Source organism: Pseudomonas sp. MPFS (assembly GCF_022537035.1).
Classification (GTDB): domain Bacteria; phylum Pseudomonadota; class Gammaproteobacteria; order Pseudomonadales; family Pseudomonadaceae; genus Aquipseudomonas; species Aquipseudomonas sessilinigenes.
The window spans coordinates 6,556,049-6,610,758 of sequence record NZ_CP066123.1; the positions used below are offsets into that span (position 1 = coordinate 6,556,049).

The following is a 54,710-nucleotide window of genomic DNA, read 5'->3' on the forward strand; positions in this document are numbered from 1 at the left end:
CCAGCAATGAAACCGCGGCGCTGATGCCAGCACCGATCGCTTTCTCCCACCAGCTGGTGCAACGCCAGGCCGACGCTCGCAAGTCGGGCCTGCTGCCATGGCTGCGTCCGGACGCCAAGTCCCAGGTCACCTGCCGCTATGAAAACGGCATCGTGGTGGGCATCGACGCGGTCGTGCTGTCGACCCAGCACAACCCGGAAGTTTCCTATAGCGACCTGCGCGAAGGCGTCATGGAACTGATCGTCAAGCACGTGCTGCCAGCCGAGTTGCTGCACAAGGACACCCAGTTCCACATCAACCCGACCGGCCAGTTCATCATCGGTGGCCCAGTGGGCGACTGCGGCCTGACCGGCCGCAAGATCATCGTCGACAGCTACGGCGGCATGGCCCGTCACGGCGGTGGCGCGTTCTCCGGCAAGGACCCATCCAAGGTCGACCGTTCGGCAGCCTATGCCGGTCGCTACGTGGCCAAGAACATCGTCGCTGCCGGCCTGGCCGAGCGTTGCGAGATCCAGGTGTCCTACGCCATCGGCGTCGCCCAGCCGACTTCGATCTCGCTGAACACCTTCGGCACCGGCAAGATCAGCGATGACAAGATCATCAAGCTGGTACGCGAGCATTTCGACCTGCGTCCTTACGCGATCACCACCATGCTCGACCTGCTGCACCCGATGTACCAGGAGACTGCAGCCTACGGTCACTTCGGCCGCGCTCCGCAGACCAAGACCGTGGGCGAAGACACCTTCACCACCTTCACCTGGGAAAAGACCGACCGCGCCGAGGCCCTGCGCGCCGCAGCCGGCCTGTAATCTCCCAACGCGACACCCAAGCCCCGCCCGGCTCGCCCGGCGGGGCTTTTTGTTGCCACAGGTTTCCCCTATCGGCTTTGAAACCCCGGCCAATACGGGACCACCTGGCCAGAACCCTATCGCACCAGAGCGATGAAACACCCCGCAAACACCTGCTGGCGATGCCCTTTGCGCAGCCACCTAACCTTCAGGCATGACCATTCCGGGCAAGGACGCTCGCCATGCCGACCATACTCCTGCTGCTGATCTTCCTATCGACACTGGCCCAGGCCCGCTGCCCTGACTGGCCAGTGCCGCAGGCTGAGCGGGAAATAGCGACCCTGCGCCAACAGCTCCAGCACTGGGATATCAGCTATCACCGTGATGGCCTGTCGTTGGTAGCCGACGAGCTGTACGACCAATCACGCCAGCGCCTGGAGGCCTTGCGGCGCTGCTTCCCAGGCGTACCCCCGGCCCAGGAGTCGCCCCTGGCCAGCGCCCGGGGCAGCATGGCCCATCCCATTGCCCATACCGGGGTGGAAAAGCTACCCGACGCCAATGCCGTGCAGCTCTGGCTCAAGCCACGCAAGGATGTCTGGGTACAACCGAAGATCGACGGTGTCGCCGTGACCCTGATCTACCGCCAAGGCCGGCTCCAGCAGATGCTGAGCCGGGGCGATGGCCTCCACGGCCACGACTGGAGCACTGCGGCACGACGGATCCCGGCCATTCCCCAACGCTTGCCCGACCCCCGGGACCTGGTCCTGCAGGCAGAGCTGTATCAGCGCCTGGATGATCATGTGCAAGAACGCAGCGGGAGCCGCAACGCACGCAGCCAGATAGCGGGCTGGATGGCACGCAAGCACCTGTCGAGCGCAGAGGCGGCACAAGTCGGCCTGTTCGTCTGGGATTGGCCACAAGGCCCCGATACCCAGGAAGAGCGCCTGGAACGCTTGGCGCGCCTGGGGTTTCCCGAAGGGCGCGAGTACAGCCGGCCCATCGACGGATTCGACGAAGCCCGACAGTGGCGCGAGCATTGGTACCGCTCACCCCTTCCCTTCGCCAGCGACGGCATCATCCTGCGCCAGAGCCGGCGCCCGCCAGCCGAGCGCTGGCAGCCTCGGGCACCTCATTGGATCGCCGCCTGGAAATACCCCTATGCCCAAGCGCTGGCCAGCGTGCGCCAGGTGCAATTCAGGATTGGCCGTACCGGGCGCATTACCCCGGTACTGGAGATCGAACCGGTGATCCTGGATGACCGGCAGATCCGCCGGGTCAGCGTAGGTTCGCTGCAACGCTGGCGCACCCTGGACATCGCGCCTGGCGATCAGGTAGCGATCAGTCTCGCCGGGCTGACCATCCCGCGACTGGACGCCGTGATGCTCAGGAGCACGCAGCGCCAGGTGGTCCAGGCCCCCGCCCAGGAAGACTTCCATGCCTTGAGCTGCTGGCATCCCTCTGCCGGCTGCGAGAGCCAGTTCCTGGCGCGCCTAGGCTGGCTCAGCGGCAAGCATGGCCTTGATTTGCCCAATATCAGCGAACAGACCTGGGCCAGGCTCGTGGAAACAGGACGTATCAAGGGCCTGCTGGATTGGTTGACCCTCGATCAGGCAGAGCTTGTTAACATGGCCGGCTTCGGTGAACGCAGTGGCACTCGCCTGCTCGAAAGCCTGGCCAGCGCAAGACAAAGACCCTTCGCCCGCTGGTTGAAGGCCCTGGGCCTACCGCCCAGCGGCTCCGCCGACCTGAGTCGCCCATGGTCGGAACTGGCGCTCAAGAGTCGCCAGGATTGGCAAGGCGAAGCCATGGTTGGCGCACATCGGGCCGCACAGCTGGAGGCGTTCTTTCGCGCCCCTCAAGTGCTGGCCTTGCGTGCCGTACTGAACACTGCAGGAGTCGAAGGTTTTTAACCTGTCATCCCGGGCCTGTTGAACCGCCCAGCCAGGAATGAGCTCCAACAACTCATTCCGGCATGAACCCAGTATTTTCAATTGGTTATTTTTTGATCATCTTCACCTGGAGCCTTCAATGAAAGTTTTCTCATCGCTTGCCGCCTTGAGCTTGTTCTGCCTGATGAGCGCCCCCTTGCTGGCTGCGGAGCAAACCCCGGAGTTGACCGGCTGCGCGGCCAAGCGCCAGGCCATTTCGGCCCAGATCGAACAGGCCAAGGCCCACGGCAATAGCGAGCAGCAGGCTGGCCTGGAGCGTGTCCTGGACGAGGTCACGACCCACTGCACCGATGCCTCGCTGAAAAAAGAACGGGAAAACAAGGTCCTGGATGCCAAGCACGAAGTCAGCCGACGTCAGGCAGACCTGGAAAAGGCCATGAAGAAAGGCGACTCGGAGAAGATCAACAAGCGCAAGGACAAGCTCGCCGAGTCACGCAAGGAACTGCAGCAAGCCCTGGAGGAACTGGACAAGTAATCGAGTTGATCGTGGCCACGCAGGCTGCCAGTGCAAGGCCCCATCGCGGTCCTTGCACCGAGACCTGCGGTCAGTGATTGCGGAACTCCTTATGACAGGCACTGCAGGCATCCTCGACCTTCTGTACTGCCGGCCCCAGGTTGCTGGCCTTGTAGGGCTGGACCTGGCTGACCGTCACCAGCTCACCGGTGGCCGCCTCCAGGGTGCGGGCCAATTCCTGGAACCGTGCCTGCCGACGCCAGACATCATCAGTGGCGCTGGTGTGGTCCTCTTCCTTGACCGCAGGGAAATGCTTCCAGGGCTCATGGGACAGGCTGTCCAGCTTCACGGCACCCTCGGCGAAACGCGCACCATCGAATGCAATGCGCCCGCGGAGCATGCCTCCCAGGTCCTCGCCGGTCTTGAGCATCTGCTTGAAGATTGCCTTGCGCTGACCCAAGGGGGAGTTGGGATCGACACCGCCACAGGCGGAAAGCGTCAGGCAGGCCAGCAATACAACAGAGAGTCTTTTTAACGTCATGGTGGCTTCAGGTCAGGTCACGGGAACGGCGGCCAGTATCCTCGCCTCCCGGATAAAGACCAATAGCCCTATTAACAATATGGTTTGTCCCCCGCCACAGGCGTGGGCCTTTCCCTGAAGGAAACACAGCATGAACCCGAGCTTTTCCCACTGGCGCCGCCACTGGCTCTGGACCATTCCGGCCCTGGCGCTGCTTGCCGGGTGCAATGGTGGCGGCAGCGACCAGCCACCGGCGCAACCGCAGACCCATGCACTGGCGACCTATAACAGCGCGCCCTGGGAATCACTGCCGGAGGTTGCCGACAACGACCTGCTGGCCGGCTTCGGTTCCTGGCGCAGCGCCTGCACCCGGCTCAAGGCCGATCAGGTCTGGGGCGCGACCTGCGCCGCAGCGACCAACGTAGCGCAGACCCCTGAAGCGATCCGTGGCTTTCTCAAGGAGCACCTGCAGGTCTACGGCCTGCGCTCCGGAAGCGGGAGCACCACAGGCCTGATCACCGGCTACTACGAGCCGGTGTATCCCGGCAGCCTGACCCAGACCCAGGTGGCCAACGTGCCGGTCTATGGCGTGCCGGACGACATGATCGTCGTCGCCCTGGACAGCATCTACCCCGAACTCAAGGGCAAGCGCCTGCGCGGTCGTCTTGAAGGTCGGGTACTCAAGCCCTATGACGATGCCGCGAGCATCGAGAGCAAGGGCGTCAAGGCACCGGTCATCGCTTGGCTGACCGACCCCATGGACCTGCAGTTCCTGCAAGTCCAGGGCTCCGGGCGCATCCAGCTGGCCGACGGTCGCCAGCTGCGGATCGGCTATGCCGACCAGAACGGCCACCCCTACCGCCCGATCGGTCGCTGGCTGGTGGACCAGGGCGAACTGAAGAAAGAAGACGTGACCATGGGCACCATCGCCGCCTGGGCCAAGGCCCATCCGGCGCGGATTCCCGAGTTGCTGGGGAGCAACCCGAGCTATGTGTTCTTCAACCGCAACCCGGACAGCAACGAGGGGCCACGGGGGTCGCTGAACGTCCCCCTGACCTCGGGCTACAGCGTCGCCGTGGACCGCAAGGTGATTCCCCTGGGCAGCCTGTTGTGGCTGTCCACCACCCGCCCCGACGGCAGTAGCCTGGTACGCCCGGTAGCCGCCCAGGACACCGGCGGCGCGATCACCGGGGAAGTACGCGCCGACCTGTTCTGGGGCACCGGCGATGCGGCCGGGCAACTGGCCGGCGACATGAAGCAGCCAGGCCAGATCTGGATGCTCTGGCCCAAGGGCATGCCGCTGCCCCAGGTACCGCAAGTCGCCAACGCTCCATGACGCCAGGATAACCGGCCTGCCGACAACGCGATCGGCAGGCCGGACCTGACTCACACCGAGACGAAGAAGAAGCTGGCGATCAGCCCCATGCCCACGAACCACACCAGGGAACGCAGCACGGCCCAGTCTGCCAGGTAGCAGATGATGTACAGCAGGCGACTGGTGATGAACAGCACCGCCAGCACGTTGATCGTCACCAGCTGGGCATTGCCCGCCACATGGGCCACGAGTACTGCGGCAGCAAACGCCGGAGTCACCTCGAAGCTGTTGAGCTGCACGGCATTCGCACGCCTTGCGACGCCTTCCAGGCCGTCCAGGAAGTCACGGGGGTCATGGTTGTCCCGCAGTCCATAACGGCCAGTACCCTTGGCGACGGCCGTCCCCAGGTAAGGCAGGAAAATGGCGATCAATACACACCAGAACGCGACAGTCATTGCGCAAATCCTTTTTTAGAGTTTTTAGGAAGTGTCTACAGCTTCATCACCAACATGCCGATCAGCACCAGGCCACAAGCCAATAGCCTGGGCCGGCCGAAGGGTTCCTTCAGGTAGCGCATGCCGAACAGCACCACCAAAATCACACTGACCTCACGCAACGCAGCGGCTTCGGCAATGGAGCCCAACTGCATGGCCCAAAGCACCAGAGCGTAGCTCAATAGCACACAGAGGCCGACGCCCAGCCCCAGACGCCATTGCTCACGCCAGAACAGGACAAAGGCCGGACGCTTCCAGACCACCGCCACCAGGGGAAAAGGCCAGGCACTGAGCAGCGTGACCCAGGCCAGGTAATCCAGCGGGCGGGACCAGCGACGCAGGGCCTGGCCGTCGATATAGGTGTAGCAACCGATACACAGGCCAATCAGCGCCACCACCGGCAACATGCTCCAGGGCAAGCGTGCACCGCCTCCACCCTGCCAGAGCAGGCAAAGCATGCCGAAGGGAATCAACAGGATGCCGAGTATCTGCTGGGTGCTCAGTTCCTCGCCGGCAAAAACCAGGGTCAGCGCCAGCACCACCAAGGGTGAAAGCCCGCGCATCAGCGGATAGACCAGGCCCAGGTCGCCTACTCGGTACGCCTGGATCAACAGATAGCGATACAGGAGCTCGAAGGCTGCGGAAGCCAGGATCCAGGGCCAGATCTCCATGGGCGGCCACTGCATGAACAGCACCATGACCGCCACGAACAGCAGCGCCACGCAATCCATGCAGGCCACCACCAGCACACGCTCACCACTGAACTTGATCAGGGTGTTCCATGTGGCATGCAGCAATGCTGCTATCAAGACCAGAGTCGTCGCCAACACCCCACTCCCTATCTGTCCTGGGCGCGATCACCGAAAGCCTGGGATCCTCGCATGCCCCCGGACCCGGGTGCACGGACTATTGTTCTTTTGGCAACCCTACTGCCAGGTTCGTCAGCATGGCCTTGTGCCGCGACTTTTCTTGACGCACCTGCAACGTCGCGGCCTGGCTGCGGTCAATGTGTCGATTGAACGCCAATGCCTTGTAGCGAGACCTTCTCGCCGCAGCCAACTGTGCCCCTCTCAGGCACCGGGACATCAAACCCTTGGCCTGAAAGACTTCAGGCTGTTTTTCCTGTGATCATCCAAAGGAGTCCGGATGCTTGAACTTGTCGCTGCCTTCATCTGCCTGACGACGCTGCTGACGTACGTCAATTTCCGCTTTATCGGCCTGCCGCCGACCATCGGCGTAATGGTCACTGCACTACTTTTTTCCCTGCTATTGCAGGGCCTGACCTTCCTTGGCTATCCCGGCCTCGAGGAACACATCGAGGAGTTGATCGGCAAGATCGACTTCGGCGACCTGCTGATGAACTGGATGCTGTCGTTCCTGCTGTTCGCCGGCGCCTTGCACGTCAACCTCAACGACCTGCGCAGCTATCGCTGGCCCATCGGCCTGCTGGCGACTGTCGGGGTGCTGATCGCCACGTTCGTCATCGGCAGCCTGGCCTACTGGGTCTTCGGCCTGTTCGGCTGGCACGTGAGTTTCCTCTACTGCCTGCTGTTCGGCGCGCTGATTTCCCCCACCGACCCGATCGCGGTCCTTGGGGTACTGCGTACCGCTAACGCTTCCAAGCCGCTGAAGACCACCATCGTTGGCGAATCGCTGTTCAACGACGGTACGGCGGTGGTGGTCTTCACCGTGCTGCTGGGCATCGCGCAACTGGGCGAAACCCCCACCGTAGGCGCCACCGCCTGGTTGTTCGTGCATGAAGCCATTGGCGGCGTACTGTTCGGCGGCCTGATCGGCTACCTGGTGTACCTGATGATCAAGAGCATCGAGCAGCACCAGATCGAGGTGATGCTGACCCTGGCCCTGGTGATCGGTGGGTCGGCCATGGCCAGCGAGATCCATGTCTCGGCGCCCATCGCGATGGTGGTAGCCGGCCTGATCATCGGCAACCTGGGACGCAACCTGGCGATGAACGACATGACCCGGCGCTACCTGGATGGTTTCTGGGAATTGCTGGACGACATGCTCAATGCATTGTTGTTCGCACTGATCGGCCTTGAACTGTTGCTGCTGCCATTCAACTGGCTGCACCTGGCGGCTGCCAGCCTGCTGGCAGTGGCCATCATCGCCTCGCGCCTGCTTACCGTGGCCCCGGCGATCCTGCTGTTGCGCCGCTGGCGCAGCGTGCCCCGCGGCACCATCCGCGTGCTGACCTGGGGTGGCCTGCGCGGCGGCGTCTCGGTGGCCCTGGCCCTGGCATTGCCTGCCGGCCCGGAGCGCGATTTGGTGCTGAGCATCACCTACATCGTGGTGCTGTCGTCGATCCTGCTGCAGGGCCTGACCATCGGCAAGCTGGTACGCCATGTCACCAGCGACGCGCCGAAGGCACAGGCCGAAACCCACTGACCGATGGTCCATGCGTAGCGGGCGAGCGGGCCCGCCGCGCATGGGCAAGAGGCGTCAGGCGACGGGGGCGTCGTCCTTGAACTGGTCCTTGACGTACTTGATCTCGGTACGACCATGGGGCGCCGGCAAACCATCTTCCCCCAGGTTGACGAAGACCATTTTCTCCACCGTGAGGATCGACTTGCGGGTGATCTTGTTGCGCACTTCGCACGTCAGGGTGATGGAGGTCCGACCGAACTCGGTGGCGGTGATGCCCAGTTCGATGATGTCGCCCTGGCGCGAGGCGCTGACGAAGTTGATTTCCGAAATGTACTTGGTGACCACGCGCTGGTTGCCCAGCTGGACGATGGCGTAGATCGCCGCCTCTTCGTCGATCCAGCGCAGCAGGCTGCCGCCGAACAGCGTGCCGTTGGGGTTGAGGTCTTCGGGTTTTACCCACTTGCGGGTGTGGAAATTCATGTTCACTCCTGACCGTCCTGCCATTTGATGCCCGGCATGATGGCAGACCGGGCAGCCGTGCTCTATGCAACCTCGACTATGGTCTCGATTGAGGAACTTCATCCAGGCCGCAGAAACACTTTGGGAAGTCTGGCCCAGCCAGCTATAATCGCCACCGTTTCGAAACGGTCATCTACCCTTGATACCGTTTTCCCGCCACCTGTCCGAGGGGCGCTGCAGCAGGCTCGGCCTGTCAGGCTCGGATGGGGCGTTGTCGGCACGGGACTTCCCGTACGGACACTAAACGCACAACGGCGCCCATTCGCACATTACGAATGGAGGCTCTTCATGAGCGCTGTCAACACGCCTGCAGATTTTACCGATTACAAAGTCGCCGACATTTCCCTGGCTGCCTGGGGCCGCCGCGAAACCATCATCGCCGAGTCGGAAATGCCGGCCCTGATGGGTCTGCGTCGCAAGTACCTGGCTGAACAGCCGCTCAAGGGTGCGAAAATCCTCGGCTGCATCCACATGACTATCCAGACCGCCGTGCTGATCGAGACCCTGGTTGCCCTGGGTGCCGAGGTTCGCTGGTCGTCCTGCAACATCTTCTCGACCCAGGACCAGGCCGCTGCCTCCATCGCCGCCGCCGGTATCCCGGTCTTCGCCTGGAAAGGCGAGACCGAGCAAGAGTACGAGTGGTGCCTGGAGCAGACCATCCTCAAGGACGGCAAGCCTTGGGACGCCAACATGATCCTCGACGACGGCGGCGACCTGACCGAGCTGCTGCACAAGAAATACCCTGCTGTCCTGGAACGCGTCCACGGCGTGACCGAAGAAACCACCACCGGCGTGCACCGCCTGCTGGACATGCTGGCCAAGGGCGAGCTGAAGGTTCCTGCGATCAACGTCAACGACTCGGTGACCAAGAGCAAGAACGACAACAAGTACGGCTGCCGTCACAGCCTGAACGACGCCATCAAGCGTGGTACCGACCACCTGCTGTCCGGCAAGCAAGCCCTGGTGATCGGCTACGGTGACGTGGGCAAGGGCTCGGCCCAGTCCCTGCGCCAGGAAGGCATGATCGTCAAGGTCACCGAAGTCGACCCGATCTGCGCCATGCAAGCCTGCATGGACGGTTTCGAGCTGGTCTCGCCGTTCATCGACGGTATCAACAACGGTACCGAAGCGAGCATCAACAAAGACCTGCTGGGCAAGATCGACCTGATCGTGACCACCACCGGTAACGTCAATGTTTGCGACGCGAACATGCTCAAGGCCCTTAAGAAGCGCGCCGTTGTCTGCAACATCGGTCACTTCGACAACGAGATCGACACCGCTTTCATGCGCAAGAACTGGGCATGGGAAGAAGTGAAGCCGCAGGTACACAAGATCCACCGTACCGGCCACGGCGATTTCGACCCACAGAACGATGACTACCTGATCCTGCTGGCCGAAGGCCGCCTGGTGAACCTGGGTAACGCCACCGGCCACCCAAGCCGCATCATGGACGGTTCGTTCGCCAACCAGGTCCTGGCCCAGATCTTCCTGTTCGGCCAGAAGTACGCCGACCTGTCGCCAGCCCAGAAAGCCGAGCGACTGACTGTTGAAGTGCTGCCCAAGAAGCTCGACGAAGAAGTGGCCCTGGAAATGGTTCGCGGCTTCGGTGGCGTGGTCACTCAGCTGACCAAGCAACAGGCCGACTACATCGGCGTAACCGTCGAAGGCCCGTTCAAGCCGCACGCTTACCGGTACTAAGAGCAGCTGCAAGCTTTGAGCTTCAAGCGGCAAGTAAAGGCCAAAAGCCGACCTTGCCGCACGAAGCCCGCGGCTTCGCCCCAATTTGCCAAAACAGTGTCAGGCTCCAGGCTCCAGGCACAAGAGACGAGCGCACCTCCGCTTCTCTTGCCGCTCGCAGCTTGCAGCTTGTAGCTGGAGGTTCCCTCCATGTCCCAAGACCGTCGCTACAGCTTCGAGTTCTTCCCCACCAAGACCGATGCTGGACATGAAAAACTGCTTGCCACTGCCCGCCAGCTGGCCAGCTGCAATCCTGACTTCTTCTCCTGCACCTACGGTGCCGGCGGCTCGACTCGCGATCGTACGGTCAATACCGTGCTGCAGCTGGAGAGCGAAGTAAAAGTCCCCTCGGCACCACACCTGTCCTGTGTCGGCGACAGCAAGGACGACCTGCGCGGCCTGCTGCAGCAATACCAGGCGGCCGGCATCAAGCGCATCGTAGCCCTGCGCGGCGACCTGCCTTCGGGCATGGGCATGGCCAGCGGCGAGCTGCGCCACGCCAACGACCTGGTGGCGTTCATTCGCGAAGAGACCGGCAGTCATTTCCACATCGAAGTCGCGGCGTACCCGGAAATGCACCCGCAGGCCCGCAATTTCGAGGACGACCTGCAAAATTTCGTGCGCAAGGCCAACGCCGGTGCCGACAGCGCGATCACCCAGTACTTCTTCAACGCCGACAGCTACTTCTACTTCGTCGATCGTGTACAGAAGATGGGGGTTAACATCCCGATCGTGCCGGGCATCATGCCGATCACCAACTACAGCAAGCTGGCGCGTTTCTCCGACGCCTGCGGCGCCGAGATCCCCCGCTGGATCCGCAAGCAACTGGAGGCCTACGGTGACGACAGCGCCAGCATCCAGGCGTTTGGCGAGCAAGCCATCAGCGAAATGTGCGAGCGCCTGCTGCAAGGTGGCGCACCAGGGTTGCACTTCTACACCCTGAACCAGGCTGATCCGAGCCTGGCGATCTGGAACAACCTGAAGCTGCCACGCTGACCCGCAATACCCGATGAGGCCCCAGTGTGAACAGGGGCCTTTTCATTGGTGCCAGGCCTGCTCTAGAGCGCCTGGAACCGCCCCTAGCATTTGCATGATCTCTCGGCGTACTCTCCAGCAATGTCCGTTATCGCCCAATTGCTGACAGCCCTACTCTGCGCTTGCCTGAGCCTTACCGCCCATGGCGAGAAGCTGCGCATCGTCACCGAACCCTGGGCCCCTTATGTCTATGAGGAAAACGGCAAGACCCTGGGGCTGGACTACGAAACCACCGCCATTGTCTTCCAGCGCCTGGGCATCGAGGTGGAATGGCAGTTCCTGCCCTGGAAACGCTGCCTGGCGATGCTGGAGACTGGCCAGGCCGACGGCGCCCTGGACATTTTCCACAGCGACCAGCGCGACAGCACCCTGCTCTACCCCAGCGAAGCGCTGTCCGAAGTCGAATTCGTGATGTTCTACGCCAACCGGTATCCGCATCCGTTCAAGCAACTCAAGGAACTCAAAGGCCTGACCATCGGCACCTCGCCCGGCTACCTGTACAGCGACGACTTCAGCAACTCCACCCTGTTCAATCGTGAACCTGCACCAACCCACGAGGCCAACTTCGGCAAGTTGCTGCTGGGGCGGATCGACCTGCTGATCACCGACCGGCGGGTTGGCCAACACCTATTGGACACCCTGGGCATCCGCGACCAGATCAGCCAGAATCCGCTGGTCATCAGCCGTCAGAACCAATACCTGGCTGTACGCCGCAACGCTGGCATGGATCTGCTGGTGCAACGCTTTGGCGCCGAACTCAAGCGGTTCAAGCGCGAACCGGCCTACGCTGAATTGAGTGCCAAGTACGGGGCGGAACCCGTCTTGCCACCGGTCAGATCGTCTTCGACTCGCGAGTCGGGAAAAACCGTTGAGCAGCAGGAAAGCAGCGGACACTAAATGCTCTGCTATACTCCGGCCTCCCGCCAGGCTCACGCCCGGACGCTGGACCCTGTTCAAGGCATCTCCACCACGCTACGGCGCAGCCAGCCGGCCCCGCGCGAGCCTTTGGTGGATGGCTCTTCAGGCCAGCAGGACCGGACGGGATTGCGTCCTCTTGAACGCCATTCGCGCCAGGCAAGATTATCCCTTTGGGCCAAGCCCTCACTAAAACAGGATTACTCATGTCCTTTGCTTCCCTCGGTCTCTCCGAGGCTTTAGTCGGCGCTATCGAAGCAGCCGGCTATACCCAGCCTACTCCGGTGCAACAGCGGGCCATTCCCGCCGTGTTGCAAGGTCGCGATCTGATGGTTGCGGCACAGACAGGTACTGGTAAAACCGGCGGTTTCGCCCTCCCGATCTTGGAGCGGCTGTTTCCCAACGGTCATCCGGACAAATCCCAGCGCCATGGCCCACGCCAACCCCGCGTCCTGGTCCTGACCCCGACCCGCGAACTGGCCGCGCAGGTGCATGACAGCTTCAAGCTGTACGCCCGCGACCTGAAGTTCGTCAGTGCCTGCATCTTTGGTGGTGTCGGCATGAACCCGCAGGTCCAGGCCATGGCCCGTGGCGTCGACGTGCTGGTGGCGTGCCCCGGCCGCCTGCTGGACCTGGCAGGCCAGGGCAGCATCGACCTGTCCCACGTGGAAATCCTGGTCCTGGACGAAGCCGACCGCATGCTCGACATGGGCTTCGTCCATGACGTCAAGAAGGTCCTTGCCCGCCTCCCGGCCAAGCGCCAGAACCTGCTGTTCTCCGCGACCTTCTCCAAGGACATCACGGACCTGGCCAGCAAGCTGCTGCATGACCCGGAGCGCATCGAAGTCACGCCGCCGAACACCACGGTCGAGCGGATCGAGCAGCGGGTCTTCCGCTTGCCGGCCAGCCACAAGCGGGCACTGCTGGCACACCTGATCACCGCTGGTGCCTGGGAACAGGTCCTGGTGTTCACCCGTACCAAGCACGGCGCCAACCGCCTGGCCGAGTACCTGGACAAGCATGGCCTGAGCGCCATGGCGATCCACGGCAACAAGAGCCAGAACGCCCGCACCAAGGCCCTGGCCGACTTCAAGGCTGGCGAAGTGCGGATCCTGGTGGCCACCGATATCGCCGCCCGCGGCCTGGATATCGACCAACTGCCCCACGTGGTCAACTTCGAACTGCCCAACGTCGATGAAGACTACGTCCACCGCATCGGCCGTACTGGCCGGGCCGGTCGTTCGGGCGAAGCCATCTCCCTGGTGGCCCCGGACGAAGAGAAGCTGCTCAAGAGCATCGAGCGCATGACCAAGCAGAAGATCGCCGACGGCGACCTGATGGGCTTCGATGCCAGCGCGGTGGAAGCCGAGAAGCCGGAAGTGCGCGAGCGTCCGGACACCCGTAATTCGCGCAGCGCCCGCGCCCCTCGTGGCGATAACCCGAACGGTGGCGGCGGTGGCCGCAAGGACAAGGGCAAGGACAAGGGCGGTAAAGACAAACCAGCCCGCGGCGAACGCCAGCCCCGCGAGCAAAAGCCTCGCGAGAATGCCGCCTCGCGCGAGCAGCGCCAGCCGACGCCTCGCCCTGACCGGGCACCGGACGAATTCCTCGACGACGACGTGGACAACTTCGGCAACCGCGCCGACTACGTCAGCCCCTACCAGAACAAGGGCAACCAGCAAGGCCGCGGCCGTCGTCCCGGTGCCCCGAGCCAGGGCCAGGGCGCCGGAGGCAATGCCCCCCGTGGTGGTGGCCAGGGTCGCAATGGCAACCCGCGCAATGGTGGTGGCGGTGGTAGTGCCAGCAACAGCAACGGCGGCACGCCGGCCAAACGCAACGGCCCGCGCAGTGGCGCTTCCCGTGATGGCCAAGGCCGTCGCGACGAATCGCGTAACCGTCGTGGCCGTGACGACCAGGGCCGCCAGGAGCCAGCGGTGCAGAACCCTCGGAGCGTCCAGCCGAAGATCATGCACAAGGAGTCCAAGGTCGATCGCTTCCCGACGCCTGAACAGCTCGACCAGCTGCCAAGCCGCCCACGGGGCGAAAAACCAGCGCTGCTGACGCGTAACCGCTAAGCGAGCTGCAATGCAAAACGCCCCGGATCGTGAGATCCGGGGCGTTTTTGCTGGTGTACGGGAAACTACGGCCAGGCGATAAAAAACGCCCCCGGTTTTGGGCCGGGGGCGTTTTCTTGTGCGTGCCATGGGTGCGAGCGCGCCAATGGCAACAGCCTGCAGCGGCGGCTACAGGCGAAGCATTACTTGGCTTTCACACCTTCGAAGGTGATGTACAGGTCGACGTTGTTGGACGCCGGGCCCAGGTCCATCATCTTGCCGAAGTCCTGGCGATTGATGCTGGTAGTGCCTTCGAAGCCAGCGCGGTAGCCGCCCCATGGATCCTTGCCTTCACCCAGGAAGGTGGCCTTGACCACTACAGGCTTGGTCACGCCGTGCAGGGTCAGGTCGCCGGCTACGTCAGCGGTCAACTTGCCATCGGCGTTCTTGCCGGTTGGCTTGACGCTGGTGGAGACGAACTTGGCGTCGGCAAACTTGCCAGCGTCCAGGAAGTCCTTGCTGGTGATGTGCTTGTCGCGCTCGGCGTGGTTGGTGAACACGCTGGCGGTGCGCACGTTGACTTCGATCTTGGCGTCTTCAGGCTTGGCCGCGTCGAAGCTGAACTTGCCGTCCAGGTCCTTGAAGGTACCGGTGATGAAGCTGTAGCCCAGGTGGCTGATCTTGAAGTCGACGAAGGCGTGCTGGCCTTCCTTGTCGATTACGTAGTCCGCTGCCATCACTTGACCGGCCGCCAATACAGCAGATCCGATTGCCAGAGCGGCGAGAGTCTTTTTCAACATGCTTTCTATTCCTTTCGAGTCAAGGTTGAACATCAGGCTTTGCGGCCCAGCATACGAGTCAGGGTCGCATCACGATCGATAAAGTGGTGCTTCAAGGCAGCCAGTCCATGGATGCCGGCAAAGACTACCAGCACCCAGGCCAGGTACAAATGCACCACACCTGCTACATCTGCCTGGTCCGGTAGTCCGGATACCAGGGCAGGAATTTCGAACAAGCCGAACACCGGGATACCCACGCCGTCGGCAGTGGAGATCAGGTAGCCGGCGATCATCACCGCGAACAGGCCCAGGTACAGGAACGCATGTCCCAGCTTGGCCCCCAGGCGCGTCAGAGGTCCATGATTGGCCGGTGCCGGTGGCGGTGGGCTGACCAACCGCCACAACACCCGCAACAACATGATTGCAAACAGTGTCAGGCCAATGCTCTTGTGCAGGTCCGGTGCGTCTTTGCGCCAGGTGCTGTAGTAGTCGAGGCCGACCATCCACAGGCCCAGGGCAAACAACCCGAACACCGCCAGGGCAACGCCCCAGTGCAGCACAATGCTGACCCAGCCGTAGCGCGAAGAAGAATTACGTAACTGCATTGACTTGCATCCTGTAAGAAACGCTGACCAAGACTAGCGATTTACCTATCGAATTAAAGCGGAAATTTTCGCTTTGAAATATCGAGAAAAACGATCGATAGTCTGGACTGAGCGAGTTAAGTAAAGATTAAGCCCCCCACGTGCCTTGCCGGCCACCTCCTCTTCCAGTGCCTTGTCCCCTTTTGCCTGCGTCTTTGCTCGAGTGCACCACCTCGCACAACAGGTTGTCCCACGGCCATGCATTGCATAGGCTTGCCCGATCGTTTGCCCGCGTTTTTCGCGAGCGCCTCCAGGAGACTGTACATGGGCCTGAATAACCAGTGGATGCAACGCGACCTCGCGGTGTTGTGGCATCCCTGCACCCAGATGAAAGACCACGAACAACTGCCGTTGATCCCGATCCGGCGTGGCGAAGGCGTCTGGCTGGAAGATTTCGAGGGCAAACGCTACCTGGACGCCGTCAGCTCCTGGTGGGTCAACGTGTTCGGCCACGCCAACCCGCGCATCAACCAACGCATCAAGGACCAGGTCGACCAACTCGAACACGTGATCCTGGCGGGCTTCAGCCACCAGCCGGCGATCGAGCTGTCCGAGCGCCTGGTGGCCATGACCCCTGCCGGACTGGACCGGGTGTTCTATGCCGACAACGGCTCGTCGTGCATCGAAGTGGCGCTGAAGATGAGCTTCCACTACTGGCAGAACACCGGCAAACCGGCGAAGAAGCGCTTCGTCACCCTGACCAACAGCTACCACGGCGAGACCATCGCCGCCATGTCGGTGGGCGACGTGCCGCTGTTCACCGAGACCTACAAGGCCCTGCTGCTGGACACCATCAAGGTGCCCAGCCCCGACTGCTACCACCGCCCCGAAGGCATGGGCTGGGAAGAACACTCGCGCAACATGTTCGCCGCCATGGAACAGACCCTGGCCGAACACCACGAGACGATCTCGGCAGTGATCGTCGAGCCGCTGATCCAGGGCGCCGGCGGCATGCGCATGTACCACCCGGTGTACCTCAAGCTGCTGCGCGAGGCCTGCGATCGCTACGACGTGCACCTGATCCATGACGAGATCGCCGTGGGCTTCGGCCGCACCGGCACGATGTTCGCCTGCGAGCAGGCCGGCATCCGTCCGGACTTCCTGTGCCTGTCCAAGGCCCTGACCGGCGGCTACCTGCCCCTGGCCGCCTGCCTGACCACCAACAAGGTGTACCAGGCGTTCTACGACGACTACCCGACCCTGCGGGCCTTCCTCCACTCCCACAGCTACACCGGCAACCCGCTGGCCTGTGCTGCGGCGCTGGCGACCCTGGACATCTTCGAACAGGACAACGTGATCCAGGCCAACCAGGCCCTGGCCGCGCGCATGGCCAGCGCCACCGCGCACCTGGCCGACCACGCCCACGTCGCCGAGATCCGCCAGACCGGCATGGCGCTGGCCATCGAGATGGTCCAGGACAAGGCCAGCAAGGCCGCCTACCCCTGGCAGGAACGCCGTGGCCTGAAGGTCTTCGAACACGCCCTGAGCCGTGGTGCCCTGCTGCGCCCGCTGGGCAGCGTGGTGTACTTCCTGCCGCCCTACGTGATCACCCCGGAGCAGATCGACTTCCTCGCCGAAGTAGCCAGCGAAGGCATCGACATCGCCACCCGGGACAGCGTCAGCATGGCGGTGCCCAAGGACTTCCACCCGGGCTTTCGCGACCCGGGCTGAGGCCCGCCCGAGCGTGGTCGCACAGGCCACGCACCCGCACACCCCATCGATCCGACTTCAACAGAGACCGCAGATGAGATTGTCCCGCTTCTTTATCGACACCCCCCTGAGCCTTGGCGAGCACGAGCTGCCCGAAGCCCAGGCCCACTACATCGCACGGGTGCTGCGCATGGCCGAGGGCGATGCGTTGCAGGTGTTCGACGGTTCGGGGCAGGAGTTTCGCGGCACCCTGGTGGAGGTGGGCAAGAAGCGCGTGCGGATCAGCCTCGACGAGAGCTTCGCCGGCCAGCCCGAGTCGCCGCTGCATATCCACCTGGGCCAGGGCCTGTCCCGTGGCGAACGCATGGATTGGGCGATCCAGAAAGCCACCGAGCTGGGTGTCGACCAGATCACCCCGATCTTCAGCGAACGCTGCGAGGTGCGCCTCAAGGATGAACGGGCCGACAAGCGCCTGCTGCATTGGCGCCAGGTGGCCATCAGCGCCTGCGAGCAATGCGGGCGTTCCAAGGTCCCGGTGATCCACCCGCCACTGTTGCTGGCGGACTGGCTCAAGCAGACCGCTGCCGACCTCAAGCTGGTGCTGCACCCAGTGGCCCAGCCACTGGAAAGCCACGCCCGCCCGGGGACCCTGGCCTTCCTGATCGGCCCCGAGGGCGGCCTGTCCGACGCCGAAGTCGAACAGGCCCAGGGCACCGGTTTCCTGCCGGCGCGCCTGGGTCCACGGGTACTGCGTACGGAAACCGCGCCAGTGGTAGCCCTGGCCGTGGCCCAGCAGCTCTGGGGCGACTTCTAACCCCACCGCCTTTGCCTGACACACCGTGGCGCCCATCGCCGGCAAGCCTGGCTCCTACAACAGCCGGCAGGCCGCGGGACGGCGTTACTGCACCGGATCGCTGGTGGGCTTGGCGATGATCGCCTTCAGCTCGCTGGTCATGGGGAACTCCAGGTTCAGCCCCTTGGGCGGGATCGGCTGCTCGAACCAGCGCTGGTAGATCCCGTTGATCTCGCCGGAGCGGTACAGGTCCCCCAGGGCGGTGTTGACCAGGGCCAGGAACTGCGGGTCGTCCTTGCGCACCATGCAGCTGTAGATCTCCCGCGACTGCTCCTCGCCCACCACGATCCAGTTGTGCGGATCACGGGCCTTGGCCCGCTCGCCATAAAGCAGCGCATCGTCCATGTAGAACGCCGCCGCGCGCCCCGACTGGAGCATCTGGAAGGCTTCGCCGTGGTCCTTGGCGCTGATCACGAACATGTCGATCTTGTGCTCGACGTTGTAGCTCTTGAGAAAGCGCTCGTTGGTGGTGCCGGCGGTGGTCACCACGTTCTTGCCCCGCAGGTCGGCAAAGCTCTTGATCCCGCTGTCCTTGGCGGTCAGCAACTGGCCCTTGACGTAGATGAAGCCATAGGAGAAGGCCACCTGTTTCTGGCGCTCGGCCGTCACTCCGGTGGAACCGCACTCCAGGTCCACGGTGCCGTTCTGCACCAGCGGGATGCGGGTCTGGGAGGTCACCAGGTTGTACTTCACCGCCAGCTTGGGCAGCTGCAGCTGCTGCTGGATACGCTCCACCACCTTGCCCGCCAGCTCCACGGAATAACCCATGGGCTTGCCGCTGTTGTCCCCCACGTAGGAGAACGGCACCGAGGCATCGCGATAACCCAAGGTAATACTGGCGCTGTTGGCGATCTTGGCCAGGGTTCCCTCCAGGGGCGCCTCGTTGGCCTGGGCCATGGCGCTGAACAGCAGGCCCAGGGTGCAGCCGAGCAACGTGATCTTGTGCATTGTTATTCTCCGTTGGGGTTGAAGGTGCTTCAGCGACGGGTGGCGATGATACTGATTTCGACGAGGATTTCCGGGCGCGCCAGGGCCGCCTGCAAAGTCGTGCGCGCCGGTGCCAGGCCGGGGGACAGCCAGGCCGACCACACCTCGTTCATGCCGGCGAAATCCGCCTGGATGTCCTTGAGGTAGATGGTGGCGTTGAGCACGTGGTCCTTGTCGCTGCCGACCTCGGCCAGCAGCGCATCGATCTTCTCCAGGACCTCGCGAGTCTGCCCGGCGATGTCTTGGCTGGCCCCCGGCACCTGGCCGGAAAGGAACACCAGTTCGGCGAAGGTCACGGCGCCACTCAGGCGGTTGTTGCTATGCAGACGCTGGATACTCATTGGAAACACTCCTGGTGATGACTCAGGCGGCGCGTGGCGCCAGGCCCTGCATGTCGATACTGGTGGGACGCTGGCCGATCAGTTCGCCCAGCAACTGGCCACTGCCACAGGCCAGGGTGAACCCCAGCGCGCCATGGCCGAGGTTGAGCCACAGGTTGCGGTAGGCAGTGCCCCCCACCAGTGGCACGCCGCTGGGGGTCGCCGGGCGCATGCCGGCCCATTCCACGGCGGCCTGGTAATCGCCGGCATGGGCGAAGGTCTGCGCCGCCTGGTGCCGCAGCAGGGCCAGGCGCCCGGGGTCCGGGGCCGGGTCGAAGCCGACGATATCGACCATGGCCGCCACCCGTAGCTGCTGGCCGATCCGCGCGTAGACGATCTTGCGGTTGTAGTCGGTGATGCTGATTTCCGGCGCCCGGTGCTGCGGGCCGATGGGCGCACTGAGGCTGTAGCCCTTGAGCGGGTACAGCGGCAACTTGAGCCCGGGCAGGTGCAGCTCGGGGCTGCGGTGCCCGGCGGCCAGCACCAGGTGGTCCACCGCCAGCTGGCGCTCGCCCAGGTCGATGGCCTGCACCCGGTCGCCCTGGTGCCGGATACCGCGGACCCGCTGCCCGAGGAGGATCTCGCAACGTCCGGACGCCCGCAGGCGCGCCGCCAGCTGCTGGCAGAAGGCGTGACAGTCGGCCACCTCTTCGTCCGGGGTATAGATGCCACCGATGAAGGGCGCATCGCCCAGGGCCGGCTCCAGGCTGGCGCACTCGGCTCCCGTCAGCACCTGCTGCTGGCGCGGGTCGGACAGGTTGTGCCGGGCGTGCTCGAAACTGCCGGCCTCGCGGAAGGTCACCAGCTTGCCGTTGCGCCGCCAGTCGAAATCCGTCAGGCCGTCGGCTTCGCGCCAGGTCTTGAGGGTCTCCTGGCTGAGCAGCGCCAGGCGCAGCAAATGGGCTCCATTGCGCTGGTTCACCGAGTGCCGGCAAGCCCCCAGGAACCCCGCCAGCCAGCGCCACTGCGCCGGGTCCAGGCGTGGCCGCAGGCGCAGCGGCGAATCGCCCTTGAGCATCCAGCCCAGGGCCTGCCAGGGCACACCGGCATCGGCCAGCGGTGCCACGTAGCGATAGGACAGCTGGCCGCCGTTGGCGAAGCTGGTCTGGCTGCCCAGGCTGTCCTGGGCTTCCACCAGGGTCACCTCCAGGCCTTGGCGGACCAGGGCATAGGCGCTGGCCAGGCCGATGACGCCACCACCGATGATGCAAACCCGCTGACTCATGACTGCCCCTGAGCTGATGTTCGATGGCCCAAGGTTAGGGGCAGGTGACAGGCGCCGGACAATGAATAAAGATGGACCACCCATAAACAAAGGTTATGGACTTGCCATGCGCCTTCGTCATATCGAGATCTTCCAGGCCATCCGCCAGACCGGCTCCATCAGCGGTGCCGCGCAACTGCTGCACGTCTCGCAACCGGCAGTGACCAAAGTGCTGCAGCACGCCGAGCTGCAGCTGGGTTTCCCGCTGTTCCTGCGGGTGCGCGGCAAGCTGCAACCGACCCCGGAAGCCCTGGAGCTGGAGCGGGAAGTGGACAAGGTCAGCGAGAGCCTGCAGGGCGTGCGCCGCCTGGCCCAGAACCTGCGCCGGGCGCCGGGCCACAGCCTGCGCATCGGCGCCACCCCGGCCCTGGCCCTGGCCTTGCTGCCGCCGGCCATCAGCGAGTGGACTCGGCGCTACCCGGACAGCCTCTGCGAGCTGTCCAGCGCCCACAGCCGCGAACTGGTGCAGAACCTGTTGATGCGCGAAATCGATGTAGCCCTGACCCTGCAACGCCCGGATCACCCCGGCCTGAACGGCCAGGCCCTGGCCCAGGGTGTGCTGGTGGCCCTGGCCCCACGCGGCTATTGGCCCGATGGCAGCCTGGGCCAGCCCCTGGCGCTGCAAGAACTGGCGGACGCACCGCTGATCGGCCTGAGCAGCGCCGACCCGCTGTCGGCCCGGCTCGACGGCTATCTCAAGGCCGTGGAGCCACCACCACGGGTAAGCATCGCAGTGCAGACCTATTCCCTGGCCCGGGCCATGGTGGAGTCCGGCGCCGGCCTGGCGCTGATCGATCCGTTCACCGCCCTGGGCGCCTCCTCGGCCAGCACCGTGATCCGCCCCCTGAGCCCGTCGCTGCCCATCACCCTGTATGCCGTGACCCGGGCCGCCGAACCGCCGCCCCACACCTTGAGCAGCTTGCTGGAGATCTTTGGCGGGCAGGCCCAGGAACAACTGGATCGGTTGATGGCCGCCGATTGAGGCGGCCGGTCAGGACCTCATCGCGAGCAAGCTTCGCTCCTACACAGAGATCGCCGTACCTGTATGAGCGAGGCTACCCGCGCTGAACGATGAGGCGCGCGCCGATCACAACACATAGAACAGGATGGCGACGAAGTGCAGCAGGCTGCCGGCGATGACGAACAGGTGCCAGATGCCGTGGGCGTGGCGCAGGCGGTTGTCGAGGGCGAAGAAGATGATCCCCACGGTGTACAGCACCCCACCCGCCGCCAGCCAGGTGAAGCCCGCCGGCCCCAATGCCGCGAGCAGCGGCTTGACCGCCACCAGCACGATCCAGCCCATCACCGCGTAGATCACGATGGACAGGACCCGCGCTTCGGAACGCGGCTTGATCTCCTGCAGGATGCCGATCAAGGCCAGGCCCCAGACGATGCCGAACAGGGTCCAGCCCCAGGGCCCGCGCAAGGTCACCAGGCAGAACGGCGTATAGCTGCCAGCGATCAGCAGGTAGATCGAGAAGTGATCGACCTTCTGCATGATGTTTTTCGCCCGCCCGCGCACACTGTGGTAGACCGTGGACACGCTGTAGAGCACCAGCAAGGTGAAGGCGTAGATCGCCACTCCGACGATCTTCCACGGGCTGCCGTCGAGGCTGGCCAGCACCACCAGCCAGATACCGCCGATAAACGCCGCGACCGCTCCCAAGAGGTGGGTCCAGGCGTTGAGTCTTTCTCCGTGATACATCGGTCACTCACCCTGAAAACATAAAAGTACGCAGGCTCGGCCTGCAGCTTGAACACGCTATATGTCCATTGGGGCAGCGCTGTAAAAAAACCAGCGGCCACATTCTGACTCATCGGGCATCATCACTTCCTCGCCAACAGAGTCCGGACCATGCTCATCGACGAAGAGTTGACCCTCAAGAAGCTCGAAGTGTTTCTGGCTTTCATGCGCACCGGCAACCTGGCTCGCGCCGCTAGCGAACTGCAGACCAGCAATGTCAGCGTGCACCGGGCCATCCATTCCCTGGAAAACGCCCTGCGCTGCCCGCTGTTCAAGCACGAAGGACGCAACCTGACTCCGCTGGAAAGCGCCTACGTGCTGGAAGAGCGGGCGCAGAAGCTGGTGCAGGACGTGGTCCAGAGCGTGCGCCTGACCCGGGAAGCCGCTGGCTTCTCGGCAGAACGTTTCAAGCTCGGCGCGCTTTACTCCCTGACCGTGAAAACCGTGCCGCAACTGATCATGGGCCTGAAGCTGCGGCGCAGCGAGCTGAACATCGACCTGATCCTGGGCTCCAACATCGATCTCTTGTACAAGCTCAAGAACATGGAAGTGGATGCGATCCTGGTGTCCCTGGACGACAGCGTCAGCGATCCGGACTGCGAACAGCTGCCGTTGTTTTCCGACGATATCTTCCTCGCCACCCCGGCCGACTCGCCCTTCGCCCAAGAGCGCGAAGTGGACCTGGCGGCTGTGCGCGACGCCACGTTCATCACCCTGACCCAGGGTTTCGCCACCCACCAGGACGGCGTGCGGGTGTTCAAGCAAGCGGGGTTCGAGCCGAAGGTGGCGATGCAGGTCAACGATATCTTCACCCTGCTGAGCATGGTCAGCTCGGGGGTGGGTTATGCGCTACTGCCGGGCAGGATCGCCGCCGTCTACGAGAACCGCGTGAAGCTGATACCGCTGCAGGCACGCTATCGCCTGCAACAGCATATCGGCGTGGTGTTCCTCAAGGCCAAGGAGCGCGACCCGAACCTGCTGGCGCTGCTGGCCGAATGCCGGATGTATTCGCGGGGGTCATAAGACGCAATCGCGGGCAAGCGGCGATCCAACTTGCCCGCGATGACCTCAGGTCGGATCAGCCCACCAGCCCGCGCACGATGAAAAACAGCAACGACGGCCCCAGCAGGCACCCCAATCCAGTATGGAAGGTCGCCGTCAGCGCACCGTAAGGCACCAGGCGCCGATCGGTCGCCGCAAGCCCGGCGGTGACCCCGCTGACGGTCCCGGCCAAGCCACCGAACACCATGGCCGAACGCGGGTTGTCCAGGCCCATCCAGCGGGCCGCCATGGGCGTGCCCACCATCACCAGGATCGCCTTGATCAGGCCGGTGGCGATCGACAGCGCCACCACATCGGAGCTGGCGCCGATGGCTGCGCCGGTCACCGGGCCGACGATGTAGGTCACGGCACCAGCACCGAGGGTGGTCATGCTCACCGCATCGCGATAGCCAAAGCTCCAGGCGATGCTCGCCCCGACGATGAACGGCAACACCGTGCCCAGTAGCAGCGCCACGGCGCCGATCAACCCGGCCTTGCGGGCTTCGGTGGCCTGGACTTCGAAGGCCGTGGCGACGATGGCGAAATCCCGCAGCATGGCGCCGCCCATCAGGCCGATGCCGGAAAACAGCGCCAGGTCCGCCAGGCCTTTCTGGCCGCCGGTCAGGGTGCCGCCAAGCCAGGCCAGGGCCAGGCCTATGACGATGGCGATCGCCGATCCATGCACTCGACCGAAAGTCAGGTGCCGGGACAGCAGCACCGAGACCCACATGATCACGCCAACGAAGGCGAAGGCGGTGACCAGGCCATTGTGCTCCAAGCCTTTCTCGATCAAGTCCCACATCTCAGCGCCCTCCCGCCGGTGCGGCTTCGATTCCCGGCTGCTGCGGTAGCGGATCGCCCTTGTGGGTCCGGCTGATCAGGGCGATGGTGCAGCCGCACACCAGCACCGAGCCGATGGCCGCCAGCACCGCCACCGGTCCGCCATGCAGCGCGGTGACCACGTTCTGCTGGGCAGCCATGGCCACCACCACCGGGATGTACAGGGCGCCCCAGAAACCGACGCCCATTTCACAGTCCTTGGTCATGCCGCCATGGCGCTGCATCCACAAGCGCGCGCAAATCAGCAGGATCATGGCGATGCCGACCCCGCCGACGTTGGATTTCACCCCCAGCAACACGCCGAGCATGTCGCCGATAATCACTCCCGCCAGCGTGCAGATCGCCAGCAATGCCACACCATAGATAATCATTGTCGTTGTCCTCGCAGTGCATCGTCGAAGTTGTTGTTCTTGTGCTTCGCCAGCCTGGGTCGCGGTTCTATCGGTCGCGGCGGCCCTCCTCGCGCAATAGCGCCTGCAAGGTGTCCGGGCGGGCGCCATCGAAGGCGATCACCGAACCCTGCTCGAACACCCGGCGCGCCAAGCCGCTGAGCACCGCCCCGGGCGGCAGTTCGATCTGTAACCGTACGCCGCGCTCATAGGCGCCCTGCACGGTGCCGCGCCAATCCACCAGCCGGCACATGTTGAACGCCAGGTCGTCGCGCAATTGCTCTACCGTGCGCAACGGCCGCGCGCGGCTACCGCTCAGGTACCCCAGCCGGGGCGGCCCCATCGGTACCCTGGCGAACGCCTCGGCCAGCCGTTGGGCCGGCTGCTCCAGTAACGGGCAATGGGACGGCACGCTGACCGCCAGGCGCCTGGCCACCCCGGCGCCACGGGCACGGGCCAGTTCGGCCACGGCCTGCATCGCCGCCTCGCTGCCGGCGATCACCACCTGGGTGTCGGCGTTGATATTGGCCAGGTACACCGGCGATTCGGGGCCATGGACCCGGGCCAGCAACGCCTCCACCGTGCCCAGGTCCAGGCCCATCAGCGCGGTCATGCCGTAGCCCTGTGGATAAGCCTGCTGCATCAGCTCCCCACGCAGGCTCACCAGGCGCAGGGCATCGGCGAAATCCAGGGCCCCGGCCACCACCGCCGCCGGATAGGCGCCGATGGACAGGCCCGCTACGTAGTCCACCGGACAATCCGCGTGCAGCAGGGTCCGGGCACAGGCCACCCCGGCAATCAGCAGGCACAGCTGCACCGCCCGGGTCCCGGCCAGGGCCTGGGGCGAATCCAGGGCCAGTGCGTCCTGCCCCAGCACATCACTGGCCTCGCGCAGGCAGGCCGTGACCTCCGGCCGCTCGGGCAGCCGCCGGAGCATCCCCGGCTGCTGCGCCCCCTGGCCCGGGAACACCAGCAAGCTGCTCATGCCGCCAACTCCCCAGGGCACCAGGGATCGCGTACCAACCGCGCTCCGCTGGCGCTCTTGAGCAATACCCGCGAGGCGCTCCCGGCCCACTCACGCAGGGCCAGGCCCCCGGCCGGCAGTTGCAATTGCAGGTCGACCCGGCACACGGCGCCATCAAGCAGTGCCAGCAGCTCCCGGGCCTGGGCCCGAGGCAGCGGCTCAGGTGCCCGGAGAATCAGGTCCAGGTCGCTGCCTTGGTGCAATGCACCAACTCCGCTGGCCAGCTCGAAGCCAGCGCTGCCGCCCACGCCCCAGGCCAGCCCCAGGGCGTCCAACGGGCCACGCAACTGGCCCAGGGCCTGGAGTGCTGGCCAGGCACGGCTCGACGGCACGTGGCGCAACGCCTCCGGGCAGACTCCACGCTGCACCGCGTCCAGCGCCAGCAACGCCGGGTAGCGCTGCTCCCGGGACGGGCCACGCAGCCCCACGGCGATCGAGCCGGCAGCGCTCACTGCCCGGCGCACCACCACCGGCTGCCCCTGCTCCAGCACCTGCCGCGCCCACTCCGGCGCATCGGCTGCCAGTTGTCCGGGCTCCAGGCCCCACAGCAGGTCATGGGGCAGCCAGGGGGAGCAAGCGCTCACCATTGCTCCCGCAGCAGTTGGCGGACCCGGCTCGAGGCCTCACGGTTCGCCGCCCCCAGGCGTCCTTCGAGCCCAACGCCACCGGCCCGTACATCGGCAATGGCTTGCAGCAGGCACCCGCTGACGAGGTCCAGGTCTTGGGGGGTCGGCTGTTCGATGCACTCCACCGGTAGGGTTTTCCACAAGAGGCCCAGGCCGGCATAGCTGTCGATGTCGTAGGCCATGGGCGGCACGCTGGCAGCCAGGGCTTCCAGTTCCTCGACGCTGCGCAGGGTGACCCGCGCCGCCGAGGCCTTGCCCATGGCGTGCACCATCACACCTGGGTCGCGCAGGGCGATCAGCCGGTTGGCCTGGTAGCCGTGGGCCAGGAACGCCCCGGACATGGCCTTGCCCACCAGCAAGCCGATCACCGGATGCCCCGCCAGGCGGGCCCGGGCGTAGCTATCGGCAGCGCCGGCCAGGGCCTGGTGGATGCCCAGGGCTTCTTCGCGCCGGCCATAGGCCTGGCTCGGCACATCGACAATGGCAATCAGTGCTCGCTTGTGGGGCTGATCGCGGTCGGCGTCGATCACTTCATCCACCGCTTTGGCCAGGCCCCAGCCCTCCAGCAGGCCGACCTCGCCCTGGCGGGCGCGGGGAAAACGATTCTCCGGGTCGGCCACCACAGCGATAAAACGAGCCGACTGCCCCGCCAGTTCACCATCGGCCACCCGCAGCGACGGCGGCAGGCCGGCCACCGAAGCGGCGCCGTCCCTCAGGGCGTTGAACCAGTTCAGGCCCCGCAAAGAACTTGCACTCATGAGCGGTCTCCTTGATACAGATCGCGAACCGTTGCCGCATCGATTTGCGGCGTCGCGTCCAGGCGGGCCAGGCATTGCAGATAGTGTTCGGCCTGATGGCTGCGTTGCCGCTCGGGCAGGCCGAGGGCCAGCAATTCGCGAACCTGGGCCTGGATCTGCGCCACGTCATCGGTCACATAGCGATCCACCAGGCCGCTGGCGAAACGCTGCTCGCCGCCGGTCAGGCTCCAGATGAAAGGCCGGTCGCGGGCGTCGTACTCCTCGATCCCGGCTTCCTGCTCGATCACCTGCGGGCCGTTCAGGCCCAGCCGCGCTTCTTGGGTCACCAGCAGGTAGCTGCACAGGCCGGCGGCGATCGACATGCCACCGAAGCAGCCAACGCTGCCAGCCACTACGCCGATCACCGGCTGGTATTGGCGCAGGTCGACGATCGCGGCATGGATATCGGCGATCGCCGCCAACCCCAGGTTGGCCTCCTGCAACCGCACGCCGCCGGTTTCCAGCAGCAGCACGGCACGGGTGGCGATGCCCTGGCGGTTGTCCTCGGCCGCCAGCTCAAGGGCACCGGCGATCTTCGCCCCGCCCACCTCGCCGAGGCTGCCGCCCTGGAATGCGCCTTCGATGGCAGCGATCACCACCGGCAACCCGGCGATGCTGCCCTTGGCGATCACCACCCCATCATCGGCCTGGGGCACCACGCCCTGGCGCGGCAGCCAGGGCGACATGACCCGTTGGAAAGGGTCAAGCAGTTCGCGAAAGGTGCCGGCGTCCAGCAACGCCCGGGCCCGCTGCCGGGCCCCCAGTTCGACGAAGCTGTGCTGGTCGAGCAAGCGTGCGCTGTCAGTCATGGGCGATTTCCTCCAGGCCCTGTTCAAGGCGTAGGCGCACCACCCCCGGGGTGGCGCCGAAGTCATGGATGTCGATCAGCAGCGCCGGTGGCGTCTGCCCGGCGAACATGCGTTGGAACAGGTGCTGCCAGCGTGCGGCGCTGCCGTTGACCGAGGTCTGGACCTGGATCTTCAAGGTGCCGGCCGGCGCCGGTTCCAGCAGTACTTCCAGGTCACCGGAACCGACACAGCCCACCAGCGCACGGCCGCGGCCGGAAGGGCCGGCGGGAAATTCAAAGGACAAGGTTTCCATCAGTTCGCTCCCTGGTCGGTGGCGGCCTCGATCCGGTCGAGCAACAGGCAGGCGGCCAGCAGATCGGCGGCACCACCAGGCGAGGCATTCAAGGTCAGAAGTTGCAGGTCCAGCTGGTGCAGGCGCCGGCGTCCGGCCAGGCTGGCGCTGCCACCGGCCTCCAGCACCGCCCGGGCGCCGTCCTGCATGGCCTGCAGGCCCGCTTCGCCCGCGCGGTAGAGCACGCAGGTGTCGGCCAGCCGGGTCATGATCGCCAGCAGCGCATCGAGCCGGGCGTTCTGTTCGCCATGGCCCTGGGCACGACTGCGCCGCAGTTGCGGCAGGCCCCATTGCAGCACCGCAGGAAAGCCCTGCTGGGCCTCTTCCCGGGCGCCGCCTACGCCGTAGCGCTGCGCCACCTGGGCACCATGGCTCAAGGGCCGTGGCGCATGCCGGTCTTCCAGCAGCGCCAGGCGCGCGGCGCGCCAGGCGACGCTGCCGGCCGCCCTGGAGCCAGGTTCCAGGGCGGCGGCGGCCACCAGCAGGCCCAGGGCCCAGATCGCCCCACGATGGGTGTTCACCCCGCCGGTGGTGGCCAGCATCGCCCGCTCGCCTTCGCGACCGCTGCGCCCCAAGGCTTCGCGCAGCGGCAAGTCGATACGGGCGAATTGTTGCGCGGCCTCGGCCATGTCCTTGAAGGCCGGCCACAGGCTCAGGGCCGAGGCGTGCATCAGGCCCAGGTGCAAGTCACTGTGAGCGCCATTGCCACGGCGATCCACCAAGGCCGGCTTGGGCGAGAGGTCGGCCTCGTCGATCAGCGCGTCCACCGCCAGGTCCGCCAGGCGCTCGGCCAGCCCCAGGGGCCGGGATTGCAGGTTGAATGCGTGCATTACCAGCTCCTGAACTTGGCAGGTGGGTGATACAGGCCGCCGGACCACTGCACCAGGTCGGCGATGCTCTTGGCCGCCAGCAACTCGCGGCTGGCGTCGGTACGGCGAATGCCCAGGTCCTCGGGCAAGGCGACCAGGCCCTCGCGGCGCATGCGCTGGGTGTCCTTGGGGTCATGCCGCAGGCCGATGGCGGTGACTCCGGCTACCGCGGCGATCATCGCCCGGCGCTCTTCCAGGGTGCGGGCCTTGTACAGGTAGGCGATGCCTTCTTCGGTGAGCAGGTGGGTGACGTCGTCGCCATAGATCATGATCGGCGCCAGGGGCATGCCGCTTTTCTTCGCCACGTCCACCGCGTCCAGGGTGTCGACGAAGGTCGGTTTACCGCCCTCCTGGAAGGTCTCGACCATCTGCACCACCAGCTTCTTGCCCCGCTCCAGCAGGGCCTGCGGCGCCGCGCCCTGGTCCAGGCGCATGTCCAGCCAGGCCGGGGTGCCATGGCGCCGGCCCCGGGGATCGTGGCCCATGTTCGGCGCTCCGCCGAAACCGGCCAGGCGGCCGCGGGTCACGGTGGAGGAATGGCCGTCGCCATCCACCTGCAAGGTGGCGCCGATGAACAGGTCCACCGCGTATTGCCCGGCCAGCTGGCAGAACATCCGGTTGGAGCGCAGGGAGCCGTCGCGACCGGTGAAGAACACATCGGGACGGGCGGCGATGTAGTTTTCCATGCCCAGTTCGGTGCCGAAGCAATGCACGCTGTCCACCCAGCCGCTTTCGATGGCCGGGATCAGGGTCGGATGGGGATTGAGGGTCCAGTTGCGGCAGATCTTGCCCTTGAGCCCCAGGGACTCGCCGTAGGTGGGCAGGATCAGCTCGATGGCTGCGGTATTGAAGCCGATGCCGTGGTTCAGCGATTGCACGTTGTGCTTCTCGTAGATGCCACGGATCGCCATCATCGCCATCAGCACGTGCACCGGCTTGATGTGCCGGGGATCGCGGGTGAACAGCGGCTCGATGTAGAACGGCTGGTCGGCCACCACCACGAAATCCACCCAGGAGGCCGGGATATCCACCCGTGGCAACTCGCTGACGTCGTCCACCAGCTGGTTGACCTGGACGATGACAATGCCATCGCTGAAGGCCGCCGGCTCCACCAGCGCTGGGGTGTCCTCGGTACTGGGGCCGGTATAGATGTTGCCGGCGCGGTCGGCCATGAAACCAGCGCACAGCACCACGTTGGGCGTCAGGTCCACCACCAGCCGGGCATAGAGTTCGATATAGGTATGGATGGCACCGATCTCCAGCAACCCGTCTTCGAGCAACTGGCTGATGCGCAGGCTCTGGGTCCCGGCGAAGGAGAAGTCGAGCTTGCGGGCGATGCCGCGTTCGAACAGGTCCAAGTGCTCGGCGCGGCCGACGCTGGGCATGATCATGTGCAGGTCGTGGAGCCTGGCCGGATCGACCTTGGCCAGGGAGCGGGAGAGGAAGTCCGCCTGCTTCTGGTTGTTGCCCTCCAGCACCACCCGGTCGCCGGGCAGGATCAAGGCTTCCAGCGCCGCGACGATCTTGTCGGTCGGCAACACCACGCCATCGGCGATGGCCCGCACCTGCTCGAGGCGCCGCTGCTTCTCGCTGCGCCGCCGCGACCAGCGCGGGTCGGGAGATAGTGTCGTTGTCATGCTCGCTCCACAGGTTCGCTGTCGTGGCAGCCACCTTAGGAGTGAAACCTGAGGGCATCAATCAAGCCCGGCGTTGGATAGTTACGCTCAGCGTAATGATCCTGCAGCGTCCTTCCTGGGGCTTAACAATCTTCATACCAGCGGGCAATGGCATCCCCTTCGTGCCCGATACACAATGCGCGCCGGATTGGCCAATGAATGGCCTGCACACGTAATGATGAGACTTCGCATGGACACACCGATTCGCTCCAACCGGGATTTGCTGGAGCAACTACAACGCGGCCGCAAGCCCGACTACCTGATGTTCTGGGGCCACCAGCCGCCCCGCGACGGGCGCGTTTCCTCGAGCTGCTTCAGCCAGTGGTTCGCCGCCGGCTTCGAGGTCGAGGGCATCCACTACCCCACCGCCGAACACTTCATGATGGCTGGCAAGGCGCTGCTGTTCGACGATCACGAGACCCACGCACGCATTCTCAAGGCCGGCCCAGCCGCCTATGCCAAGCGCCTGGGCCGTGAAGTTCGTGGCTTCGATGATGCCCGCTGGCAGGCGGCCCGCTTCGATATCGTGGTTCAGGGCAACCTGGCCAAGTTCGGCCAGAACCCGGAGCTGGGCCATTTCCTGCAATGCACCCGCAAGAAGATCCTCGTGGAAGCCAGCCCGGTGGACCGCATCTGGGGTATCGGCCTGGCCGCTGACGATGCCATGGCTACTCGCCCGGATCGCTGGCGCGGGCTCAACCTGCTGGGCTACGCCCTGATGGAAGTGCGCGATCGCCTGCACGAGGCGTGAAGCCTAGAAAGCTAGCCCGGCACCGACCAGCAACTCCTCCAGGGCCAGCAGGTCGGGCACCCGGGCCACCTGCTCGACAACCTGTACCGCGGCCATCTCCAGGGGCGCCAGGGGCACATCGACATAGCTCAGCTGGCTGTCGAGCTTGCAGGAGCGCGGAATGCCTTGCACCAGCAAGGCGATGAACTTCAGCTCCGGGCGCCCGCCCAGGGCGTTGAGCACGACGATCCGCGCCCGCTCGCCGATCACCGTGGGGTTGCCACAGGCTGATTCGAAGCTGACCAGCGCAATCTGCCGGTCGCGCCATTGCACCCGCCCCAGGTACCAGGGCGGCGAGTCGAGGTCGAAGCGCCCCTGCTGGTAGTCGATCAGCTCGGCCACCGCGACATTGGGCAGGATCAGGGTGCGATCGGCCAGGGGCAGCAGCAGTCCGGTCAGGCTGCTGGCGCGGTGGTCAAGCATGGTTCTTGCTCCACAGGGCGATGCTTTCCAGCAGCACCGACTCTTGATAAGGCTTGCCGAGGTAGTCGTTGACGCCGATGGCCATGGCTCGGTCGCGGTGCTTCTGGCCGGTACGCGAGGTGATCATGATGATCGGCAGGCTGTGCAGGCGCGGATCGTTGCGCACCTGGATCGCCACCTCGAAACCGTCCATGCGCGGCATCTCGATATCCAGCAGCATCAGGTCCGGGGTGTGCTCGGCCAGCAAGGCCATGGCATCGACTCCATCCTTGGCGGTGAGCACGTTCATGCCATGGCGCTCCAGCAAACGGCTGGTGACTTTGCGCACGGTGACCGAGTCGTCCACCACCAGCACCAGCATCGGCCGTACCGGCTGCACCTCGACGGAGGCTTCTTCCCCGGCAGCCCGGGGCAGCGGTGCCAAGGCCTGCAGGGCACGAATATGCGCCAGCAGGTCGAGGATCAACACCACCCGGCCATCGCCGAGGATCGTCGCCCCCGACAACCCCTGGACCGCGGCGAACTGCGGCCCCAGGCTCTTGACCACGATTTCCCGGGTGCCGAAGGTGGCGTCCACCTGCACCGCGATCCGCTGTTCGTTGCAGTGCACCAGCAGCACCGGCAGCGCGACGACCTGGCCCAGCAACTTGGGTCGCGGCACGGTGTGCAGCAGCTCCCCGAGGTAGCACAGGTCATAGCACTGGCCGGCGTATTCGTAGCGTGGCGGGTCGAGTTGATAGTAGGCGTCCAGCTCTCCCGGCAGCACCCGGACAATGCCCTCCACGGTATTGAGCGGGATTGCATATTGTTCGTCGGCGCACTGCACCATCAGCGCCCGGTTGACCGAAACGGTGAAGGGCAGGCGGATGCGAAAGTGCACGCCCAGCCCGGCTACCGAATCGATGCTCATGCTCCCGCCCAGCTGGCGTACCTCCTCATGCACCACATCCATGCCCACTCCGCGCCCGGAGATCTGGGTGATCTTTTCGGCAGTGGAGAAGCCCGGCTGCATGATGAACTGCAACACTTCGCGATCGCTGAGCTGCGCCTGCGGGTCCAGCAGGCCGCGCTTGATGGCCTTCTTGCGCACCGCCTCCAAGGGCACCCCGGCACCGTCATCGCGCATGTCGAAGATGATGTCACCGCCCTCGCGGGACAGGTCCAGGGTAATTCGCCCCTGCTCCGGCTTGCCCGCGGCTCGACGGGCCTCGGCAGACTCCAGGCCATGGTCGACGGCATTGCGCAACATGTGCTCCAGGGGCGCGACCATGCGCTCCAGGACGTTGCGGTCCATCTCACCTTCGGCGTTGCCAACCACGAACGCCACATCCTTGCCCAACTCTTCGGCCACCTGGCGAACAATGCGGCGCAACCTCGGCACCATGCGCTCGAAGGGCACCATGCGCGTGCGCATCAGGCCTTCCTGCAATTCGGTGTTGATCCGCCCCTGTTGCTGCAGCAGGTTCTCGGCGTCATGGTTGCGCCGATCGAGGGTGTCCTTCAGGTCCAGCAGGTCGGAGGCCGATTCGAACAGGGCCCGCGACAACTGCTGCAACTGCGAGTGGCGGTCCATTTCCAGGGGGTCGAACTCTTCGTAGCCCAGGCGTTCGGCCTCCACCTGCTGGCGGCTGAGAATCCGCCCCTGGGTCTCGGTGTCCAGGCGACGCAACTGGTCGCGAATACGCTCGATGGTGGTTTCCATCTCGCTCAAGGCGATCCGTGCATCGTTGACCTGCTGCTCGATACGGCCTCGGAAGATCGAGGTTTCCCCGGCCAGGTTCACCAGGTCGTCCAGCAGCTCCGCCGAAACCTTGACCATGTCCGCCCCGACCGCGACTTCCGCTTGCGGTGCAGGCTCGGGCTTGCCGGAAAGCAATGGTAGATCCGCCACCGGGGCGCCCGAGACTCGGGGATGGCTCAGGTCGTGGATGGCATCGATGAGCTTCTGCGCCGGTTCGATGGCTTGCCCGGCCCGGGCGGCATCGAGCATCTGGGCCAGGCGGTCGTGGCTTTTCTGCAACAGGGTGAACAGCGCCGGGCTGGGCTGCAGCAGGCCGGCAGACAGGCCCTCGAAGAGAAACTCCAGCTCATGGGCCAGATCGCCGATGGCGGCGATTTCCACCATCCGCGCCCCGCCCTTGAGGGTGTGCAGGTCGCGTAGCAGGGTCTCCACTTCCTGGCGGGCCTGGGGATCGGCCTGCCAGCGACTCAGGGCGGCAGCGGAGCTGTCGATGATGTCGAAACCTTCCTCCAGGAAAATCTCCAGCAGTTCCGGGTCCTGGGTCGCAGGATCGTCAGGCTCGGCGCCGGGGACAACGTCCACAGGGCTGGAGGTCTGTTGCCGGTAGGCCCGTACCGCCTCGACCTGGGCCCGGGAGTCATCCAGTGGGCGCTGCCCCTGGATTTGCTGGAGCAGCAGCGCCAGTTGCTCATGACTGCTACGCAACAGCAGTCCCAGGTGCTGCCCGTAGCTATAGCGCCGGTCCACCAGGCCCTCATACAGCGACTCCAGCTCCTGGGCCAGTTCCGCCACCGGCGCGACCTCGGCCATCCGCGCTCCGCCCTTGAGGGTGTGCATGTCCCGCTGCAGGGATGACAGCGGAGCAGCGTTCTCGGGGTCCGATAACCAGCGTTGCAGGGCCTGGCCGGCGCTGTCGAGGATATCCACCGCTTCCTCGAGGAAGATCTCCACCAGCTCATCGTCTGCCTGCGGTGGCAGCTGTCGCTCAAGGCTCGCCGTCGCCGCGCTCAACTCGCTGATGCTCAAGGTCCGGCTGCCATCGCTCCTGATCAGGCCGGCGACGGATGGATCGAGGCCTTCGTCCAGCAGCTCGCGCAAGGCCTGGATTCGCTCCGGCCGCGGGCTGACTTCCTGGCCCGCGGCGAGTTCGTCGAGCATGTTGATCAAGGCGTCGTGGGCCGCCTGGGCTTCATGGAAGAACCGCTCGCTGACCGCCAGGCTGCTTTCCTCCACTGCGCCATACAAGTCGAGCAGGGCCTCGCACAGCGCGTCCATCGGATGCAGGTCCGCCAAATGCGCACCTTCGCCCAGGGTGGTCAGCTCATCCAGCAGGTCGCTGAGTTCCTGGCGCTCGCCGGGATGCTGCTGCCAACGCAACAGCAGGCTCTCGGCATCCAGGAGGATGTCCATGCCCTGGGCCAGGAAGTTGTTGATCAGTTGCGGATCACGCTTGGCCCGAGGCGCACTGTCCGGGGCATCGAGCAAGGCCTCCAGGCGCTCGCCCAGTAGGGCCAGGGCTCGCCCGGCCAACGCGCGCGCGCCGTCGATCGGCGCCAGGGGCGTGCTGTCCAGCTGCCGCAAGCCCTTGCGCAGCAGGCCTTCGGCTTCCAGCAGCAGTTCGACTTCGTCCAGGTCCAGGGGAATCAAGTGTGCCCGGTACTCCCGCGCCAGCTGATCGAGAGGCCCGGCCAACTCCGCGATGGGCAGCACTCCTGCCATCGAGGCGCTGCCCTTGAGCGTATGCAAGGCCCGTTGCAAGGCATCGCTGGCTTGCAATGGCACATGCTCGGCCGCCTGGTCGAGAAAGTGGTTGATGCTGTCCAGGTGGGTCTGGGCTTCGGTCCGGAAGATCTCCAGCAACTGCGGGTCCAGGGCCTCGCTACGCGGTGTGGCGACGGCCGCTACCGTGACGCCATTGGCCAGGGCGTGGGCCCGCGCGGCCAGGCGATCGACATCGTCGCGCTGGCGTTGGGCCTGGGCGGCGTACTCAGCAATCAGCTCCGGCAGCAGTTGCAGGGTATCGCCCAGCAGTTGGCGCACTTCGACACTGGGCGCCACACTGCGCTCCAGCACCCGGTTGAGCAGGTTTTCCACGGCCCAGGCCAGCTCCCCCAGCACCAGGGCACGCACCATGCGGCCGCTGCCCTTGAGCGTGTGAAACGCACGACGCAACTCACTCAGCGCAGATTTGCCCTCGGGGTCCGCGGCCCAACGCGGCAGATATTCGCGAAGCATCTGCAGCACTTCCTCGGTTTCTTCGAGAAAGACCTCGCGCAACTCGTCGTCCACCGGCTCCTCGCCCTCCGGGGGCGGCAGCAGGCTGCCAGGAGTGATCAACGCGGGCGGGTTGAGAACCGAGACCGGCGTGGCCAGGGCCTCGGCCAGGGCCCCCGTTGCCTGGGGCGCATCCGCTCCAGGCTGGGCCTGGGCATTTTCCGGGAGGGGGTGACGTTCCAGCGGCGGTATTGGCTCCACCACCGCATAACCCAGCGCAGCCAGCCCCTGCTGGGCAACGTCGAGAATCTTTTCCCCGGGCGCCTGTGGGTCTTCGCTCAGGCGTTCCAGGTAGTACTCCAGGCTGGTGATCACATCCGCCAGATGATCCAGCTGCTGCCAGCCCGGCCGGGAAGACGCCAGCAGCAATCGCTCGCCGATGTACCGATTGCAGGCCTCCAGCAGGTTCGCCGCCCGGGCCAGCGGGATCATCGCCAGGGCGCCACGCACCTGGGTCAGCAACTCCGGCAACGCCAGCAGCGGTTCATGTTCCCAGTCGGCCTCGATGGATTCGGCGATCAGGTCCTTGGCCTGCTGCAGGCAGATCCGCGCCTCCTTGATCACCAATTGGTGGATCTGGGTCAGGTCGGTGGTGGGCAGGCGGCTTTCCTCGCGATTCTCCGGCTCCACGGTACCGGCCATGCCGGCCAGGGTCGCCTCGACGTACAGCAAGGCGCCGGCCACATCCATCAATACCGCATCATCCGGTGCGCGCTGGCCCTGGGCCAGGCTCTGGACCACGGCCAACTGATCGATGATCACCTTGCGCGGCTGGCCGAAGCCCAGTACCGCCAGGGTGTCGGCGATCTGCCGCAGGGGCGCCAGCAGGCCATCCAGGTCGCTGGCGTGCTGGCGGTCACTGCGCACGAACAGGTCCAGGCGTTCCTTGACCCGCACCAACCCATCGCACACCGCCGTCAGCACCGAACGCAAGGCATCGCGGTCGGGGCCGGCCAGGCGCGCGCGCTCTTCATCGACCACTGCACTGTCGGGCAATGCGTCATCCAGTCCGTAACGTTCTTTCATGGTCAGCATCAGTGGGGTGGGATGGCGCGCCTTGGCGATATAGAACAGCAGGCTCTTGAGCAACTCGGCTGGAGCCGCCTGGTTGATCCCCCGCATGCCCTGTTCCTGCAGGCGCTTGAGTTCCTTGTCGGCGTCCTTGAGCAGGCTGCGTACCGCCGGGCTGTTGGCAATCGCGTCCTGGCGCATGCCTTCCACCAAGGCAGAAGCGACATGCCACAAGGGCGCCAGCGGTGCATCCTGGCACAAGGCTTCCAGGCGCTCGAAGACCTTGGCCATATGGCCGAGGCTGGCTTCATCGTCCTGCTCGCGCAGCAGATCCACCAAGGCGGTCTGCAACATGTGCCGCAGCTTGCGCAATTGAGTCGGGAATTCCAGCGGCTCGAGGGCGGCCAGGGCCTTGTCGGCAAGAGGCGGCAAGCTGGGGAGCTGGGGGCTGAACAGGCTGGTTTCCGAAAGCAGGCTTTCACCGCGGGCGCTGCGCAGGTCGTTGAGCAGTGGCAGCACCACCAGCGGCAGGTCGCGGCGCGCGCTCTGCACCCGGTCCAGGTATTGCGGCAGTTGGCCGATGGCCTGGCGTAGCAGGCGCAGGGCCTCGTCGCGATGGGCTACGCGATCCTGCTGCAGGGCCATGGCGAGTTGTTCCATCTCTTCGGCCAGCAAGGCCGCGCCGTAGAACTCCACCATCTGCAAGCTGCCATGGACCTGATGAATGCCTTCCAGGCAGTGGTCCAGCGCCTCCAGGGCCTGGGGCTCATCCGCCAGGTGCTCCAGCGCCTGATAGGCCTGGCGCAAGGTTTCGGCAATTTCGCCCTTGACCCATTCCAGGGCCACATAGTCATGCCGATCAACCATAACCACTCCAGTCAAAGCCTTGTTTCAGTCAGCGGTTGTCATTGGTGGCAGGCGCCCGGGTCGCCGGCAAGGTGAACCCGGACACCGAGCGTCGCAGCTGGCTGGCCATCTTCGCCAGGTTGCCGATGCTCTCGGCGGTGGCCGTGGAGCCGGAGGAAGTCTGCGAGGTGATCTGCTGGATCACGTTCATGGTCAGGGAAATCTGCCCGGCCGAGGACGTCTGCTGCTGGGCGGCGTTGGAAATACTCTGGATCAGCGCCGCCAGGGTCTTGGATACCCCTTCGATCTCTTCCAGGGCGACCCCGGCATCCTGCGCCAGGCGTGCCCCACGCACCACCTCGGTGGTGGTCTGCTCCATGGAGATCACCGCTTCGTTGGTGTCGGTCTGGATCGCCCGCACCAGGGTCTCGATCTGCCGGGTAGCGGCCGAGGAGCGTTCCGCCAGCCGTTGTACTTCATCGGCGACCACGGCAAAACCGCGACCGGCGTCGCCCGCCATGGAGGCCTGGATGGCCGCGTTCAAGGCCAGGATGTTGGTCTGGTCGGCAATGTCGTCGATCAGGCTGACGATGTCGCCGATTTCCTGGGAGGACTCGCCCAGGCGCTTGATTCGCTTGGCGGTGTCCTGGATTTGCTCGCGGATGTTGTCCATGCCATGGATGGTGTTGTGCACCACCTCGTTGCCCTTGTTGGCGATCTCCACCGAACGCTCGGCCACCGCCGAGGATTCCGCGGCGTTGGCCGATACCTGGTCAATGGACTGGGCCATGTCGTTGATCGCCGTGGAGGCTTCGGAAATCTGCTGCGCCTGGTGCTCCGAGGCCTCGGCCAGCTGCATGGCGGTGGTCTGGGTTTCCTGTACCGCGCCCGCCACCTGGCCGGCGGTGAGGTTGATGGTGGCCACCAGATCGCGCAGCTGGTCGACCGAGTAGTTGATGGAGTCGGCGATGGTCCCGGTGAAGTCCTCGGTCACCGAGGCGGTCACTGTCAGGTCACCGTCCGCCAGGTCTTCGATCTCGTCCAGCAGGCGCATGATCGCGTTCTGGTTGCGCTCGTTCTTCTCCGCCGTCTCGCGCAGCTGGCGATTGGTCTCGCGCACCATCACCAGGCCGATGAGGATGATCGAGGCCAGGGCCAGCAGGCCCAGGACATAACCGCCGATGGTGTCCAGGTGACGGCTGCCGGCCAGGTTTTCGAAACCGATGGCCAGCAACGAGGCTTCGTCCAGCAGGGTCTGGGACAGGCTGAAGATGTTGCTCGCCGATTCGCGCACCTGGAACAGTTCGGGGGATGTCTCGAGGATCTCATCCACCGAGCCTGAGACGAACTCGAACAGTTCGGAAATCTCCGCCAGGCGCGCACGGGCATCGGGGTCCTCGACCTGGCTGATCTTCAACCCCGGATTGCCCTGCAGCATGCCGTTGAGCACCTGGCCGAAGCGCGCGGCGTCACGGCCAAAGGCGTCGGCCGCCTGCACGGCATTTTCATCGCCAGCCAGCACGGTATTGACCGCGCCGAGGATCCGCTCGGCCAGCAACGACTGGCGCTGGGCCATGGCCACCTGGCTGGCGGGGGCGCCGCGCTGCAGCAGGATCTCCACGACCTTTTCGTATTCCACCTGCAATTGCGGCACGGTCTCGGCCAGGGTCGCGGCCACCTGGTGCAACGACAGCACCGTCTGCTCGCTGGCGAGGATCGCGTCGGCATTCTTCAGCAGTTTTTCCCAGTCCAGCTGCACTGCACGCATTTCCTGGCGCAGCGTTACCGGGGCTCCAGGCAGGCCGGTGGCCGGGTCGCCCTTCTTCAGGTAGCCCCAGCGCTGGGCGAAATCATTGCGCGAATCGGCCAGCAACTTGAACGCCGCAGCCTTGCCCGCCGCCGCCTCGGTGGCGTTCTTGGCAATGCGCTGGGACAGCACCCGCAGTTCGCCGGCATGGCCGATGTACTGCTTGTCGTAGGTAGCCTGGGTGTTGAGGTAGGCGAAGTTGGCGAACAGCAGCATGATGAACACGATCAGTGCAATGAACAGCACGATGATCTGCGAGCGGCTGCGAGAGCCCTCCAGGGGCTTGCCGGGTTTGGCTTTGGTCATCGATCAGGCCTGTGGCGCGCGGGCAATCCCGCATTCAGCCGTCCGGGGCGCCGGGGCGGCATGGGTTTATCCAGGAAAAAGCAGCCTTGCCAGGTGCAACCAGCGGCCAGCACCGGGCGCTGGGCGCCGTTCACGCCGCCACCTCCAGAAACCCCGGCGAGCGTGCCAGGGCGAAGGGGCTGAAGACCTGCCAGATCCGTTCGCCGCGAAACTGCCCCTGCAGGTAGGGGTTGATCGCGGCATCGGCAAAGTCGGTAGGACCCGGCTCCAGGGTGTCCTGGGAAAAGTGCTGCAGACCCGCCACTTCATCCACCAGCAAGCCGGCGAACAGTTCCTTGTACTCCAGCACCAGCACGCGGCGCTGCTTGCGCAGGGGCGACAGTTCATGCCCGAAGAACGCACACAGGTCCATGATCGGCAGTAACCGCCCTCGCAGGTTGGCCACGCCCTTGACCCAGGGCTTGACCCCCGGCAGCAGGGTATAGCGCGGTTCGTGCAGGACTTCGCTGATCTCGCCCATGGCCGCGACGTACCAATACGCTCCCAGGCGAAAACCGATGCCGCTCCAGCTGTGCTGGCGGGTTTCCTGGGACGGCAGGTCGGCAGCCAGCAGGCGGCAGCGCTGGTCGATCTCCAGCAGCAGTTCGAAGGCGGTCCTGGATTCGCTCATGGCCGGGCGGTCAGCCGGCCAGGACGTTGTTCAGCGTCTTGATCAGGGTCTCTTCGTCCACCGGCTTGGTCAAGTAGTCCCTGGCGCCTTGGCGAGTTCCCCAGACCTTGTCGGTTTCCTGGTCCTTGGTGGTGATGATGATCACCGGGATATGGCTGGTCTCGGCGTCCTTGGTCAGCTGGCGGGTGGCCTGGAAGCCATTGAGGCCGGGCATGACGATGTCCATCAGCACCGCATCGGGCTTCTCTTCCCGGGCCAGGGCCACGCCATCGGCACCGTTCTCGGCCTTGAGCACTTCATGGCCGTGCTTTTCCAGCATGCCGGTAAGTTTGTACATTTCGGTCGGCGAGTCGTCGACGATCAGGATACGAGCCATGGTCTTCCCCATACGATATGGATGCCCGGTCCATTGGCCGGGCACCGCTGTACTTGTCTACTGTGGCGCCTGCGCGACGAAATCCGGGACATGGGCCCTGATCGCGCTCAGCAGTTCTTCCTTGCTGAAGGGTTTGGTCAGAAACTGGTCGGAACCGACGATACGCCCCTTGGCCTTGTCGAACAGCCCGTCCTTGGAGGACAGCATGATCACTGGAGTGGACTTGAACGCGCTGTTGTTCTTGACCAGCGCACAGGTCTGATAGCCGTCGAGCCGCGGCATCATGATGTCGACGAAGATGATGCCGGGGTGATGGTCGACGATCTTTGCCAGGGCCTCGAACCCATCGACTGCGGTAATGACTTCGCAACCGACGTTCTTCAACAGCATTTCGGCCGTCCGACGAATCGTCTTCGAATCGTCGATCACCATGACCTTCAAGGCGTTGGATTGCTGTTCCATATCTGCTCTACCGTCGCCCCAGCGAATCGATTTAATCCGGTACTGCGGGCCAACGCTCCAAACCCTTGAACTTCAAGGCCCCGGCCCGGCATGCGAGCCTTTTTAGCACACTCTCCCCCCTGCAATCTATGGACCATGCAGGGCAGTGGTTTTTCCTTGACCCAGGTCTCTGTCAGCGCCACTCTGACGCCACTTTTTTGCCTGCGCCCACTAATTTTCTTGAAGGAATCCACCCCATGAGCGTTCGCGTCGGGATTGTCATGGACCCTATCGCCAGCATCTCCTATAAAAAGGACAGCTCGCTGGCCATGCTGCTGGCCGCCCAGGAACGCGGCTGGACCCTCTTCTATATGGAGCAGCGCGATCTCTACCAGAGCGCCGGCGTGGCCCGGGCCCGCATGCGCCCGTTGCAGGTCTTCGCCGATCCGCAGAAATGGTTCGAGCTGGAAGACGAAGTCGATAGCCCGCTGAGCGACCTGGACGTGATCCTGATGCGCAAGGACCCGCCCTTCGACATGGAGTTCGTCTACTCCACCTACCTGCTGGAACAGGCCGAAAGTGCCGGCGTGCTGGTGGTCAACAAGCCCCAGAGCCTGCGCGACTGCAATGAAAAGCTGTTCGCCACGCTGTTCCCGCAGTGCACCCCACCCACGGTGGTCAGCCGCCGCGCCGACGTGCTGCGCGAGTTCGCCGCCCAGCATGGCGACGTGATCCTCAAGCCCCTGGACGGCATGGGTGGCACCTCGATCTTCCGCCATCGCGCGGGCGACCCGAACCTGTCGGTGATCCTGGAGACCCTGACCGTGCTGGGCAGCCAGCAGATCATGGCCCAGGCCTACCTGCCGGCGATCAAGGACGGCGACAAGCGCATCCTGATGATCGATGGCGAACCGGTGCCCTACTGCCTGGCACGCATTCCCGCCGCCGGCGAGACCCGCGGCAACCTGGCCGCCGGTGGTCGTGGCGAGGCCCGCCCGCTGAGCGACAAGGACCGCTGGATCGCCGCCCAGGTCGGCCCTACCCTGCGCGCCAAGGGCCTGCTGTTCGTCGGCCTCGACGTGATCGGCGAGCACCTGACGGAAATCAACGTCACCAGCCCGACCTGCATCCGCGAAATCGACAACGCCTTCGGCACTCATATCGGCGCCATGCTGATGGATGCCATCGAAAGCAAGCTGCAAGCCGCAAGGAACAAGCCGCAAGCTTGACCTGCATCACATACAGCTTGTCGCTTGAAGCTTGAGGCTTACAGCTTGAAACCAACATTGCGTTATCATGCGCCGCCTGTGAAACCGTGATGTTGGTTGTGCAATGCCTGCTGTGATGTCGAAACGCCAATGAGCCTTCCGTCCGACCTGCCACCCGAACTGGCCCACGGTGGCGTACGCGCGGCCGATCGCCTGGGATTTACGCTGTTCCTCGCCGCGCTCCTGCACTTGGCGCTGATCCTCGGCCTGGGCTTCTCCTTTGCCGAGCCCAAGCAGATCAGCAAGACCCTGGAAATCACCCTGGCGACCTTCAAGAGCGAGACTCAGCCGAAGAAGGCCGATTTCCTGGCCCAGGACAACCAGCAAGGCAGTGGCACCCTGGACAAAAAAGCCATTCCCAAGACCACTGAAGTCGCGCCATTCCAGGACAACTCGGTCAAAAAGGTCGTGCCACCGCCCTCGGTCAAGCCCGAACCCCGGGAGGTCGCGCCCAAGGCAGCCGTCGCCACCACCGCGCCCAAGCCGAAAAAGACCGTGACCCAGCGCGAAGAGGTCAAGAAAGAGCCTACTCCCAAGGCCGCCACCCCGACCTTCGACAGCTCGCAGCTCTCCAGCGAGATCTCCAGCCTGGAGGCCGAGCTGGCCAACGAGCAGCAGCTGTACGCCAAACGCCCACGCATCCATCGCCTGAGCGCTGCCTCGACGATGCGTGACAAGGGCGCCTGGTACAAGGACGAATGGCGCAAGAAAGTCGAGCGCATCGGCAACCTCAACTACCCCGAGGAAGCCCGGCGCAAGCAGATCTACGGCAACTTGCGGCTGATGGTCTCGATCAACCGCGATGGCTCGCTGTACGAGGTGCTGGTACTGGAGTCCTCCGGCCAGCCGCTGCTGGACCAGGCCGCCCAGCGCATCGTGCGCCTGGCCGCGCCGTTCGCCCCCTTTACCGGCGACTTGTCGGACATCGATCGCCTGGAAATCATCCGCACCTGGCGCTTTGCCCGCGGCGACAAACTGTCCAGCAACTGATCGCACGGCCTGTTCGCTTGCCGCGCCGCAGGCGCATGTCCAGCGCCCCGACCGGTCCATAGGCGACCTCGCCAGCCCGCTAGCGACAACCTGGCGCGATGACGTCCCGAAGGCAACATCGCCAGCTTGTCAGCAGGGCTCGCCACCGCCACACTAGCGTTCATGAAAAATGTCAGCCCCAGCTACCTCAAGCATCACTTCCTGATCGCCATGCCCCATATGGTCGATCCGAACTTTGCGCAGACGGTGACCTACATCGTCGAGCACAACGCCAATGGCGCCATGGGCCTGGTGATCAACCGGCCCCAGGACCTGAACCTCGCCGATATCCTCGAACAACTGCGCCCCGACGAAGAAGCGCCGCTGCTGTGCCAGCATGTGCCGGTCTTCAGCGGCGGCCCGGTACAGACCGATCGCGGTTTCGTCCTGCACCCCAACGGCCTCACCTACCAGGCCACGGTCGAGCTCGAAGGCGTATCGTTGTCCACCTCCCAGGATGTGCTGTTCGCCATCGCCGACGGCACAGGGCCAGGCAAGAGCCTGATCGCCCTGGGCTATGCCGGCTGGGAAGCCGGGCAGTTGGAAGCAGAACTGGCCGACAACGCCTGGCTGACCTGCCCCTTCGACGCGGACATCCTGTTCAATACCAGCAGCGAACTACGCCTTGAGGCAGCCGCTCGCCACCTGGGAGTCAACCTGAGCCTGCTCACCAGCCAGGCGGGCCACGCCTGATGGCTCTGAAGCTGATTCTTGGTTTCGACTACGGCACCCGGCAGATCGGCGTTGCCGTGGGCCAGGCCATCACCGGCCAGGCTCGCGAGCTGTGTACCTTGAGGGCGCAGAACGGTGTTCCGGACTGGAACCAGGTCGAAGCCCTGTTCAAGGAGTGGCAACCCGATGCGGTGGTGGTGGGCCTGCCCCTGAACATGGACGGCACGCCCAGCGAGATGTGCCAGCGCGCCGAGAAGTTCGCCCGGCGCCTGAACGGGCGCTTCAACGTGCCCTTCTATACCCACGATGAGCGCCTGACCACCTTCGAGGCCAAGGGCGAACGCCTGGCCCGGGGCGGCCAGAAGGGCAGCTATCGCGACAATCCGGTGGATGCCATTGCCGCCGCCCTGCTGCTGCAGGGCTGGCTCGACGAGAACACCAGCCTGCTGAATACCTAGTAACCCCGAATCCTGAGGATGCGCGGCCTGCGGCTGCGCACCTCCTGGCCCGACACCAGCCACAAGAACCTGCCAACGATCAAGCGAGCGATGCTCGGGCGAGTCAGGAATGGCGCAGAAAGCGGAGTTTAGGCACCTAAATGAGCATTTCGAAGCCATTTGCAACGCCCCACGAGCCAAGCGCAGCAGATCCCGGGCAGGTTCCAAGTCACCGCGCCCCGCTACCGGACAACAAGGCGCGAGCCCACGAAGGAGCCACCATGAGCCTGCCCAATCCCGCCGCCCTGATCAGCCAGATGGCCATCGATCTCAAAGCCCACCTGGCCCAGCGCGCCATCAACGAGCCTCGCTTCATCGGTATCCGTACCGGCGGTGTCTGGGTGGCCCAGGCCCTGTTGGAATCCCTGGGCAGCGACGCCCCCCTGGGCACCCTGGACGTCTCCTTCTACCGCGATGACTTCAGCCAGAACGGCCTGCATCCTCAAGTCCGCCCGTCCGAGCTGCCGTTCGAGATCGAAGGCCAGCACCTGGTGCTGATCGACGACGTGCTGATGAGCGGCCGGACCATCCGCGCGGCCCTCAACGAGCTGTTCGACTATGGCCGCCCGGCCAGCGTGACCCTGGTCTGCCTGCTGGACCTGAACGCCGCCGAACTGCCGATCCGGCCGAATGTGGTGGGCGCGACCCTGTCGCTGGCGACCCACGAGCGGGTAAAATTGTCCGGTCCTGCGCCGCTTCAACTCGAGCTCCAAGACCTCGCCCTCTAAACCTGCCCTTTTAAAGAGTCCATTGCGATGACGCCTCTAGACGCCAAGCGCCCGCTGCAGCTCAACGATCAGGGCCAGCTGCGCCACTTCCTCTCCCTCGACGGCCTGAACCGCGAGCTGCTGACGGAAATCCTCGACACCGCCGACTCCTTCCTCGAAGTCGGCGCCCGGGCGGTGAAGAAAGTCCCGCTGCTACGCGGCAAGACCGTATGCAACGTGTTCTTCGAGAACTCCACCCGCACCCGCACTACCTTCGAACTGGCTGCCCAGCGGCTGTCGGCGGACGTGATCACCCTGAACGTCTCGACCTCTTCGGCGAGCAAGGGTGAAACCCTGCTGGACACCCTGCGCAACCTCGAAGCCATGGCCGCCGACATGTTCGTGGTGCGCCACGGCGATTCCGGCGCCGCGCACTTCATCGCCGAGCACGTTTGCCCACAGGTGGCGATCATCAACGGCGGCGACGGCCGCCATGCCCACCCGACCCAGGGCATGCTCGACATGCTGACCATCCGCCGGCACAAGGGCGGCTTCGAGAATCTCTCGGTGGCCATCGTCGGCGACATCCTGCACTCGCGGGTCGCGCGCTCCAACATGCTGGCGCTCAAGACCCTGGGTTGCCCGGATATCCGCGTGATCGCGCCCAAGACCTTGCTGCCCATCGGCATCGAGCAGTACGGGGTGAAGGTCTACACCGACATGGCCGAAGGCCTGAAGGACGTGGATGTGGTGATCATGCTGCGCCTGCAGCGCGAGCGCATGCAGGGCGGCCTGCTGCCCAGCGAAGGCGAGTTCTACCGCCTGTTCGGCCTGACCACCGCGCGCCTGGCCGGCGCCAAGCCTGACGCCATCGTCATGCACCCGGGCCCGATCAACCGTGGCGTGGAGATCGAATCGGCAGTGGCCGATGGTCCGCACTCGGTGATCCTCAATCAGGTGACCTACGGCATTGCAGTGCGCATGGCCGTACTGTCCATGGCCATGAGCGGGCAGACCGCCCAGCGACAATTCGAGCAGGAGAACGCCCAGTGAAGCTCAGCATTCTCGGCGCCCGCGTCATCGATCCAAGCAGCGGCCTGGATCAAGTTACCGATCTGCACCTTGAAGCCGGCAAGATCGCCGCCATCGGCGCTGCCCCGGAAGGTTTCAACGCCGTCACCGTGATCGACGGCAAGGGCCTGGTGGCCGCCCCCGGCCTGGTGGACCTGAACGTCGCCCTGCGCGAGCCGGGCTACAGCCGCAAGGGTACGATCGCCAGTGAAACCCGTGCCGCCGCCGCAGGTGGCGTCACCAGCCTGTGCTGCCCGCCACGCACCAAGCCGGTGCTGGACACCTCGGCCGTAGCCGAGTTGATCCTCGACCGTGCCCGGGAAGCCGGTAACAGCAAGGTGTTCCCGATCGGCGCCCTGAGCAAGGGCCTGGACGGCGAACAACTGGCCGAACTGATCGCCCTGCGCGACGCCGGTTGCGTGGCCTTCGGCAATGGCCTGGAGGGTTTTCGCAGCACCCGGACCCTATGCCGCGCCCTGGAATACGCCGCCACGTTCGACCTGACGGTGATCTTCCATTCCCAGGACCGCGACCTGGCCGAAGGCGGCCTGGCCCATGAAGGCGCCACCGCCAGCTTCCTCGGCCTGCCGGGGATTCCCGAAAGCGCCGAGACCGTGGCCCTGGCCCGTGATCTGCTGCTGGTGGAACAAAGCGGGGTGCGTGCGCACTTCAGCCAGCTGACCAGCGCCCGCGGCGTGGAACTGATCGCCCAGGCCCAGGCCCGGGGCTTGCCGGTCACCGCCGATGTCGCCCTGTATCAGCTGATCCTGACCGATGAGGCGCTGATCGACTTCTCCAGCCTGTATCACGTACAGCCGCCCCTGCGTTCGCACGCCGACCGTGAGGCCCTGCGCGCAGCGGTGAAGTCCGGCGTGGTACAAGCCATCGCCAGCCATCACCAGCCCCATGAGCGCGATGCCAAGCTGGCCCCGTTCGGCGCCACCGAGCCGGGGATCAGCAGCGTCGAACTGTTGCTGCCGCTGGCCCTGACCCTGGTACAGGACGGCCTGCTGGACCTGCCGACCCTGATGGCGCGCCTGAGCGCCGGCCCGGCCGAAGCCCTGCGCCTGCCAGCCGGCAAGCTGGTGGTGGGTGGCGCGGCGGACCTGGTGCTGTTCGACCCGGCCAGCTCAACCGTGGCTGGCGAGCGTTGGCTGTCCCGTGGCGAGAACTGCCCGTTCCTCGGCCATAGCCTGCCGGGCGCAGTACGCTACACCCTGGTGGATGGCCATATCAGCCACCAGGGCTGATTGACCCTGTAGCCGCTGCCACAGGCGGCGGCTACAAGGATCGTCATCACCCGTGCGCCGATGACGGGATCAAAGGCGCTTGGCGTTCTCCAGGGATACCTGGTCGTTCAGGGTCCAGAAGTCATACAGCACCCCAATGAAGAACAGGCCGCCGGTGAACAGGTAGAGCACCCCGCTCAACCATTTGCCCTGGTACATGCGGTGCACGCCGAACACCCCGAGGAAGGTCAGGAGTATCCAGGCCACGCTGTACTCCAGCGGGCCCGAGGTAAAGCGCTGGTCTGCTTCACGGTCCATGGACGGGATCAGGAACAGGTCGATCAGCCAGCCAATACCCAGCAAGCCGAACGTGAAGAACCAGATCGTCCCGGTCACAGGCTTGCCGTAATAGAAGCGGTGGGCCCCGGTAAAACCGAAGATCCATAGCAGGTAGCCGATCACCTTGCTGTGGGTGTCATGGGCAGGCATGCCCTGTTGATAGGTGTTCATTGGATACCTCTTGGCGGGTGATAGATAAAAATTCTCAAAAATTTTGTGACTTTTTTACAGGCGCTCGACATGCGACCGATGCTACCTTGTCGTCCGTCAAAGCCTTGTATTGCCTGACTTCTGACGGTTTTCTGCGTCAAGTTGCCGCCTCTTTGCCGAAGTTGACCCCAAGGTTGAATCGACAAACGGCCTCGGAAATGACCTGAAAGCTGTTATAAAGTTGCGCGCTAACCAATAAGAGCCTTGCCTAATGCGTCCATTTTTCAAGACATGGCTAACCATTTGCCTATTAATGCCACTGGCCGCCCACGCCACCAACCGTGAGCAACGACTTCCCAACATCAACGGCTATACCCCGAAATCCCATGTTTCGACGGTCTCGGCCAAGCACAAGACCACCAGCCGACATTCCACCCAACTGGCCAAGGTCGACAGCAAGCTGGTGCCCCAAATGGGTACCAAGCAGAGCAGCAACGTACTCAGCCGCGCCGTCAATGCCCTCGGCACGCCTTATCGCTGGGGCGGCAGCAGCCCAAGCAAGGGTTTTGACTGCAGCGGCCTGGTGAAGTATGCCTTCAATGACGTCGCCGCCGTGGACTTGCCACGCACTTCCAATGCCATGGCCAGCGGCCACGGGCAAAAGGTCGAGCGCAAGGACCTCAAGCCCGGCGACCTGCTGTTCTTCAACATCAAGAGCCGCAAGGTCAACCATGTCGCCATCTACCTGGGCAACGATCGTTTCATCCATGCCCCACGACGCGGCAAGGCGGTGACCATCGATACCCTGAAGAAGCCCTACTGGGACAATCACTACGTGGTCGCCAAGCGGGTCCTGCCCAAGGAACAGAAGGCCCTGCGGGTCGTCCAGCGCTGATTGCGCTTCGCCGCCAGGCCAACCTGGCGGCGAATGCCTTTCCTTCAAAAACCCTCCGGCACCCGTGCCTTCTCCCGCGCTTGCTCGCGGCTGATCAAACCCTGCCCCACCAGCATTTTCAGGCTCATGTCCAGGGTCTGCATACCCTGTGCGCCACCGGTCTGGATTGCCGAATACATCTGCGCCACCTTGTCCTCGCGGATCAGGTTCCGGATCGCGACGGTCCCCAGCATGATCTCGCAAGCCGCCACTCGCCCACCGCCCACGCGCTTGAGCAATACCTGGGCAATCACCGCCTGTAGCGACTCGGCCAGCATCGAGCGCACCAACGCTTTCTCCTCCCCCGGAAACACATCCACCAGGCGATCGATGGTCTTGGCCGCCGATGACGTGTGCAGGGTGGCGAACACCAGGTGCCCGGTTTCCGCAGCGGTCAACGCCAAACGAATGGTCTCAAGATCCCGGAGCTCTCCCAGCAGGATCACATCCGGATCTTCGCGCAAGGCCGCACGCAAGGCGCTGGCGAAGCTTCGGGTATCGCGTTGGACTTCACGCTGATGCACCAGGCATGCCTGTTGCGGATGGATGAACTCGATGGGGTCCTCGATGGTGATGATGTGCTGGCGGCGGCTACGGTTCAGATGATCGATCATCGCCGCCAGGGTGGTGGACTTGCCGCTACCGGTAGGCCCGGTGACCAACACCAGCCCCCTGGGCACCTCGGCGATTTGCCGGAGCACCTGGCCCAGGCCCAGCACCTCCAGGCTCTGCACCTGCGAAGGCACCAGGCGCAACACCGCTCCCGCGCCCCGGGCATGCTGGAAGGCATTGACCCTGAATCGGGCCACGCCCGGCAGTTCATAGGCGAAGTCCAGATCCTGGAGGCTGGCAAAGGCGTCACGTTGCGCCTGGCTCATCAGGGCGTGGATCATGGCCAGTACTTGCGGCCCTTCCAGGGCCGGGCTATCCAGCGGGCAGATATCGCCATCGATGCGCAACCGCGGTGCCAGGCCAGCCGATAGGTGCAGGTCGGAAGCGCCTCGGGAAACGCTCAAGAGCAGCAGCTCGGTGATGTCCATAGTGCCCTCCAATTCCAGTAGAATGCCGCGAGCTTCAGCCCCCGTTCGCCCCATCGGTTCGCTTGCAAGTGCCAGGCGATGTCCGGCGCGACCCTCGAGCAAGGCCAGGGTCGATGGACAGAGGGGCTGGTGGATTCAGCGGCGCATGGCGGCCCGGGCGGTAGACGCCCGGTCGCAGGTACTTTTGAGACGGAATCGAATGTCCACGATAGCAGACAACATTGCCCTGGTAGCCGAACGCATCCGCAGTGCCTGCCAGGCCGCACAACGTGCCCCGGACAGCGTTCGACTGCTGGCCGTGAGCAAGACCAAGCCCGCCGCGGCCCTGCGCGAAGCCTATGCCGCCGGCCTGCGCGACTTTGGCGAGAACTACCTGCAGGAAGCCCTGGGCAAACAGCAGGAACTGACGGATTTGCCCTTGAGTTGGCACTTCATCGGCCCCATTCAGTCGAACAAGACTCGCGCCATTGCCGAGCATTTTGACTGGGTGCATTCCGTGGACCGCCTGAAAATCGCACAACGCCTGTCCGAACAACGCCCGGCCGACCTGGCTCCATTGAACATCTGCATCCAGGTCAATGTCAGCGGCGAGGCCAGCAAGTCCGGCTGTACCCCTGATGAGCTACCGGCCCTGGCCAGAGCCATCGACGCCCTGCCAAACCTGCGCTTGCGCGGGTTGATGGCGATTCCCGAACCTACCGAGGATCCTGCGGCCCAACACGCTGCGTTCGCTGCGGTACAGAACCTGAACAACCACCTGCGCGGCAGCCTTGGGCTGTCCCTGGATACCCTCTCCATGGGCATGAGCCACGATCTCGAAGCGGCCATCGCCCAAGGCGCCACCTGGGTGCGGATCGGTACCGCCCTGTTTGGCGCCCGCGACTACAGCCAGTCCTGACGGAACTGGCCCTGACCCTGATAAGGACCTGTCATGAACACGACTCGTATCGCTTTTATCGGTGCCGGCAACATGGCGGCCAGTCTCATCGGCGGCCTGCGGGCCAAAGGCCTCGACGCCTCACAGATCCGCGCCAGTGACCCTGGCGCCGAGACCCGGGCCAAGGTGGCCGCCGAACACGGTATCCAGGTCTTCGCCGACAACGCCGAGGCCATTGCCGGGGTCGATGTGATCGTCCTGGCAGTCAAGCCACAAGCCATGAAGGCCGTTTGCGAAGCCCTGCGTCCGAGCCTGCAACCCCAGCAACTGGTGGTCTCCATCGCTGCCGGCATCACCTGCGCGAGCATGGGCGCCTGGCTCGGCGAGCAGCCGATCGTGCGCTGCATGCCCAACACCCCGGCCCTGCTGCGCCAAGGTGTCAGCGGCCTGTATGCCACCGACCGGGTGAGCGCCGAGCAACGCCGCCAGGCCGAAGAACTGCTGTCCGCCGTGGGCACCGCCCTGTGGCTGGAACAGGAACAGCAGCTGGATGCGGTAACCGCGGTATCCGGCAGCGGCCCGGCGTATTTCTTCCTGTTGATCGAGGCCATGACCGCCGCAGGTGAAAAGCTCGGCCTGCCACGGGAAACCGCCGCCCAACTGACCCTGCAAACGGCCCTTGGAGCAGCCCACATGGCGGTCTCCAGCGATGTCGATGCCGCCGAGCTGCGTCGTCGCGTGACCTCGCCCGCCGGTACTACCGAGGCGGCGATCAAATCGTTCCAGGCCGACGGTTTCGAGGCTCTGGTGGAAAAAGCTCTGGGTGCCGCCGCGCACCGTTCGGCAGAAATGGCCGAACAACTCGGCCGCTAATTCGCCCCTACAAAGGAATCGATAATGTTCGGACTCAACGACGCTGCCATTTTGGTGATCCAGACCCTGGGCAGCCTTTACCTGCTGGTCGTCCTGCTGCGCTTCATGCTGCAAGCGGTGCGGGCCAACTTCTACAACCCGATCTGCCAGTTCATCGTGCGGGCCACCCAACCCCTGCTCAAGCCGCTGCGCCGGGTGATCCCCAGCATGTTCGGCCTGGACATGTCCTCGCTGGTACTGGCGCTAGTGGTGCAGATGGTGCTGTTCGCCATCGTCCTGACCCTCTATGGCATCCCCTTCAACGTGCTGGGCCTGCTGGTCTGGGCACCGATCGGTATCTTCGCGCTGTTTCTCAAGGTCTGGTTCTTCGCCATGATCATCAGCGTGATCCTGTCCTGGGTCGCCCCAGGCAGCCAGAGCCCAGGTGCTGAACTGGCCTACCAGCTCAGCGAGCCGCTACTGGCGCCGTTCCGCCGCTTCGTGCCCAACCTGGGCGGCCTGGATATCTCGCCGATCCTGGCCTTCCTGGTGATCCAGCTGCTGCAACAAGGGCTGATCCCACGGCTGGCGTACTACACCTTCATGCCTCGCGAGCTGTTCGGGCTGATCTGATGAGCTATTTCCGCTGGGACGGTGACGATCTGCTGCTCGATTGTCACCTGCAGCCCAAGGCCAGCAGCGATGAGTTCGCTGGCCTGCATGGCGATCGCCTGAAAATCCGCCTCACCGCCCCACCCGTCGAAGGCAAGGCCAATGCGCATCTGATAGCGTTCCTGGCCAAGGCCTTCGGCATTCCCAAGAGCCATGTGAGCCTGGTCAGCGGTGAACTGAACCGACAGAAGCGGGTGCGCCTGCAGGCGCCGAAGAAACTGCCGGAACTGCCTGGCCTGGCGCGCCCCAGCTGATTCACAGGCCGGCCATTTCCAGCAACGAATGCCGGCCTGGGCTTTGCTTGCCGCTGGGCACAGCGGTCTTTAGACTTACGCCTCATTTGAATGAGAGCAGGGTCGATGCCAACTGCCTTCCCCCCCGATTCCGTCGGTCTGGTCACACCTCAAGTTGCGCACTTCAGCGAGCCCCTGGCCCTGGCCTGCGGGCGCTCGTTGCCAGCCTATGACCTGATCTACGAAACCTACGGCCAGCTCAATGCCAGCGCCAGCAACGCGGTGCTGATCTGCCACGCCCTGTCCGGCCACCATCACGCTGCCGGCTACCACAGCCCCGACGACCGCAAGCCCGGCTGGTGGGACAGCTGCATTGGCCCGGGCAAGCCGATCGACACCAGCAAGTTCTTCGTGGTCAGCCTCAACAACCTCGGTGGTTGCAACGGCTCCACCGGCCCCAGCAGCCTCAACCCGGAGACCGGCCGCCCATTCGGCGCCGACTTCCCGGTGCTGACCGTGGAAGACTGGGTGCACAGCCAGGCCCGCCTGGCCGACCGCCTGGGCATTGGCCAGTGGGCTGCGGTGATCGGCGGTAGCCTCGGGGGCATGCAGGCCCTGCAATGGACCATCACCTACCCGGACCGGGTCCGGCATTGCCTGGCCATCGCCTCGGCGCCCAAGCTGTCGGCGCAGAACATCGCCTTCAACGAAGTGGCGCGCCAGGCGATCCTCACCGATCCGGAGTTCCACGGCGGCTCCTTCCAGGAACACCAGGTGGTCCCCAAGCGCGGGCTGATGCTGGCGCGGATGGTGGGGCATATCACCTACCTGTCCGACGACTCCATGGGCGAGAAATTCGGCCGCGGCCTCAAGAGCGAAAAGCTCAACTACGACTTCCACAGCGTGGAATTCCAGGTGGAAAGCTACCTGCGCTACCAGGGCGAGGAGTTCTCCGGACGTTTCGACGCCAACACCTACTTGCTGATGACCAAGGCCCTGGACTACTTCGACCCGGCGGCCAACTTCGACGATGACCTGGCCAGGACCTTTGCCAACGCCACGGCCAAGTTCTGCGTGATGTCCTTCACCACCGACTGGCGCTTCTCCCCGGCTCGCTCGCGAGAGCTGGTGGACGCACTGATGGCTGCACGCAAGGATGTCTGCTACCTGGAGATCGATGCCCCGCAAGGCCATGACGCCTTCCTGATCCCGATCCCCAGGTATCTGCAGGCATTTGGTCACTACATGAACCGCATCACGCTGTGAGGACACGATGAGAGCCGATCTGGAAATCATCCAGGAATGGATCCCCGCCGGCAGCCGCGTCCTCGACCTGGGCTGCGGTAACGGCGAACTGCTGAGCTGGCTGCAAGAACACAAGCAAGTGACCGGCTACGGCCTGGAAAACGACGCGGACAACATCGCCCAGTGCGTGGCCAAGGGTATCAACGTGATCGAACAGGACCTGGACAAGGGCCTGGGCAACTTCGCCAGCAACAGCTTCGATATCGTGGTCATGACCCAGGCCCTGCAGGCCGTGCACTACCCCGACAAGCTGCTCGACGAGATGCTGCGGGTCGGCCGCCA

The 54,710-nt window shown here is 64.6% G+C and carries 55 protein-coding genes and 1 riboswitch (2 of these 56 running past the window's edge); of the genes, 28 read left to right on the forward strand and 27 right to left on the reverse strand.

Annotation, left to right across the window (positions count from 1 at the left end):
• The 3 genes from metK to I9018_RS30150 form a co-directional block, all read left to right on the forward strand.
• Positions 1-809 carry the 3' portion of a methionine adenosyltransferase gene (gene metK / locus I9018_RS30140; RefSeq protein ID WP_068576739.1) on the forward strand. Its footprint begins 382 nt before the window's first position, so only the last 809 of its 1,191 coding nucleotides appear in the window; its start codon lies beyond the left edge, outside the window; the stop codon is at positions 807-809.
• A gap of 221 nt (positions 810-1,030) precedes the next feature.
• The gene (gene ligB / locus I9018_RS30145; RefSeq protein WP_241108211.1) at positions 1,031-2,698 is read left to right on the forward strand and encodes an NAD-dependent DNA ligase LigB; all 1,668 of its coding nucleotides are present in this window, start codon (positions 1,031-1,033) and stop codon (positions 2,696-2,698) included.
• 118 nt (positions 2,699-2,816) lie between these two features.
• A complete protein-coding gene (locus I9018_RS30150; RefSeq protein WP_241108212.1) occupies positions 2,817-3,212 on the forward strand; it encodes a DUF1090 domain-containing protein in 396 nt (131 codons plus the stop codon).
• Between the two features lie 70 nt (positions 3,213-3,282).
• Here I9018_RS30150 and I9018_RS30155 read toward each other — a convergent pair whose 3' ends face one another.
• The gene (locus I9018_RS30155) at positions 3,283-3,732 is read right to left on the reverse strand and encodes a cytochrome c (RefSeq protein ID WP_068576734.1); all 450 of its coding nucleotides are present in this window, start codon (positions 3,730-3,732) and stop codon (positions 3,283-3,285) included.
• Positions 3,733-3,862: 130 nt separating this feature from the next.
• Here I9018_RS30155 and I9018_RS30160 point away from each other — a divergent pair, with 130 nt between their 5' ends.
• Entirely contained in the window at positions 3,863-5,047 is a 1,185-nt protein-coding gene (locus I9018_RS30160; RefSeq protein ID WP_241108213.1) for a murein transglycosylase A, read from the forward strand.
• Positions 5,048-5,097: 50 nt separating this feature from the next.
• Here I9018_RS30160 and I9018_RS30165 read toward each other — a convergent pair whose 3' ends face one another.
• Both I9018_RS30165 and I9018_RS30170 read right to left on the reverse strand, forming a co-directional pair.
• Complete coding sequence (locus I9018_RS30165; RefSeq protein WP_241108214.1) at positions 5,098-5,481, reverse strand: MAPEG family protein; 384 nt, start codon at positions 5,479-5,481, stop codon at positions 5,098-5,100.
• Between the two features lie 35 nt (positions 5,482-5,516).
• Positions 5,517-6,350, reverse strand: a complete 834-nt coding sequence (locus tag I9018_RS30170; protein WP_241108215.1) for an EamA family transporter — start codon at positions 6,348-6,350, stop codon at positions 5,517-5,519.
• Positions 6,351-6,666: 316 nt separating this feature from the next.
• On the opposite strand from I9018_RS30170, the gene I9018_RS30175 reads away from it, so the two are divergent.
• Positions 6,667-7,926 carry a sodium:proton antiporter gene (locus I9018_RS30175; RefSeq protein WP_068576723.1) on the forward strand — a complete coding sequence of 420 codons (1,260 nt, stop codon included), beginning with the start codon at positions 6,667-6,669 and terminating at the stop codon, positions 7,924-7,926.
• Positions 7,927-7,980: 54 nt separating this feature from the next.
• Here I9018_RS30175 and I9018_RS30180 read toward each other — a convergent pair whose 3' ends face one another.
• Positions 7,981-8,385 (reverse strand): hotdog domain-containing protein, encoded by a 405-nt coding sequence (locus I9018_RS30180; RefSeq protein WP_068576722.1) that lies wholly within the window; start codon positions 8,383-8,385, stop codon positions 7,981-7,983.
• Between the two features lie 199 nt (positions 8,386-8,584).
• Positions 8,585-8,691: riboswitch (S-adenosyl-L-homocysteine riboswitch) on the forward strand.
• A gap of 21 nt (positions 8,692-8,712) precedes the next feature.
• On the opposite strand from I9018_RS30180, the gene ahcY reads away from it, so the two are divergent.
• The 4 genes from ahcY to I9018_RS30200 all read left to right on the forward strand — a co-directional run bounded on the left by ahcY (position 8,713) and on the right by I9018_RS30200 (position 14,186).
• On the forward strand, positions 8,713-10,122 hold the full coding sequence (ahcY, locus tag I9018_RS30185; protein WP_068576721.1) for an adenosylhomocysteinase: 1,410 nt from the start codon (positions 8,713-8,715) through the stop codon (positions 10,120-10,122).
• Positions 10,123-10,311: 189 nt separating this feature from the next.
• A complete protein-coding gene (gene metF / locus I9018_RS30190) occupies positions 10,312-11,157 on the forward strand; it encodes a methylenetetrahydrofolate reductase [NAD(P)H] (protein ID WP_068576719.1) in 846 nt (281 codons plus the stop codon).
• A 120-nt stretch (positions 11,158-11,277) separates the two neighbouring features.
• Positions 11,278-12,093 (forward strand): transporter substrate-binding domain-containing protein, encoded by an 816-nt coding sequence (locus I9018_RS30195; RefSeq protein WP_124347184.1) that lies wholly within the window; start codon positions 11,278-11,280, stop codon positions 12,091-12,093.
• A 224-nt stretch (positions 12,094-12,317) separates the two neighbouring features.
• Positions 12,318-14,186: a DEAD/DEAH box helicase gene (locus I9018_RS30200; protein WP_241108216.1), complete on the forward strand. Its 1,869-nt coding sequence runs from the start codon at positions 12,318-12,320 to the stop codon at positions 14,184-14,186.
• Between the two features lie 182 nt (positions 14,187-14,368).
• Here I9018_RS30200 and I9018_RS30205 read toward each other — a convergent pair whose 3' ends face one another.
• Entirely contained in the window at positions 14,369-14,965 is a 597-nt protein-coding gene (locus I9018_RS30205) for a YceI family protein (protein WP_031320659.1), read from the reverse strand.
• A 32-nt stretch (positions 14,966-14,997) separates the two neighbouring features.
• The gene (locus I9018_RS30210; protein WP_068576713.1) at positions 14,998-15,549 is read right to left on the reverse strand and encodes a cytochrome b; all 552 of its coding nucleotides are present in this window, start codon (positions 15,547-15,549) and stop codon (positions 14,998-15,000) included.
• A 303-nt stretch (positions 15,550-15,852) separates the two neighbouring features.
• Here I9018_RS30210 and I9018_RS30215 point away from each other — a divergent pair, with 303 nt between their 5' ends.
• Together I9018_RS30215 and I9018_RS30220 are read left to right on the forward strand one after the other, a co-directional pair.
• A complete protein-coding gene (locus tag I9018_RS30215) occupies positions 15,853-17,259 on the forward strand; it encodes an adenosylmethionine--8-amino-7-oxononanoate transaminase (protein ID WP_068576712.1) in 1,407 nt (468 codons plus the stop codon).
• A 73-nt stretch (positions 17,260-17,332) separates the two neighbouring features.
• Entirely contained in the window at positions 17,333-18,052 is a 720-nt protein-coding gene (locus I9018_RS30220) for a 16S rRNA (uracil(1498)-N(3))-methyltransferase (RefSeq protein ID WP_068576710.1), read from the forward strand.
• 84 nt (positions 18,053-18,136) lie between these two features.
• Here the strand turns inward: I9018_RS30220 and I9018_RS30225 are convergent, their stop codons facing one another.
• The 3 genes from I9018_RS30225 to I9018_RS30235 all read right to left on the reverse strand — a co-directional run bounded on the left by I9018_RS30225 (position 18,137) and on the right by I9018_RS30235 (position 20,683).
• Positions 18,137-18,988 carry a transporter substrate-binding domain-containing protein gene (locus tag I9018_RS30225; RefSeq protein ID WP_228022333.1) on the reverse strand — a complete coding sequence of 284 codons (852 nt, stop codon included), beginning with the start codon at positions 18,986-18,988 and terminating at the stop codon, positions 18,137-18,139.
• An 80-nt stretch (positions 18,989-19,068) separates the two neighbouring features.
• Positions 19,069-19,419: a RidA family protein gene (locus I9018_RS30230; protein ID WP_124347183.1), complete on the reverse strand. Its 351-nt coding sequence runs from the start codon at positions 19,417-19,419 to the stop codon at positions 19,069-19,071.
• A gap of 22 nt (positions 19,420-19,441) precedes the next feature.
• On the reverse strand, positions 19,442-20,683 hold the full coding sequence (locus I9018_RS30235) for a D-amino acid dehydrogenase (protein ID WP_124347182.1): 1,242 nt from the start codon (positions 20,681-20,683) through the stop codon (positions 19,442-19,444).
• Between the two features lie 106 nt (positions 20,684-20,789).
• Between I9018_RS30235 and I9018_RS30240 the strand changes: the two genes are divergently transcribed.
• The gene (locus I9018_RS30240; protein ID WP_241108217.1) at positions 20,790-21,704 is read left to right on the forward strand and encodes a LysR substrate-binding domain-containing protein; all 915 of its coding nucleotides are present in this window, start codon (positions 20,790-20,792) and stop codon (positions 21,702-21,704) included.
• Positions 21,705-21,809: 105 nt separating this feature from the next.
• On the opposite strand, the gene I9018_RS30245 is transcribed toward I9018_RS30240, so the two are convergent.
• Positions 21,810-22,427, reverse strand: coding sequence for a hemolysin III family protein (locus I9018_RS30245; RefSeq protein ID WP_031320660.1), 618 nt, complete (start codon positions 22,425-22,427; stop codon positions 21,810-21,812).
• Between the two features lie 150 nt (positions 22,428-22,577).
• Here I9018_RS30245 and I9018_RS30250 point away from each other — a divergent pair, with 150 nt between their 5' ends.
• Entirely contained in the window at positions 22,578-23,489 is a 912-nt protein-coding gene (locus I9018_RS30250) for a LysR substrate-binding domain-containing protein (protein ID WP_241108218.1), read from the forward strand.
• Between the two features lie 55 nt (positions 23,490-23,544).
• Here I9018_RS30250 and madM read toward each other — a convergent pair whose 3' ends face one another.
• From madM to mdcA, 9 genes are all read right to left on the reverse strand, one after another.
• A complete protein-coding gene (madM, locus tag I9018_RS30255; protein WP_241108219.1) occupies positions 23,545-24,309 on the reverse strand; it encodes a malonate transporter subunit MadM in 765 nt (254 codons plus the stop codon).
• A 1-nt stretch (position 24,310) separates the two neighbouring features.
• Entirely contained in the window at positions 24,311-24,718 is a 408-nt protein-coding gene (gene madL, locus I9018_RS30260; RefSeq protein ID WP_241108220.1) for a malonate transporter subunit MadL, read from the reverse strand.
• A 67-nt stretch (positions 24,719-24,785) separates the two neighbouring features.
• On the reverse strand, positions 24,786-25,721 hold the full coding sequence (gene mdcH / locus I9018_RS30265; protein WP_241108221.1) for a malonate decarboxylase subunit epsilon: 936 nt from the start codon (positions 25,719-25,721) through the stop codon (positions 24,786-24,788).
• Positions 25,718-26,344: a malonate decarboxylase holo-ACP synthase gene (locus I9018_RS30270; protein ID WP_241108222.1), complete on the reverse strand. Its 627-nt coding sequence runs from the start codon at positions 26,342-26,344 to the stop codon at positions 25,718-25,720. The genes mdcH and I9018_RS30270 overlap by 4 nt, the downstream gene beginning before the upstream one ends.
• Positions 26,341-27,144 (reverse strand): biotin-independent malonate decarboxylase subunit gamma, encoded by an 804-nt coding sequence (gene mdcE / locus I9018_RS30275; protein ID WP_124347179.1) that lies wholly within the window; start codon positions 27,142-27,144, stop codon positions 26,341-26,343. Before mdcE ends, I9018_RS30270 begins: the two co-directional genes overlap by 4 nt.
• Complete coding sequence (locus I9018_RS30280; RefSeq protein ID WP_068576690.1) at positions 27,141-27,992, reverse strand: biotin-independent malonate decarboxylase subunit beta; 852 nt, start codon at positions 27,990-27,992, stop codon at positions 27,141-27,143. Before I9018_RS30280 ends, mdcE begins: the two co-directional genes overlap by 4 nt.
• Entirely contained in the window at positions 27,985-28,284 is a 300-nt protein-coding gene (locus I9018_RS30285) for a malonate decarboxylase subunit delta (protein ID WP_022641603.1), read from the reverse strand. Before I9018_RS30285 ends, I9018_RS30280 begins: the two co-directional genes overlap by 8 nt.
• Positions 28,284-29,153, reverse strand: coding sequence for a triphosphoribosyl-dephospho-CoA synthase (locus tag I9018_RS30290; RefSeq protein ID WP_241108223.1), 870 nt, complete (start codon positions 29,151-29,153; stop codon positions 28,284-28,286). The genes I9018_RS30285 and I9018_RS30290 overlap by 1 nt, the downstream gene beginning before the upstream one ends.
• Positions 29,153-30,829, reverse strand: coding sequence for a malonate decarboxylase subunit alpha (mdcA, locus tag I9018_RS30295; protein WP_068576687.1), 1,677 nt, complete (start codon positions 30,827-30,829; stop codon positions 29,153-29,155). Before mdcA ends, I9018_RS30290 begins: the two co-directional genes overlap by 1 nt.
• 229 nt (positions 30,830-31,058) lie before the next feature.
• On the opposite strand from mdcA, the gene I9018_RS30300 reads away from it, so the two are divergent.
• Entirely contained in the window at positions 31,059-31,619 is a 561-nt protein-coding gene (locus tag I9018_RS30300) for an NADAR family protein (RefSeq protein ID WP_068576685.1), read from the forward strand.
• A gap of 3 nt (positions 31,620-31,622) precedes the next feature.
• Here the strand turns inward: I9018_RS30300 and I9018_RS30305 are convergent, their stop codons facing one another.
• From I9018_RS30305 to pilG, 6 genes are all read right to left on the reverse strand, one after another.
• A complete protein-coding gene (locus I9018_RS30305) occupies positions 31,623-32,081 on the reverse strand; it encodes a chemotaxis protein CheW (RefSeq protein ID WP_068576682.1) in 459 nt (152 codons plus the stop codon).
• Positions 32,074-37,974 carry an Hpt domain-containing protein gene (locus tag I9018_RS30310; RefSeq protein WP_241108224.1) on the reverse strand — a complete coding sequence of 1,967 codons (5,901 nt, stop codon included), beginning with the start codon at positions 37,972-37,974 and terminating at the stop codon, positions 32,074-32,076. The genes I9018_RS30305 and I9018_RS30310 overlap by 8 nt, the downstream gene beginning before the upstream one ends.
• Positions 37,975-38,002: 28 nt before the next feature.
• Entirely contained in the window at positions 38,003-40,066 is a 2,064-nt protein-coding gene (locus tag I9018_RS30315) for a methyl-accepting chemotaxis protein (RefSeq protein WP_068576679.1), read from the reverse strand.
• A 130-nt stretch (positions 40,067-40,196) separates the two neighbouring features.
• Positions 40,197-40,736: a chemotaxis protein CheW gene (locus tag I9018_RS30320; protein ID WP_068576678.1), complete on the reverse strand. Its 540-nt coding sequence runs from the start codon at positions 40,734-40,736 to the stop codon at positions 40,197-40,199.
• Between the two features lie 10 nt (positions 40,737-40,746).
• Positions 40,747-41,112, reverse strand: coding sequence for a twitching motility response regulator PilH (gene pilH, locus I9018_RS30325; RefSeq protein ID WP_068576792.1), 366 nt, complete (start codon positions 41,110-41,112; stop codon positions 40,747-40,749).
• Positions 41,113-41,169: 57 nt separating this feature from the next.
• On the reverse strand, positions 41,170-41,574 hold the full coding sequence (gene pilG / locus I9018_RS30330) for a twitching motility response regulator PilG (protein ID WP_068576676.1): 405 nt from the start codon (positions 41,572-41,574) through the stop codon (positions 41,170-41,172).
• A 236-nt stretch (positions 41,575-41,810) separates the two neighbouring features.
• Between pilG and gshB the strand changes: the two genes are divergently transcribed.
• The 7 genes from gshB (at position 41,811) to I9018_RS30365 (ending at position 48,047) form a co-directional block, all read left to right on the forward strand.
• Positions 41,811-42,782 carry a glutathione synthase gene (gene gshB / locus I9018_RS30335; RefSeq protein ID WP_241108225.1) on the forward strand — a complete coding sequence of 324 codons (972 nt, stop codon included), beginning with the start codon at positions 41,811-41,813 and terminating at the stop codon, positions 42,780-42,782.
• Between the two features lie 129 nt (positions 42,783-42,911).
• The gene (locus I9018_RS30340) at positions 42,912-43,811 is read left to right on the forward strand and encodes an energy transducer TonB (RefSeq protein WP_068576672.1); all 900 of its coding nucleotides are present in this window, start codon (positions 42,912-42,914) and stop codon (positions 43,809-43,811) included.
• 162 nt (positions 43,812-43,973) lie between these two features.
• Entirely contained in the window at positions 43,974-44,543 is a 570-nt protein-coding gene (locus tag I9018_RS30345) for a YqgE/AlgH family protein (protein ID WP_241108226.1), read from the forward strand.
• Positions 44,543-44,980: a Holliday junction resolvase RuvX gene (gene ruvX, locus I9018_RS30350; protein WP_068576668.1), complete on the forward strand. Its 438-nt coding sequence runs from the start codon at positions 44,543-44,545 to the stop codon at positions 44,978-44,980. Before I9018_RS30345 ends, ruvX begins: the two co-directional genes overlap by 1 nt.
• Positions 44,981-45,240: 260 nt before the next feature.
• Entirely contained in the window at positions 45,241-45,747 is a 507-nt protein-coding gene (pyrR, locus tag I9018_RS30355) for a bifunctional pyr operon transcriptional regulator/uracil phosphoribosyltransferase PyrR (RefSeq protein WP_241108227.1), read from the forward strand.
• A gap of 27 nt (positions 45,748-45,774) precedes the next feature.
• Entirely contained in the window at positions 45,775-46,779 is a 1,005-nt protein-coding gene (locus I9018_RS30360) for an aspartate carbamoyltransferase catalytic subunit (RefSeq protein ID WP_022641617.1), read from the forward strand.
• Complete coding sequence (locus I9018_RS30365; RefSeq protein ID WP_241108228.1) at positions 46,776-48,047, forward strand: dihydroorotase; 1,272 nt, start codon at positions 46,776-46,778, stop codon at positions 48,045-48,047. Before I9018_RS30360 ends, I9018_RS30365 begins: the two co-directional genes overlap by 4 nt.
• A gap of 69 nt (positions 48,048-48,116) precedes the next feature.
• Here the strand turns inward: I9018_RS30365 and I9018_RS30370 are convergent, their stop codons facing one another.
• A complete protein-coding gene (locus I9018_RS30370) occupies positions 48,117-48,536 on the reverse strand; it encodes a TM2 domain-containing protein (protein ID WP_068576663.1) in 420 nt (139 codons plus the stop codon).
• A 250-nt stretch (positions 48,537-48,786) separates the two neighbouring features.
• On the opposite strand from I9018_RS30370, the gene I9018_RS30375 reads away from it, so the two are divergent.
• Entirely contained in the window at positions 48,787-49,410 is a 624-nt protein-coding gene (locus I9018_RS30375; protein ID WP_068576661.1) for a C40 family peptidase, read from the forward strand.
• A 44-nt stretch (positions 49,411-49,454) separates the two neighbouring features.
• On the opposite strand, the gene I9018_RS30380 is transcribed toward I9018_RS30375, so the two are convergent.
• Positions 49,455-50,489 (reverse strand): type IV pilus twitching motility protein PilT, encoded by a 1,035-nt coding sequence (locus I9018_RS30380; RefSeq protein WP_241108229.1) that lies wholly within the window; start codon positions 50,487-50,489, stop codon positions 49,455-49,457.
• A 199-nt stretch (positions 50,490-50,688) separates the two neighbouring features.
• On the opposite strand from I9018_RS30380, the gene I9018_RS30385 reads away from it, so the two are divergent.
• The 6 genes from I9018_RS30385 to metW all read left to right on the forward strand — a co-directional run.
• Positions 50,689-51,387, forward strand: coding sequence for a YggS family pyridoxal phosphate-dependent enzyme (locus I9018_RS30385; protein ID WP_068575486.1), 699 nt, complete (start codon positions 50,689-50,691; stop codon positions 51,385-51,387).
• A 33-nt stretch (positions 51,388-51,420) separates the two neighbouring features.
• Entirely contained in the window at positions 51,421-52,239 is an 819-nt protein-coding gene (gene proC, locus I9018_RS30390; RefSeq protein ID WP_068575485.1) for a pyrroline-5-carboxylate reductase, read from the forward strand.
• 24 nt (positions 52,240-52,263) lie between these two features.
• Entirely contained in the window at positions 52,264-52,851 is a 588-nt protein-coding gene (locus I9018_RS30395; RefSeq protein ID WP_068575484.1) for a YggT family protein, read from the forward strand.
• A complete protein-coding gene (locus tag I9018_RS30400) occupies positions 52,851-53,144 on the forward strand; it encodes a DUF167 domain-containing protein (RefSeq protein ID WP_241108230.1) in 294 nt (97 codons plus the stop codon). The genes I9018_RS30395 and I9018_RS30400 overlap by 1 nt, the downstream gene beginning before the upstream one ends.
• A gap of 105 nt (positions 53,145-53,249) precedes the next feature.
• Positions 53,250-54,389, forward strand: a complete 1,140-nt coding sequence (locus I9018_RS30405) for a homoserine O-acetyltransferase (RefSeq protein ID WP_068575482.1) — start codon at positions 53,250-53,252, stop codon at positions 54,387-54,389.
• Positions 54,390-54,396: 7 nt separating this feature from the next.
• Positions 54,397-54,710, forward strand: partial view of a methionine biosynthesis protein MetW gene (gene metW / locus I9018_RS30410; protein WP_068575481.1) — the 5' portion only. The gene runs 307 nt beyond the window's last position; 314 of the gene's 621 nt are visible here — the first part of the coding sequence; the start codon lies at positions 54,397-54,399; the stop codon falls past the right edge of the window.

What these genes read in the sequence shown, in the direction of transcription:
- mdcH (WP_241108221.1), bottom strand. Translation starts at nt 25,721, where the DNA reads ATGAGCAGCTTGCTGGTGTTCCCGGGCCAGGGGGCGCAGCAGCCGGGG.
- I9018_RS30225 (WP_228022333.1), bottom strand. Translation starts at nt 18,988, where the DNA reads ATGGCCCAGGCCAACGAGGCGCCCCTGGAGGGAACCCTGGCCAAGATC.
- I9018_RS30250 (WP_241108218.1), top strand. Translation starts at nt 22,578, where the DNA reads ATGCTCATCGACGAAGAGTTGACCCTCAAGAAGCTCGAAGTGTTTCTG.
- I9018_RS30180 (WP_068576722.1), bottom strand. Translation starts at nt 8,385, where the DNA reads ATGAATTTCCACACCCGCAAGTGGGTAAAACCCGAAGACCTCAACCCC.
- pilG (WP_068576676.1), bottom strand. Translation starts at nt 41,574, where the DNA reads ATGGAACAGCAATCCAACGCCTTGAAGGTCATGGTGATCGACGATTCG.
- I9018_RS30360 (WP_022641617.1), top strand. Translation starts at nt 45,775, where the DNA reads ATGACGCCTCTAGACGCCAAGCGCCCGCTGCAGCTCAACGATCAGGGC.
- proC (WP_068575485.1), top strand. Translation starts at nt 51,421, where the DNA reads ATGAACACGACTCGTATCGCTTTTATCGGTGCCGGCAACATGGCGGCC.
- I9018_RS30210 (WP_068576713.1), bottom strand. Translation starts at nt 15,549, where the DNA reads ATGCAGTTACGTAATTCTTCTTCGCGCTACGGCTGGGTCAGCATTGTG.
- ligB (WP_241108211.1), top strand. Translation starts at nt 1,031, where the DNA reads ATGCCGACCATACTCCTGCTGCTGATCTTCCTATCGACACTGGCCCAG.
- I9018_RS30240 (WP_241108217.1), top strand. Translation starts at nt 20,790, where the DNA reads ATGCGCCTTCGTCATATCGAGATCTTCCAGGCCATCCGCCAGACCGGC.
- I9018_RS30160 (WP_241108213.1), top strand. Translation starts at nt 3,863, where the DNA reads ATGAACCCGAGCTTTTCCCACTGGCGCCGCCACTGGCTCTGGACCATT.
- mdcA (WP_068576687.1), bottom strand. Translation starts at nt 30,829, where the DNA reads ATGACAACGACACTATCTCCCGACCCGCGCTGGTCGCGGCGGCGCAGC.
- ruvX (WP_068576668.1), top strand. Translation starts at nt 44,543, where the DNA reads ATGGCTCTGAAGCTGATTCTTGGTTTCGACTACGGCACCCGGCAGATC.
- I9018_RS30290 (WP_241108223.1), bottom strand. Translation starts at nt 29,153, where the DNA reads ATGCACGCATTCAACCTGCAATCCCGGCCCCTGGGGCTGGCCGAGCGC.
- gshB (WP_241108225.1), top strand. Translation starts at nt 41,811, where the DNA reads ATGAGCGTTCGCGTCGGGATTGTCATGGACCCTATCGCCAGCATCTCC.
- I9018_RS30220 (WP_068576710.1), top strand. Translation starts at nt 17,333, where the DNA reads ATGAGATTGTCCCGCTTCTTTATCGACACCCCCCTGAGCCTTGGCGAG.
- madM (WP_241108219.1), bottom strand. Translation starts at nt 24,309, where the DNA reads ATGTGGGACTTGATCGAGAAAGGCTTGGAGCACAATGGCCTGGTCACC.
- I9018_RS30395 (WP_068575484.1), top strand. Translation starts at nt 52,264, where the DNA reads ATGTTCGGACTCAACGACGCTGCCATTTTGGTGATCCAGACCCTGGGC.
- I9018_RS30405 (WP_068575482.1), top strand. Translation starts at nt 53,250, where the DNA reads ATGCCAACTGCCTTCCCCCCCGATTCCGTCGGTCTGGTCACACCTCAA.
- I9018_RS30165 (WP_241108214.1), bottom strand. Translation starts at nt 5,481, where the DNA reads ATGACTGTCGCGTTCTGGTGTGTATTGATCGCCATTTTCCTGCCTTAC.
- I9018_RS30305 (WP_068576682.1), bottom strand. Translation starts at nt 32,081, where the DNA reads ATGCTTGACCACCGCGCCAGCAGCCTGACCGGACTGCTGCTGCCCCTG.
- I9018_RS30310 (WP_241108224.1), bottom strand. Translation starts at nt 37,974, where the DNA reads ATGGTTGATCGGCATGACTATGTGGCCCTGGAATGGGTCAAGGGCGAA.
- I9018_RS30205 (WP_031320659.1), bottom strand. Translation starts at nt 14,965, where the DNA reads ATGTTGAAAAAGACTCTCGCCGCTCTGGCAATCGGATCTGCTGTATTG.
- I9018_RS30385 (WP_068575486.1), top strand. Translation starts at nt 50,689, where the DNA reads ATGTCCACGATAGCAGACAACATTGCCCTGGTAGCCGAACGCATCCGC.
- madL (WP_241108220.1), bottom strand. Translation starts at nt 24,718, where the DNA reads ATGATTATCTATGGTGTGGCATTGCTGGCGATCTGCACGCTGGCGGGA.
- I9018_RS30200 (WP_241108216.1), top strand. Translation starts at nt 12,318, where the DNA reads ATGTCCTTTGCTTCCCTCGGTCTCTCCGAGGCTTTAGTCGGCGCTATC.
- I9018_RS30285 (WP_022641603.1), bottom strand. Translation starts at nt 28,284, where the DNA reads ATGGAAACCTTGTCCTTTGAATTTCCCGCCGGCCCTTCCGGCCGCGGC.
- pyrR (WP_241108227.1), top strand. Translation starts at nt 45,241, where the DNA reads ATGAGCCTGCCCAATCCCGCCGCCCTGATCAGCCAGATGGCCATCGAT.
- I9018_RS30380 (WP_241108229.1), bottom strand. Translation starts at nt 50,489, where the DNA reads ATGGACATCACCGAGCTGCTGCTCTTGAGCGTTTCCCGAGGCGCTTCC.
- I9018_RS30320 (WP_068576678.1), bottom strand. Translation starts at nt 40,736, where the DNA reads ATGAGCGAATCCAGGACCGCCTTCGAACTGCTGCTGGAGATCGACCAG.
- I9018_RS30315 (WP_068576679.1), bottom strand. Translation starts at nt 40,066, where the DNA reads ATGACCAAAGCCAAACCCGGCAAGCCCCTGGAGGGCTCTCGCAGCCGC.
- I9018_RS30370 (WP_068576663.1), bottom strand. Translation starts at nt 48,536, where the DNA reads ATGAACACCTATCAACAGGGCATGCCTGCCCATGACACCCACAGCAAG.
- I9018_RS30150 (WP_241108212.1), top strand. Translation starts at nt 2,817, where the DNA reads ATGAAAGTTTTCTCATCGCTTGCCGCCTTGAGCTTGTTCTGCCTGATG.
- I9018_RS30215 (WP_068576712.1), top strand. Translation starts at nt 15,853, where the DNA reads ATGGGCCTGAATAACCAGTGGATGCAACGCGACCTCGCGGTGTTGTGG.
- metF (WP_068576719.1), top strand. Translation starts at nt 10,312, where the DNA reads ATGTCCCAAGACCGTCGCTACAGCTTCGAGTTCTTCCCCACCAAGACC.
- I9018_RS30340 (WP_068576672.1), top strand. Translation starts at nt 42,912, where the DNA reads ATGAGCCTTCCGTCCGACCTGCCACCCGAACTGGCCCACGGTGGCGTA.
- I9018_RS30245 (WP_031320660.1), bottom strand. Translation starts at nt 22,427, where the DNA reads ATGTATCACGGAGAAAGACTCAACGCCTGGACCCACCTCTTGGGAGCG.
- I9018_RS30280 (WP_068576690.1), bottom strand. Translation starts at nt 27,992, where the DNA reads ATGACTGACAGCGCACGCTTGCTCGACCAGCACAGCTTCGTCGAACTG.
- I9018_RS30235 (WP_124347182.1), bottom strand. Translation starts at nt 20,683, where the DNA reads ATGAGTCAGCGGGTTTGCATCATCGGTGGTGGCGTCATCGGCCTGGCC.
- I9018_RS30375 (WP_068576661.1), top strand. Translation starts at nt 48,787, where the DNA reads ATGCGTCCATTTTTCAAGACATGGCTAACCATTTGCCTATTAATGCCA.
- I9018_RS30400 (WP_241108230.1), top strand. Translation starts at nt 52,851, where the DNA reads ATGAGCTATTTCCGCTGGGACGGTGACGATCTGCTGCTCGATTGTCAC.
- I9018_RS30175 (WP_068576723.1), top strand. Translation starts at nt 6,667, where the DNA reads ATGCTTGAACTTGTCGCTGCCTTCATCTGCCTGACGACGCTGCTGACG.
- ahcY (WP_068576721.1), top strand. Translation starts at nt 8,713, where the DNA reads ATGAGCGCTGTCAACACGCCTGCAGATTTTACCGATTACAAAGTCGCC.
- I9018_RS30195 (WP_124347184.1), top strand. Translation starts at nt 11,278, where the DNA reads ATGTCCGTTATCGCCCAATTGCTGACAGCCCTACTCTGCGCTTGCCTG.
- pilH (WP_068576792.1), bottom strand. Translation starts at nt 41,112, where the DNA reads ATGGCTCGTATCCTGATCGTCGACGACTCGCCGACCGAAATGTACAAA.
- I9018_RS30155 (WP_068576734.1), bottom strand. Translation starts at nt 3,732, where the DNA reads ATGACGTTAAAAAGACTCTCTGTTGTATTGCTGGCCTGCCTGACGCTT.
- I9018_RS30300 (WP_068576685.1), top strand. Translation starts at nt 31,059, where the DNA reads ATGGACACACCGATTCGCTCCAACCGGGATTTGCTGGAGCAACTACAA.
- I9018_RS30345 (WP_241108226.1), top strand. Translation starts at nt 43,974, where the DNA reads ATGAAAAATGTCAGCCCCAGCTACCTCAAGCATCACTTCCTGATCGCC.
- mdcE (WP_124347179.1), bottom strand. Translation starts at nt 27,144, where the DNA reads ATGAGTGCAAGTTCTTTGCGGGGCCTGAACTGGTTCAACGCCCTGAGG.
- I9018_RS30230 (WP_124347183.1), bottom strand. Translation starts at nt 19,419, where the DNA reads ATGAGTATCCAGCGTCTGCATAGCAACAACCGCCTGAGTGGCGCCGTG.